Origin of the sequence: Evtepia sp. (genome assembly GCF_034090835.1) — a bacterium.
GTDB lineage: Bacteria > Bacillota > Clostridia > Oscillospirales > Oscillospiraceae > Evtepia.
This window is the reverse complement of record NZ_JAXDRS010000053.1, coordinates 1-56519: the sequence shown is the minus strand read 5'-3', so window position 1 is coordinate 56519 and position 56519 is coordinate 1. Positions and strand designations below refer to the sequence as shown.

Annotated in this window: 52 protein-coding genes (1 of these 52 running past the window's edge); 26 read left to right on the top strand and 26 right to left on the bottom strand. The window is 62.1% G+C overall.

The window, feature by feature from the left end:
- A protein-coding gene (locus SOR61_RS09740) for a spore germination protein (protein ID WP_320612468.1) crosses the window boundary here: on the bottom strand, positions 1 to 121 show its beginning. 1397 nt of this gene lie to the left of the window's left edge; 121 of the gene's 1518 nt are visible here — the first part of the coding sequence; it begins with the start codon at positions 119 to 121; its stop codon lies off the left edge, out of view.
- Positions 122 to 340: 219 nt separating this feature from the next.
- Here SOR61_RS09740 and SOR61_RS09735 point away from each other — a divergent pair, with 219 nt between their 5' ends.
- Positions 341 to 1372, top strand: a complete 1032-nt coding sequence (locus tag SOR61_RS09735; RefSeq protein ID WP_320612467.1) for a hypothetical protein — start codon at positions 341 to 343, stop codon at positions 1370 to 1372.
- A 56-nt stretch (positions 1373 to 1428) separates the two neighbouring features.
- Here the strand turns inward: SOR61_RS09735 and SOR61_RS09730 are convergent, their stop codons facing one another.
- Both SOR61_RS09730 and SOR61_RS09725 read right to left on the bottom strand, forming a co-directional pair.
- A complete protein-coding gene (locus SOR61_RS09730; RefSeq protein ID WP_320612466.1) occupies positions 1429 to 4095 on the bottom strand; it encodes a cation-translocating P-type ATPase in 2667 nt (888 codons plus the stop codon).
- Positions 4096 to 4260: 165 nt separating this feature from the next.
- Positions 4261 to 5538, bottom strand: a complete 1278-nt coding sequence (locus tag SOR61_RS09725) for a peptidylprolyl isomerase (protein WP_320612465.1) — start codon at positions 5536 to 5538, stop codon at positions 4261 to 4263.
- A 355-nt stretch (positions 5539 to 5893) separates the two neighbouring features.
- Between SOR61_RS09725 and SOR61_RS09720 the strand changes: the two genes are divergently transcribed.
- The 5 genes from SOR61_RS09720 to SOR61_RS09700 all read left to right on the top strand — a co-directional run bounded on the left by SOR61_RS09720 (position 5894) and on the right by SOR61_RS09700 (position 12967).
- A complete protein-coding gene (locus SOR61_RS09720; protein ID WP_320612464.1) occupies positions 5894 to 6853 on the top strand; it encodes a ribose-phosphate pyrophosphokinase in 960 nt (319 codons plus the stop codon).
- A gap of 69 nt (positions 6854 to 6922) precedes the next feature.
- Entirely contained in the window at positions 6923 to 7519 is a 597-nt protein-coding gene (gene pth / locus SOR61_RS09715; protein WP_320612463.1) for an aminoacyl-tRNA hydrolase, read from the top strand.
- Positions 7520 to 7544: 25 nt separating this feature from the next.
- Positions 7545 to 10958, top strand: a complete 3414-nt coding sequence (mfd, locus tag SOR61_RS09710) for a transcription-repair coupling factor (protein WP_320612462.1) — start codon at positions 7545 to 7547, stop codon at positions 10956 to 10958.
- Positions 10959 to 11096: 138 nt separating this feature from the next.
- The gene (locus tag SOR61_RS09705) at positions 11097 to 11567 is read left to right on the top strand and encodes a hypothetical protein (protein WP_320612461.1); all 471 of its coding nucleotides are present in this window, start codon (positions 11097 to 11099) and stop codon (positions 11565 to 11567) included.
- A gap of 143 nt (positions 11568 to 11710) precedes the next feature.
- The gene (locus SOR61_RS09700; protein WP_320612460.1) at positions 11711 to 12967 is read left to right on the top strand and encodes an acetyl-CoA C-acetyltransferase; all 1257 of its coding nucleotides are present in this window, start codon (positions 11711 to 11713) and stop codon (positions 12965 to 12967) included.
- A gap of 84 nt (positions 12968 to 13051) precedes the next feature.
- Here the strand turns inward: SOR61_RS09700 and SOR61_RS09695 are convergent, their stop codons facing one another.
- The gene (locus tag SOR61_RS09695; protein WP_320612459.1) at positions 13052 to 13672 is read right to left on the bottom strand and encodes a hypothetical protein; all 621 of its coding nucleotides are present in this window, start codon (positions 13670 to 13672) and stop codon (positions 13052 to 13054) included.
- Positions 13673 to 14007: 335 nt separating this feature from the next.
- Here SOR61_RS09695 and serC point away from each other — a divergent pair, with 335 nt between their 5' ends.
- The 4 genes from serC to SOR61_RS09675 all read left to right on the top strand — a co-directional run bounded on the left by serC (position 14008) and on the right by SOR61_RS09675 (position 18062).
- On the top strand, positions 14008 to 15093 hold the full coding sequence (gene serC / locus SOR61_RS09690) for a 3-phosphoserine/phosphohydroxythreonine transaminase (protein WP_320612458.1): 1086 nt from the start codon (positions 14008 to 14010) through the stop codon (positions 15091 to 15093).
- Between the two features lie 53 nt (positions 15094 to 15146).
- Positions 15147 to 16286 carry a 3-phosphoglycerate dehydrogenase gene (locus SOR61_RS09685; RefSeq protein ID WP_320612457.1) on the top strand — a complete coding sequence of 380 codons (1140 nt, stop codon included), beginning with the start codon at positions 15147 to 15149 and terminating at the stop codon, positions 16284 to 16286.
- 14 nt (positions 16287 to 16300) lie between these two features.
- The gene (locus SOR61_RS09680; protein ID WP_320612456.1) at positions 16301 to 16795 is read left to right on the top strand and encodes a gamma carbonic anhydrase family protein; all 495 of its coding nucleotides are present in this window, start codon (positions 16301 to 16303) and stop codon (positions 16793 to 16795) included.
- Between the two features lie 73 nt (positions 16796 to 16868).
- A complete protein-coding gene (locus tag SOR61_RS09675) occupies positions 16869 to 18062 on the top strand; it encodes a GNAT family N-acetyltransferase (RefSeq protein ID WP_320612455.1) in 1194 nt (397 codons plus the stop codon).
- 113 nt (positions 18063 to 18175) lie between these two features.
- Here SOR61_RS09675 and SOR61_RS09670 read toward each other — a convergent pair whose 3' ends face one another.
- The 4 genes from SOR61_RS09670 to SOR61_RS09655 all read right to left on the bottom strand — a co-directional run bounded on the left by SOR61_RS09670 (position 18176) and on the right by SOR61_RS09655 (position 20028).
- Complete coding sequence (locus SOR61_RS09670) at positions 18176 to 18379, bottom strand: hypothetical protein (RefSeq protein WP_320612454.1); 204 nt, start codon at positions 18377 to 18379, stop codon at positions 18176 to 18178.
- Between the two features lie 187 nt (positions 18380 to 18566).
- Complete coding sequence (locus tag SOR61_RS09665; RefSeq protein ID WP_320612453.1) at positions 18567 to 18836, bottom strand: hypothetical protein; 270 nt, start codon at positions 18834 to 18836, stop codon at positions 18567 to 18569.
- 150 nt (positions 18837 to 18986) lie between these two features.
- Positions 18987 to 19202 carry a DUF896 domain-containing protein gene (locus SOR61_RS09660; protein WP_320612452.1) on the bottom strand — a complete coding sequence of 72 codons (216 nt, stop codon included), beginning with the start codon at positions 19200 to 19202 and terminating at the stop codon, positions 18987 to 18989.
- A gap of 28 nt (positions 19203 to 19230) precedes the next feature.
- The gene (locus tag SOR61_RS09655; protein ID WP_320612451.1) at positions 19231 to 20028 is read right to left on the bottom strand and encodes a YlmH/Sll1252 family protein; all 798 of its coding nucleotides are present in this window, start codon (positions 20026 to 20028) and stop codon (positions 19231 to 19233) included.
- Between the two features lie 187 nt (positions 20029 to 20215).
- Here SOR61_RS09655 and SOR61_RS09650 point away from each other — a divergent pair, with 187 nt between their 5' ends.
- The 4 genes from SOR61_RS09650 to SOR61_RS09635 all read left to right on the top strand — a co-directional run bounded on the left by SOR61_RS09650 (position 20216) and on the right by SOR61_RS09635 (position 22882).
- Positions 20216 to 21115, top strand: coding sequence for a diacylglycerol kinase family protein (locus SOR61_RS09650; RefSeq protein WP_320612450.1), 900 nt, complete (start codon positions 20216 to 20218; stop codon positions 21113 to 21115).
- A 105-nt stretch (positions 21116 to 21220) separates the two neighbouring features.
- Positions 21221 to 21634 (top strand): universal stress protein, encoded by a 414-nt coding sequence (locus SOR61_RS09645; protein WP_320612449.1) that lies wholly within the window; start codon positions 21221 to 21223, stop codon positions 21632 to 21634.
- Positions 21635 to 21838: 204 nt separating this feature from the next.
- Positions 21839 to 22291, top strand: a complete 453-nt coding sequence (locus SOR61_RS09640) for a universal stress protein (protein ID WP_320612448.1) — start codon at positions 21839 to 21841, stop codon at positions 22289 to 22291.
- 183 nt (positions 22292 to 22474) lie between these two features.
- A complete protein-coding gene (locus SOR61_RS09635; protein ID WP_320612447.1) occupies positions 22475 to 22882 on the top strand; it encodes a universal stress protein in 408 nt (135 codons plus the stop codon).
- Positions 22883 to 22983: 101 nt separating this feature from the next.
- Here SOR61_RS09635 and ftsH read toward each other — a convergent pair whose 3' ends face one another.
- Together ftsH and SOR61_RS09625 are read right to left on the bottom strand one after the other, a co-directional pair.
- Complete coding sequence (gene ftsH / locus SOR61_RS09630) at positions 22984 to 25119, bottom strand: ATP-dependent zinc metalloprotease FtsH (protein ID WP_407066534.1); 2136 nt, start codon at positions 25117 to 25119, stop codon at positions 22984 to 22986.
- A 238-nt stretch (positions 25120 to 25357) separates the two neighbouring features.
- Positions 25358 to 25627, bottom strand: a complete 270-nt coding sequence (locus SOR61_RS09625) for a hypothetical protein (RefSeq protein WP_320612445.1) — start codon at positions 25625 to 25627, stop codon at positions 25358 to 25360.
- Between the two features lie 185 nt (positions 25628 to 25812).
- Between SOR61_RS09625 and rlmB the strand changes: the two genes are divergently transcribed.
- The 3 genes from rlmB (at position 25813) to lexA (ending at position 30259) form a co-directional block, all read left to right on the top strand.
- On the top strand, positions 25813 to 26595 hold the full coding sequence (gene rlmB, locus SOR61_RS09620) for a 23S rRNA (guanosine(2251)-2'-O)-methyltransferase RlmB (protein WP_320612444.1): 783 nt from the start codon (positions 25813 to 25815) through the stop codon (positions 26593 to 26595).
- A gap of 23 nt (positions 26596 to 26618) precedes the next feature.
- Positions 26619 to 29537 (top strand): hypothetical protein, encoded by a 2919-nt coding sequence (locus SOR61_RS09615; RefSeq protein WP_320612443.1) that lies wholly within the window; start codon positions 26619 to 26621, stop codon positions 29535 to 29537.
- 125 nt (positions 29538 to 29662) lie between these two features.
- A complete protein-coding gene (gene lexA / locus SOR61_RS09610; RefSeq protein ID WP_320612442.1) occupies positions 29663 to 30259 on the top strand; it encodes a transcriptional repressor LexA in 597 nt (198 codons plus the stop codon).
- Between the two features lie 69 nt (positions 30260 to 30328).
- Here the strand turns inward: lexA and SOR61_RS09605 are convergent, their stop codons facing one another.
- Positions 30329 to 31720, bottom strand: coding sequence for an MATE family efflux transporter (locus tag SOR61_RS09605; protein ID WP_320612441.1), 1392 nt, complete (start codon positions 31718 to 31720; stop codon positions 30329 to 30331).
- Positions 31721 to 32072: 352 nt separating this feature from the next.
- A complete protein-coding gene (locus tag SOR61_RS09600) occupies positions 32073 to 32546 on the bottom strand; it encodes a hypothetical protein (protein ID WP_320612440.1) in 474 nt (157 codons plus the stop codon).
- Between the two features lie 159 nt (positions 32547 to 32705).
- Here SOR61_RS09600 and SOR61_RS09595 point away from each other — a divergent pair, with 159 nt between their 5' ends.
- Positions 32706 to 32939 carry a helix-turn-helix transcriptional regulator gene (locus tag SOR61_RS09595; RefSeq protein ID WP_320612439.1) on the top strand — a complete coding sequence of 78 codons (234 nt, stop codon included), beginning with the start codon at positions 32706 to 32708 and terminating at the stop codon, positions 32937 to 32939.
- Between the two features lie 71 nt (positions 32940 to 33010).
- Here the strand turns inward: SOR61_RS09595 and SOR61_RS09590 are convergent, their stop codons facing one another.
- The 13 genes from SOR61_RS09590 to miaB form a co-directional block, all read right to left on the bottom strand.
- Positions 33011 to 33835, bottom strand: coding sequence for an HAD family hydrolase (locus SOR61_RS09590; RefSeq protein WP_320612438.1), 825 nt, complete (start codon positions 33833 to 33835; stop codon positions 33011 to 33013).
- 69 nt (positions 33836 to 33904) lie between these two features.
- Positions 33905 to 34819, bottom strand: a complete 915-nt coding sequence (locus SOR61_RS09585; protein WP_320612437.1) for an RluA family pseudouridine synthase — start codon at positions 34817 to 34819, stop codon at positions 33905 to 33907.
- Positions 34816 to 35286, bottom strand: a complete 471-nt coding sequence (gene lspA, locus SOR61_RS09580) for a signal peptidase II (protein ID WP_320612436.1) — start codon at positions 35284 to 35286, stop codon at positions 34816 to 34818. Before lspA ends, SOR61_RS09585 begins: the two co-directional genes overlap by 4 nt.
- Before the next feature lie 94 nt (positions 35287 to 35380).
- On the bottom strand, positions 35381 to 38137 hold the full coding sequence (gene ileS / locus SOR61_RS09575; protein WP_320612435.1) for an isoleucine--tRNA ligase: 2757 nt from the start codon (positions 38135 to 38137) through the stop codon (positions 35381 to 35383).
- A gap of 148 nt (positions 38138 to 38285) precedes the next feature.
- Positions 38286 to 39029 carry a DivIVA domain-containing protein gene (locus tag SOR61_RS09570; RefSeq protein WP_320612434.1) on the bottom strand — a complete coding sequence of 248 codons (744 nt, stop codon included), beginning with the start codon at positions 39027 to 39029 and terminating at the stop codon, positions 38286 to 38288.
- A 76-nt stretch (positions 39030 to 39105) separates the two neighbouring features.
- Positions 39106 to 39612, bottom strand: a complete 507-nt coding sequence (locus tag SOR61_RS09565; RefSeq protein ID WP_320612433.1) for a cell division protein SepF — start codon at positions 39610 to 39612, stop codon at positions 39106 to 39108.
- Positions 39613 to 39662: 50 nt separating this feature from the next.
- On the bottom strand, positions 39663 to 40394 hold the full coding sequence (locus tag SOR61_RS09560; RefSeq protein WP_320612432.1) for a YggS family pyridoxal phosphate-dependent enzyme: 732 nt from the start codon (positions 40392 to 40394) through the stop codon (positions 39663 to 39665).
- Between the two features lie 2 nt (positions 40395 to 40396).
- Positions 40397 to 41620, bottom strand: coding sequence for an HlyD family efflux transporter periplasmic adaptor subunit (locus SOR61_RS09555; protein WP_320612431.1), 1224 nt, complete (start codon positions 41618 to 41620; stop codon positions 40397 to 40399).
- A gap of 15 nt (positions 41621 to 41635) precedes the next feature.
- Positions 41636 to 41890, bottom strand: coding sequence for an RNA chaperone Hfq (hfq, locus tag SOR61_RS09550; RefSeq protein WP_320612430.1), 255 nt, complete (start codon positions 41888 to 41890; stop codon positions 41636 to 41638).
- A gap of 30 nt (positions 41891 to 41920) precedes the next feature.
- Positions 41921 to 42865: a tRNA (adenosine(37)-N6)-dimethylallyltransferase MiaA gene (gene miaA, locus SOR61_RS09545; protein WP_320612429.1), complete on the bottom strand. Its 945-nt coding sequence runs from the start codon at positions 42863 to 42865 to the stop codon at positions 41921 to 41923.
- Between the two features lie 22 nt (positions 42866 to 42887).
- A complete protein-coding gene (gene mutL, locus SOR61_RS09540; RefSeq protein WP_320612428.1) occupies positions 42888 to 44906 on the bottom strand; it encodes a DNA mismatch repair endonuclease MutL in 2019 nt (672 codons plus the stop codon).
- Positions 44907 to 44927: 21 nt separating this feature from the next.
- Entirely contained in the window at positions 44928 to 47516 is a 2589-nt protein-coding gene (mutS, locus tag SOR61_RS09535) for a DNA mismatch repair protein MutS (protein WP_320612427.1), read from the bottom strand.
- A 42-nt stretch (positions 47517 to 47558) separates the two neighbouring features.
- Positions 47559 to 48962, bottom strand: a complete 1404-nt coding sequence (gene miaB, locus SOR61_RS09530) for a tRNA (N6-isopentenyl adenosine(37)-C2)-methylthiotransferase MiaB (RefSeq protein ID WP_320612426.1) — start codon at positions 48960 to 48962, stop codon at positions 47559 to 47561.
- A 199-nt stretch (positions 48963 to 49161) separates the two neighbouring features.
- On the opposite strand from miaB, the gene dtd reads away from it, so the two are divergent.
- The 7 genes from dtd to SOR61_RS09495 all read left to right on the top strand — a co-directional run bounded on the left by dtd (position 49162) and on the right by SOR61_RS09495 (position 55225).
- The gene (gene dtd / locus SOR61_RS09525; RefSeq protein WP_320612425.1) at positions 49162 to 49605 is read left to right on the top strand and encodes a D-aminoacyl-tRNA deacylase; all 444 of its coding nucleotides are present in this window, start codon (positions 49162 to 49164) and stop codon (positions 49603 to 49605) included.
- Between the two features lie 86 nt (positions 49606 to 49691).
- Positions 49692 to 50309 carry an MBL fold metallo-hydrolase gene (locus SOR61_RS09520; protein WP_320612424.1) on the top strand — a complete coding sequence of 206 codons (618 nt, stop codon included), beginning with the start codon at positions 49692 to 49694 and terminating at the stop codon, positions 50307 to 50309.
- On the top strand, positions 50306 to 51760 hold the full coding sequence (gene hemZ, locus SOR61_RS09515) for a coproporphyrinogen dehydrogenase HemZ (RefSeq protein ID WP_320612423.1): 1455 nt from the start codon (positions 50306 to 50308) through the stop codon (positions 51758 to 51760). The genes SOR61_RS09520 and hemZ overlap by 4 nt, the downstream gene beginning before the upstream one ends.
- 55 nt (positions 51761 to 51815) lie before the next feature.
- Entirely contained in the window at positions 51816 to 52754 is a 939-nt protein-coding gene (locus tag SOR61_RS09510) for a nucleoside kinase (RefSeq protein WP_320612422.1), read from the top strand.
- 54 nt (positions 52755 to 52808) lie between these two features.
- Positions 52809 to 53642 (top strand): Mrp/NBP35 family ATP-binding protein, encoded by an 834-nt coding sequence (locus SOR61_RS09505; RefSeq protein WP_320612421.1) that lies wholly within the window; start codon positions 52809 to 52811, stop codon positions 53640 to 53642.
- Between the two features lie 84 nt (positions 53643 to 53726).
- Entirely contained in the window at positions 53727 to 54488 is a 762-nt protein-coding gene (locus SOR61_RS09500) for an exodeoxyribonuclease III (protein ID WP_320612420.1), read from the top strand.
- Between the two features lie 281 nt (positions 54489 to 54769).
- Entirely contained in the window at positions 54770 to 55225 is a 456-nt protein-coding gene (locus SOR61_RS09495) for a hypothetical protein (protein WP_320612419.1), read from the top strand.
- A gap of 115 nt (positions 55226 to 55340) precedes the next feature.
- On the opposite strand, the gene SOR61_RS09490 is transcribed toward SOR61_RS09495, so the two are convergent.
- Positions 55341 to 55637: a hypothetical protein gene (locus SOR61_RS09490; protein ID WP_320612418.1), complete on the bottom strand. Its 297-nt coding sequence runs from the start codon at positions 55635 to 55637 to the stop codon at positions 55341 to 55343.
- A 125-nt stretch (positions 55638 to 55762) separates the two neighbouring features.
- Between SOR61_RS09490 and SOR61_RS09485 the strand changes: the two genes are divergently transcribed.
- Positions 55763 to 55960 carry a hypothetical protein gene (locus tag SOR61_RS09485; protein ID WP_320612417.1) on the top strand — a complete coding sequence of 66 codons (198 nt, stop codon included), beginning with the start codon at positions 55763 to 55765 and terminating at the stop codon, positions 55958 to 55960.
- Positions 55961 to 56519 lie beyond the last annotated feature (559 nt).

The window sequence follows — 56519 nt, the reverse complement described above, 5'->3', positions numbered from 1 at the left end:
CAAAGTCCACGCAGTCCCGGAAAATGTAACGGATATAGTCGGCAGTCAGCTCCCCCTCAAACCGGGTCTCCTGCCTGGGATGGGGCGGGATCTCCTCCCCTTTCGGTCCGATCCAACCCATGGGCCGGCCTCCTCTCCTTTCGTTGCTGCCTCATAGTATGAACCGCTTCCCGCCGGCTTATACCCGGCCCCGCCCCTTGACTTATCCTTGTCCCATGATAAAATAGAGAGAACATTTCCCCGGCTTGTCCCCGGTTTTTTCTGGGGATCTTCAGCCATCCACCCCCCGAACCGGCCTCTGTGCACCAAGGGAACAGGGCCGAAGAAAGGAGTATTTCTCATGAAAAAAGTTGCTTCGCTGCTTCTGGCGGTCGTTATGGCGCTGACCCTCTCGGTCCCCGCCCTGGCGGCAGACCCGGAGGAAGCCCAGTATTCTGCCATGCTGCTGTACAACATGGGCCTTTTCCAGGGCGGCCAGTCCAATCCCGACGGCTCCCCTCAGTTTGAGCTGGATCGTGCCCCCACCCGGGCAGAAGCCATCACCGTGCTGGTGCGGCTCATGGGGGCGGAAAAGACCGCCCTGTCCCAGACCTGGTCCACCCCCTTTGTGGACGTGCCCAAGTGGGCCCAGCCTTACGTGGGTTACGCCTACCACATGGGCTACACCGACGGCGTGGACGCCACCCACTTTGACTCCAACGCCCCTGCCGGGGCGCAGCACTTCCTGACCTTCCTGCTGCGGGCCCTGGACTATAAGGACAACGCAGACTTTGTCTGGACCTCTCCCTGGACCCTCACCGACCAGCTGGGCATCACCCACGGGGAGTACAGCGCCACCGCCCCCTTCCTGCGGGGAGACGTGACGGTCACCTCGGTGAACGCCTTGTACGTCCCCAAGAAGGGCAGCGACCAGACCCTGCTGGAGCACCTGGCCGCCTCCGGCGCCATCACCGGCAGCACCGCTGTCATCTGGGACTACAGCGCCCTGTCCTTCCTGACGGACTTCGCCTCCTTCCTGTTCTTCCCGGTGAGCGGCAGCCCCGCCTCCTTTGTCTCCTTTGAGGTGGACAAGGTCACGGTGAACGGTCTGTCCTGCGACACCATGCAGCTGACCAACCCCGACGACGTGGCCGCCTATCTGGCCTCTATCGGATATAATGTGGGCGGTTTCGGTTACATTGAGGTCACCTACGACCAGAGCGCCGCAGAGGCCGCTGCCACCGAGTACTACACCGACGACCAGGGGAACACCTATCCCCTGCTGGGCTTCTCCTTCTCCTACACTGCCACCCAGGCGGACGGCAGCAAGGTCAAGGGGTCCTTCACCGACTACTATTACATTGACGAGGTGCAGAGAGCCCGTCCTGTATAATGCGCTTACCACCGTATGGCAAACGCCCGGTTCAGCACAGCTGAACCGGGCGTTTTTCAGTGGTAGGCCACCTCCTTTTCCTGGGCAGCGGGAACCGCTTCCTCCAGTTTCCTTTTCTTTCTCCAGCCCCGCAGGGCTTTTTCTCCTTCGCAGACCAGCAAGGGGGTGAGGGCCAAGCCCATCACGATACCCCAGCAGGTCCCCTCCATGGGCGCCGTACCAAAGGCCCCCTGGAGAGGCGGCAGAAGCAGGACCGCCAGCTGAAGGGCTGCCCCTGCCAGAAAGGCTTTGTTCATAGCCTTGTTGGAGAAGAACCCCAAACGGAAGAGAGTCACCTCCTGGCTGCGCACGTCAAAGGCGTGGAAGAGCTGGCTGAAAGTCAGGGTGGCGAAGGCCATGGTGTTGGCCACCCCATAGCCCGCCCCCATGGACAGGCCCAGTCCGTAGGCCAGCAGGGTCAGTCCTCCCACCAGGCAGCCCTGCCAGGCCAGCCGGAAGGAAAAGGCCCGGGAAAACAGCGGCTCCTCCCGCTTTCTGGGGGGCTTGGTCATAAGGGTTTTCTCCACCGGTTCCATGCCCAGGGCCAGGGCCGGCAGGGAATCGGTCACCAGATTCAGCCACAGCAGCTGCACCGGGGTCAGAGGCGCATGGGGAAAGTAGAGCAGGGTGGCCAGAAAGATGGTGAGGATCTCTCCAATGTTGCAGGAGAGCAGGTAGTGGATGGCCTTCCGGATATTGGCATAGATGCCTCGTCCCTGCTCCACTGCCTCCACCACCGTGGCAAAGTTGTCGTCGGTGAGGATCATATCCGCCGCCCCTTTGGCCACGTCCGTCCCGGTCTTTCCCATGGCGCAGCCGATGTCGGCGGCTTTCAGGGCAGGGGCGTCGTTGACTCCGTCCCCGGTCATGGCCACCACATGGCCCTTCTTCTGCCAGGCCTGCACGATGCGCATTTTGTGCTCCGGGGTCACCCGGGCAAAGACGGAAAATTGCGTGATCTCCTCTTCCAGGGTCTCCTGGGGTAAAAAGTCCAGGCCGGGGCCGTCAATGGCCTTGTCCCCAGGCCGGTGGATGCCCAGCTCCCGGGCAATGGCCACCGCCGTGTCCTTGTGGTCGCCGGTGATCATCACCGGGCGGATGCCCGCCCCGGCGCACCGCTCCACCGCCGGCCAGACCTCCGGCCGGGGCGGGTCCATCATGCCGATGAGCCCCACAAAGGTGAGCTCCCGTTCCAGCTCCTGGGGGGACCAGTCCGCGGGATGTCCTTTCTGGCGGCGTTCCGCCACCGCCAGCACCCGCAGGGCACCGGCGGCCAGCCGGCTGTTTTCCTCCAGGATCCGACGCTTGTCCCCCGCCTGCAAGGGCTGGGGACCATTGGGACCCAGAATATGAGTGCACCGGGCCAGCACCGCCTCCGGGGCCCCCTTGACGGCAATGAGGCTGTCTCCCCCGGGAAGGCTGTGGCAGGTGGCCATCCGCTTGCGCCCTGAGTCAAAGGGGGCTTCCCCCCGGCGGGGCAGGTCCCGGACCAGCTTCTCCTTTTGCACCCCCTCCTGCCGGGCCTTTTGGACCAGGGCAATTTCTGTGGGGTCCCCTGCCCAGCTTCCGTCCTCCCGCCGGAAGGCGTCGCTGCACAGGGCCCCCAGGGTCAAGATACGAAGTTTTCGGGCGCTCTCCCGGGGCCAGAGTTCCATCACTGTCATCTGGTTCTTGGTGAGGGTGCCGGTCTTGTCCGAGCAGATCACCGAGGCGCACCCCAGGGTCTCCACCGCAGGCAGCCGTTTGATAATGGCGTTGCGGCGAGCCATACGGCTCACCCCAATGGCCAACACGATGGTCACCACGGCGGGCAGCCCCTCCGGGATGGCCGCCACCGCCAGGGCAACCGCCGTGAGGAACATCCCCAGAATATCCCGGTGCTGGAGCATACCCAACCCGAACATCACGGCGCACACCCCCACGCACACAAAGGAGAGCACCTTGGAGACCTCCCCCATTTTCTGCTGCAAGGGGGTGTCTCCGGCGTTCTGGGCCAGCAGCAGCCCGGCGATCCGCCCCATTTCCGTGGCCATGCCCGTGGCGGTCACCACCACTTTGCCCCGTCCGGCGGTGATGACGGTGCCGCCGATCACCATATTTTTCCGCTCGGCCAGGGGGGTATCTTGAGGTAGCCCCCCGCCGCTGCGTTTATGGACCGGGAGGGACTCTCCCGTCATGGCGGACTCGTCCGCCTGGAGGCCCGCCTCCCACAGGATGCGTCCGTCAGCGGGGACATAGTCCCCGGCCTCCAGGAGGATCACATCCCCGGGCACCAGCTGGCTGGTCTCCAGCCGCTCCTCTGTTCCGTCCCGCAGCACCCTGGCCCGGGGGGCCGAGAGGTCCCGCAGGGCCTCCAGGGCCTTCCGGGCGTTGTCCTCCTGGGATACAGACAAAACGGTGTTAAACAGAACGATGAGTAAAATGATCCCTGCGTCCAGCCAGTCCTCCCTGCCTCCGGCAAAAAAGGACAAAGCGGCAGCGGCCAGCAGCACCAGGATCATAGGGTCTTTCAGCTGGCCCAGGACCCGGCGTAGCAGGCCGGCCTGTTTTCCCTCTTCCAGTCGGTTTTCCCCGTATTGCTCCAGGCGCCGGGCCGCCTCTGCGGCGGTCAGTCCCCGGTCGGGATGGGCGCTGAGAAGTTCCAGCACCTGGCGCAGGGTGTCACAGTGAAAGGCGTGCTCCATATTGCTCCCTCTTTTCCGTCCGTGTCTCCTTGGTTTCCTTGATCTTACCCGAAACCGGGCGGCAAACCTGTCAGATCCTGGGAGAGAGGAAAATTTTTCCTTTCCGGCAGGAAGAAAGCGCCGCACCCCTCTGGGTGCGGCGCGTTGGTGGTCAATCATTGGAAGTTATTCCGCAGGGGCGTCCTGACCGGACTCCCCGCCCCCTTCCTGGTCCTTGGCGGTGTCGTTGGAGGTCTGCTGATCCTGGTCCTGGGTCTGGCCCTGGTCCTGGGTCTGGGTGTCCCCCTGGGTGCCGCTCTGGCCCTGGCTGTCCTGTCCGGAGGTCTCCTCCTGGGCGGACTCAGTGGGATAGAGGCTGTTGCGGTACTCGGTGAGCTTGGTGTAGAAATCGTCCACGCTCAGGTTGTCGTAGGTCTCGGTGGTCTCCACCTTGGCCTCCTCCACCCACTTGGTGGTGACCTCGTTCATCTTGGCGGTCTCCCAGGAAACCTGGAGGGCCTCCGAGGTGCCGGGGTCCAGACGGAGGATGATGTGGTAGCCGTAGTCGCTCTCCACTACGTCGCTGACCTGGCCGGGCTGGAGGTTCTTGGTGGCGGTCTCAAACTCTTCCACCATCTGGCCGGTGGTGAAGGCATAGCCGTTGGGGTTGGTGGCCAGGCCGGTGTCCTCGCTGTTGGCGTTCATGAGCTCGTCGAACTTGGCTTCCAGCTGGGCGGGGTCGGTGACGGCCTTCAGCTGGGCCAGCAGCTCGTCTGCCTTGGCCTTCTTCTCGGCCTTCAGCTCGTCAGAGAGGGTCTGGCCGGTGGTGGGGTCCTTGGTGAGCAGCAGGATGTGCTTGGCGCACAGGATGCCCTCGTCCTGGGCGTACTTGGCCAGCTCTTCCTTGCTGATGGCGTACTCGCCGCCCTCCCGGCACAGGCCCTGGGTCATGTGGGCGTAGACCACGCCCACCTTGCTCAGTTCCAGGAAGCCCTCGGGGGTCTGGCACATGCTCTTGAGCCACTTATCGTACTCTTCCTTGCCGCCCAGTCTCTCCTGGGCCTTGGCCAGCTCGGCGTCGTAGTCCTTCTGGTCGTCCTTGGTGAACTCATAGCCCTTTTCCTTGGCCTGGGCCGTCACCACGCTGTACATGATGGCGGTGCTCTGGGCCTTCTGCTTCATCACGTCGCCCACAGGGGTGCTGCCCCCCATGGTGGTGGACCAGTCCACGTCGGTGCCCATGGCGCTGAAATAGGGGGCCACCTGATCACACTCCTGGGCCAGCCAGAAGAAGTAGTCTCTGGCGGTGACGTCCTTTCCGTTCACGGTGAAGAGAACCGTGGAGCTGGGGTAACCCATGACTTTCTCTATGGGATCTTCCTTGCTGCCGCAGCCGCTGAGCAGGCCGGCCACCATCACCAGGGACAGTGCGCCGCCCAGGATCCTGCGCATGGTTTTTTTCATGGTTACAATCTCCTTTTGGTATCAAGATGCGTTCTTCCCCTCCAGGGGACGAAGGCAGCCGGGCCCGGGTGGTTTCTCCCCCGGCCGATGCCTGTAATTTGTTATTGTAGCATGATTCCCCCGGTCTGACAACCATTTTCCCCATTTCCGCCCCGGTCCGCAGGGGGAAGCCGGGGGAAAACAGCCACAGAAAGGAAGCCGAACTCCTGAAATATTTGGCGACAAATTTGTGGAAAAGTAGATGCAAAACTGCGTTTTATTTGTTATAATGATGCTACGAGAGAGACTCTGTCCCCGGGACAGAGCAGGCACCGAACCTGTTTGAATCTAATTTAAAATCGAGAGGGATGTAACGATGATCGCACATGGTAAGGATCTGAAGATTTTCTGTGGTAACTCCAACAGAGCCCTGGCAGAGGCCATCTGCCGGGAACTCCGCCTGCCTCTGGGCAACTTAGAGTGCGGAACCTTCTCCGACGGAGAATGTTTCGTTTCCATCTATGAGACCGTCCGCGGCTCGGACGTATTCGTAATCCAGTCCACCTGTTCCCCGGTGAACGACAACCTGATGGAGCTGCTGGTGATGATCGACGCCTTCAAGCGCGCTTCCGCCGGCCGCATCACCGCCGTCATTCCCTACTTCGGCTACGCCCGGCAGGACCGTAAGGCCAAGCCCCGCGATCCCATCTCCGCCAAGCTGGTGGCCAACATGCTCACCACCGCCGGCGCCGACCGGGTCCTCACCATGGACCTCCACGCCGCCCAGATCCAGGGCTTCTTCGATATCCCCGTGGATAACCTCCTGGGCAGCCCCCTCTTCGTGGACTATATGAAGAAGCGCTTCGGCGACGACACCGACAACACCATGGTGGTCTCCCCCGACGTGGGCTCCGTCACCCGGGCCCGGGCCTTCGCCCAGAAGCTGGGCATGAGCATGGCCATCGTGGACAAGCGCCGCCAGAAGGCCAACTCCTCCGAGGTCATGAACATCATCGGCGACGTCAGAGGCAAGCGGGTCATCCTCCTGGACGATATGGTGGACACCGCCGGGTCCCTGTGCGGCGCAGCCAAGGCTCTGGTGGAGCTGGGCGGCGCTACCGAGGTCTTCGCCTGTGCCTCTCACGGCGTGCTCTCCGGCCCCGCCCTCCAGCGCATCGAAGAGAGCCCCATCAAGGAGGTCCTCTTCCTCGACACCATTCCCGCCAAAGAGGGCTGCAAGTGTGATAAGATCAAGTATCTCTCCGCTGCGCCCATGCTGGCCGACGCCATCAGCTTCATCTATCACGAAGACTCTGTGTCCCGGCTGTTCGTGTAATCCTTTTCAACATCCTGTATATTCTGGAGGCGGAGCAAAGCTCCGCCTCTTCTGTCTGTGAGGTACTCTATGTTTTTTTCCTTTCATCGGGCCGGCCCTGTCCAGTGGCTGGTGGTAGGGCTGGGCAACCCCGGCCCCAAGTACGAGTGGACCCGCCACAACATGGGCTTTCTGGTGGTGGATGAGCTGGCAGAGCGGCGGAACATCCCGGTGCAGCGGCTCAAGTACAAGGCGCTCACCAACACCGCCCTCATCGGCGGCCAGTCCGTCCTCCTCATGAAGCCCACCACCTACATGAACCTCTCCGGAGAGTCCGTGGGCCAGGCCGCCCGGTTTTATAAGATCCCCCCGGAGCGGGTGCTGGTGCTCTCCGACGACGTATCCCTGCCCCAGGGCAAGCTCCGGGTGCGCCGCAGCGGCTCCGCCGGCGGCCACAACGGCCTGAAAAACATCATCGCCCACCTGGGCACCGATCAGTTCCCCCGCATCAAGATCGGCGTGGGGGGCAAACCCCATCCCGACAGCGACATGGCCGACTGGGTCCTGGGGAAGTTCACCGGCCAGGACAAAACGGTGATGGAAGAGGCCATCGTCCGGGCCGCCGACGCCGTGACCTGCCTGCTGGAGCAGGGGGTTGAAAAGGCCATGGCCAAGTATAACGGATAAGATCCCCTTGGAAAGGAGTCCCTTCATGTCATCCACAGCCCCTACCCTTCTCCCCCGGCTGCTCTCCCGGCTGCGGGACTATCCCCTGCTGCTGGACGCCCTGCGGGAGGGCAAAAGCCCCGCCGCCCTGGCCGGCCTGGCCGCCATCCACCGGGCCCATATGGCCGCCGCCCTTCACCAGGACACCGGGCGGCCCCTGGCTGCGGTCTGCGCCGACGAGGGGGAGGCCCACCGGCTGGCAGGGGACCTGGCCGCCCTCACCGGGCAGCCGGTCCCAGTCCTGCCTGCCCGGGAGTTCCGCTTCCACCCCGGGACCTCCTCCCGCCAGTGGGAGCACCAGCGGCTGGCTCTGTTCTCCGCCCTGCTGGAGGACCGGTGCCCCCTGGTGGTGGTGACCATTGAGGGGCTCCTGCAGCGCACCCTGTCCCCCCGGCAGTTCCGGGAGGCCTGCCTTTCCCTCTCTCTGGGGGGCACCGCCCAGCCCGACCAGCTGGCAGAGACCCTGGTCACCATGGGGTACACCCGCTGCGACCAGGTGGAGGGGGTGGGCCAGTTCGCCCTGCGGGGCGGCATCCTGGACATCTACACCCCCGGTCTGGACCTGCCGGTGCGGATGGAGTTCTGGGGGGATGAGATCGACTCCATGGGGCTCTTTGACCCGGTGACCCAGCGGCGGACGGCGCAGACCGAGTCCTGCGCCATTCTCCCCGCCGGAGAAGTCCTGCTGCCTGCAGGGGCAGACCCGGCCCAGCCGCCGGATCTGCTGCTTCCCCAGTGCAGCCCCCAGCTGGCCACCGCCGCAGACTATTTCCCGGACCACACCCTGGTGGCCCTGTGTGATACCCCCCGCATCGCCGACCGAGCCAAGCACTACCTGTGGCAGCTGGGGGAGGATGTGACCACCCTGCAGGAGCAGGGCCTGCTCACCGGCAAGGCCCCCTCCTTTGCCCGGGAGTTTCTGGCCCTGTGCCGGACCCTGGCTCCCAAGGGTCTGGTCTACCTGGATTCCTTCACCACCGGCTCTCTGCCGGTGCCCCCCGCCTTTCTCCATTCCTTTACCGCCCGGCAGCTGGCCGGATACGGCATCCGGTTTGAGTCCCTGGCGGAGGATCTGCGCCAGTACCAGCGGGAGGACTTCTCCGTGGTCATCCTCACCTCCAGCCGCCGGAAGGCAGACGCCCTGCAGGGGATGCTCCGGGAGGAAAAGGTGTACGCCGCCGTGGATGAACTCCTCCACGACCTGCCCCAGCCCGGCCGGATCACCATTGCGGTGGGAGGGCTCTCCGCCGGGTTTGACTATCCCGAGGGCAAGGTGGCCCTGCTCTGCGAGGGGGAAGCCCCCCCGCCCCGGAAGAGCAAGCGATCCTCCGCCCCTTCCACCAGCCGCCAGCGGCTGGAATCCTTCACCGACCTGGCCCCGGGGGACCTGGTGGTCCACGAGCACCACGGCATCGGCCGATTTGTGGGCATGGTGAAGATGACCGTAGAGGGCGCCCAGCGGGACTATATTAAGATCCAGTTTGCCGGGGCGGACGTTCTTTACGTCCCTGCCCTGCAGCTGGACCTGGTCTCCAAATACATTGGCGGCGGGGAAGACTCCCCCCGGCGCCGTCTGTCCAAGTTAGGGGGCAGCGACTGGGAAAAGGCCAAGACCAAGGCCAAAAAGGCCGCCAAGGACATGGCCAAAGGGCTCATCCAGCTCTACGCCCAGCGCCAGCGGCTGGCAGGCTACGCCTTCTCCCCCGACTCCCCCTGGCAGCAGGAGTTTGAGGCCCTCTTCCCCTACCCGGAGACCGACGACCAGCTCCGCTGCGCCGCCGAGATCAAGGGGGACATGGAGCGTCCGGTGCCCATGGACCGTCTGCTGTGCGGGGACGTGGGCTATGGCAAGACCGAGGTAGCCTTCCGGGCGGTGATGAAATGCGTGCTGGAGGGCAAGCAGGCCGCCATTCTGGTGCCTACCACCGTGCTGGCCCAACAGCACTACATGACGGCGGTGAAGCGGTTTTCCCGGTTCCCGGTGACCATCGAGATGATCTCCCGGTTCCGCACCGCCGCCCAGACCAAGGATATTCTCCGCCGCACCGCCGACGGCTCGGTGGATGTGCTCATCGGCACCCACAAGCTCCTGGGCAAAGACATCCGCTTCCACGACCTGGGGCTCCTGGTGGTGGACGAGGAGCAGCGGTTCGGCGTGGGCCATAAAGAAAAGCTCAAGGAGATGGCCCGGCAGGTGGATGTGCTCACCCTGTCCGCCACCCCCATTCCCCGGACTTTGAACATGGCCCTGTCGGGGCTGCGGGATATGTCCACCCTGGAGCAGCCCCCCACCAACCGCCAGCCGGTGCAGACCTACGTGATGGAGCACGACTGGGGGATCCTGGCCGACGCCATCCGGCGGGAGCTGGAACGGGGCGGCCAGGTCTACTATCTGCACAACCGCACAGAGACCATCGACCGGACCGCAGCCAAGCTGCGCTCCCTGCTGGGAGAGGAAGTGCGCATCGCCACCGCCCACGGCAAGATGGACCAGGAGCAGCTGGGAGACATCATGAGCCGGATGACCGACGGGGAACTGGACCTGCTGGTGTGCACCACCATCATCGAGACCGGCATCGACCTGCCCAACGCCAACACCCTTATCATTGAGGACGCCGAGCGCTTCGGCCTGGCCCAGCTCCACCAGCTGCGGGGCCGGGTGGGCCGCTCCACCCGCCGGGCCAGCGCCTATCTGACCTATCGGCCCAGCAAGGTCCTCACCGAGGACCAGTCCAAGCGGCTGTCCGCCATTCGGGAGTACGCCGCCTTCGGCTCCGGCTTTAAGATCGCCATGCGGGACCTGGAGATCCGGGGCGCAGGCAACCTGCTGGGGGCGGAGCAGTCGGGCTTTCTCACCAGCGTGGGATACGACCTGTACCTGCGCCTGCTGGAGGAAGCGGTGCTGGAGGAACAGGGCAAACCGGCGGTCAAACCCAAGGAGTGCTCCGCCGACCTGGCGGTGTCCGCCGCCATTCCCGAGCGCTACATCCCCTCTCCCGAGCAGCGGATGGACCTCTACCGCCGCATGGCCCGCATCCGCACCCAGGAGGAGGCAGACGACATCACCGACGAGCTCATCGACCGGTACGGCGATCCTCCCAGGGGGGTCACCAACCTGGTGGCAGTGGCCCTCCTCCGGGCCAAAGCTGCCGCCTGCGGCATCACCGAGCTGATCCAGAAGGAGGGGCTGCTGCGGTTTTCCCTGCCCAACCCCTCCATCCCTCAGGTGGCCGCCCTGTGCGGTCTGCCCAAGTATCAGGGCCGCCTGCTCTTCTCCGCCGGGGAGAAGCCCCACCTGGCCCTGCGGATGAAAAAGGGGGAGGACGTGCTGAAGCTGGCCGGGGAAGTGGTGCGCGATTTCGCCCAGGCCGAAGCGGATGCCGCCGCACCCCAAGGATAACATTTCCCGGGAAAGACAGCCTTCCTTCCGGCGGGCTGTCTTTCCCTTTTTCTTGCCTTTTGTCCCCGGTCTGGTATAATAAAAATATTATGGCCCGTTTCTATGGAAGGAACCGGCACGCAAAGGAGACAACCACCCATGAACAAAAAGAAAAAGAAGCTTCTGATCGCAGGCATCACCATCCTGGTCCTGGCCTGCATCGTCGGCGGATACTCCCTGGCCTATAAGATGCCCCAGCCCATGATGGACTGCATGAACGGCACCGAGCCCCCCATCACCGGAACGGTGGTCCGCCACACCTTTGACAACCAGACCGATACCTTCACCGTGGAGGACCCCCAGCAGCTGACCGCCGTATGGGATGCCATCCAGACCTCCACCATCCGCTTTGTCCAGGGCCGGGCCATCGCCACCATCCCCAAGGACGGTGCGTTCTATGAGGTCAGCCTTTATTCCTCCCCAGAAGGACAGGAGGACGGCAGCACATATATCTTCGGCATGAACAGCGAAGGCAAGGTCTTTATCGTGGGTTCTTCCTACGCTCTCGTGGGAGAGAGCAGCCTTCTGCCGGCCCTGGAGGACCTTTTCCAGGAGGCTGGGGAAAACTGAGCCGGACCGGGCGTAAAAAACTTGAAAAAGCTGGGGAATTTCTTAAAATACAGTTGATTTTTGAAAGTCTGCCCAGTATAATGTTGCGGTAACTTACTGCTTTGCTTTATTGCAGCAAATTTTTTTTGGAGGTACGATCTGTTATGAGAGACGTATATGTTATCAGCTCCTGCCGTACTGCCGTTGGCACTTTCGGCGGTTCCCTGAAGGATGTCCCCGCTGCTGATCTGGGCGCTGCTGTTATCGCAGAGGCTCTGAAGCGCGGCAACGTGAAGGGCGAGTGGCTGGACGAAGTTATGTTCGGTAACGTTCTGTCCGCAGCTCAGGGCCAGAACGTGGCTCGTCAGTGCATGGTTAAGGCTGGCGTTCCCCTGAAGGTTCCCGCTTACACCGTGAGCATGGTCTGCGGTTCCGGCCTGAAGTCCGTCATCGAGGGCGCTCGCGCCATCCAGTGCGGCGACGCTGACCTGGTGATGTGCGGCGGTACCGAGAACATGTCCGCTGCTCCTTACGCTGTTCCCGCTGCTCGCTGGGGCGCTCGTATGAACGACGGCAAGCTGGTGGACACCATGATCAAGGACGGCCTGTGGGACGCTTATAACAACTATCACATGGGCACCACCGCTGAGAACATCTGCGACATCTGGGGCATCACCCGCGAAGAGCTGGACGAGTTCGGCTACAACTCCCAGCAGAAGGCCATCGCTGCTATCAACTCCGGCCGTTTCGAGGACGAGATCGTTCCCGTTATGGTGAAGAAGAAGAAGGAAATGGTCGAGTTCAAGGTCGACGAGCATCCCAAGGACACCACCCTGGAGAAGATGGCTAAGCTGAAGGGCGCTTTCCCCACCTCCGCTGACGGCTCCCTGGACAAGGTTGTCATGACCTTCGAGGCTGACCACATGACTCCCTCTGACGACAACAAGGGCGTGCAGCGCGTCACCGCCGGCAACGCTTCCGGCATCAACGACGGCGCAGCCGCTATCATCATTGCTTCCGAGGACGCAGTGAAGAAGTACAACCTGAAGCCCCTGTTCAAGGTTGTTTCCTGGGGCCAGGGCGGCGTTGACCCCAAGATCATGGGCACCGGCCCCATCCCCGCTTCCCGCGAGGCTCTGAAGAAGGCCAACCTGACCATCAACGACATGGACCTGGTGGAAGCCAACGAAGCTTTCGCTGCTCAGTCCATCGCTGTGGCTCGTGAGCTGGGCTTCGACATGTCCAAGGTCAACGTCAACGGCGGCGCTATCGCTATCGGCCACCCCGTTGGCTGCTCCGGCGCTCGTATCATCGTCACCCTGCTGCACGAGATGATGAAGCGTCCCGACGCTAAGAAGGGTCTGGCTACCCTGTGCATCGGCGGCGGCCTGGGCGTTGCTGCTATCTTCGAGAAGTGCTGATCCTTCCCGACAGAGAAACTTCATGCATACAACAGCGGCGGTTCTTCGGAACCGCCGCTGTTTTTTTGCTCACTGTGCCTTTGTTCACTGCGCCGCCTGGTCCGGCACGGTGGTGGGAAACTGTACGGTGAGGTTTTCCGCCCGGGCCCAATAGAGCCGGTCGTCTCCGCCGCTCAGGCAGCGGACCTGGCACCAGTTTCCGTTCCGGCCCAGGATCTGCACCGCCCCTGTGAGGGTCTCCACCTGGGTCCCCTCCCGCTTGTCATAGGCCGGGGTCTCCCGGGCCCAGACCTGGTTGCTCTTGCGCACCGCCTCCTCCCGGAAATCCAGCGCTTTGGCAGGGAGCAGACCATACGTGCCGGGGATGCCTCCATAGGGCAGATACACCCGGGCCAGGGCCCGTCCCTGGTCCAGCACCAGGACCAGGTCGTTCTTGTTCATCCGCATCCCCCCGGGGATCTCCATCCACCGGAGGAAGGCCCCATCCTCCCCTGTGGTATAGGAATAGCGGGATTTCAGGGTGGATTCCTCCTTCAGAACCGCCAGTTTCCCGGTGGTCTCCCTGGCGCCGGCGTTCATGTCCACCAAAGACTGGACCTCCTCCTCCAGGGTAAGGGGTTCCTCTTTCTGGCAGGCGCTGCACAGCAGGAGGGCCGCCAGAAGAGCGCCCCCCAGCACCAGGGCGCCTATCCTGTTTCGTTTCATCGGAAAAACTCCTTTCAGAGTGGATCATCTGTTGAGACAGCGCCTTTATTATAAAGTATCTCTCTCCCTTTTGCAAGTAAAGAAAATAGATTCTGCTGTTTTCTTTCCTCCCCCGGCCCGGCGGGCCCTGCCACACCCTCTTCCTATTTATACAAAAGAGGGAGGTCCTTTTCCGTCGGTTTTTTGAACTTTTTCTAAGGTTTGAAAAGAAGGGACCTGCTTCTTGACGGAGCAGGTCAGAGGGGGATATAATACCTGAAATAGGTGTTATCTTTGTTGCGTAACCTATTTTGTATATGTATAAATGATACAACAAACCAGAAAGGGGTATTGTTATGGCAAACGATCGCGTTTATAACTTTTCCGCCGGCCCGTCCATGCTTCCGCTGGAAGTTCTGGAGCGCGCAGGGTCTGAGATCACCAATTACGGCGGCTCCGGCATGTCCGTTATGGAGATGAGCCATCGATCCAAGGTGTTCCAGAAGATTTTCGACGAGACCCAGGAGAAGTTCCGCAAGCTCATGGGCGTACCCGAAGGATACAAAGTGCTCTTCCTTCAGGGCGGCGGCACCATGCAGTTCTCCATGATTCCCCTGAACCTCATCGGCAAAACCGGCAAGGCTGACTACGCTGTCACCGGTCACTTTGCCAACCTGGCCATGAAGGAAGCCAAGAAGTACGGTGAGATCAACATCGCCGCTTCCACCGAGGACCGCAAGCACGTCTATATTCCCTCTCAGGACCAGCTGACCCTCTCTCCCGACGCTTCCTACTTCTATTATTGCTCCAACAACACCATCGAGGGCACCGAGTGGCAGTACGTCCCCGAGACCGGCAGCGTGCCTCTGGTCTGCGATATGTCCTCTGACATCCTCTCCCGCCAGGTCGATGTCTCCAAGTACGGCATCATCTTCGCCGGCGCCCAGAAGAACATGGCCCCCGCCGGCCTCACCGTGGTCATCATCCGGGAGGACCTGGCCGGCGCTCACCTGCCCATCACCCCCGCCATCATGAACTATAAGTCCATGATCGACAAGGACTCCATGTACAACACGCCCCCCTGCTGGTGCATCTACATGCTGGGTCTGGTCTGCGACTGGCTGGAGAGCCAGGGCGGCGTAGCCGGCATGGAAAAGATCAAGCACGCCAAGGCTCAGATGCTCTACGATGTGCTGGACAACTCCAAGCTCTTCACCGTAGCCGCCGAGCCCGGCTCCCGCTCCGATATGAACGTCACCTTCCGTTCCGCTTCCGAAGAGCTGGACGCCAAGTTCGTGGCCGAGTCCGTGAAGCAGGGCTTCACCAACCTGAAGGGCCACCGTTCCGTGGGCGGTATGCGCGCCTCCATCTATAACGCCATGCCCACCGAAGGCGTGGAGAAGCTGTGCGACTTCATCAAGAAGTTCGACAGCGAGAACTAATCCCTTTCCGGCCGGTGCGGCCGAACCCTACTGAATGAAAGGACTGTTTTTCCATGTATCATGTGAAAACCATGAATAAGATCTCCAAGATCGGCCTGGCCGAGCTGGACGATCGCTTTGAGATCAGCGACACCATGGAGCACGAGGACGCCATCCTGGTGCGTTCCGCCAAGCTCCACGACTATGACTTCCCCGCCGAGCTGCAGTGCATCGCCCGCGCTGGCGCCGGTGTCAACAACATCCCTCTGGACCGGGCCGCAGACGCCGGCGTGGTGGTCTTCAACACCCCCGGCGCCAACGCCAACGGCGTGAAGGAGCTCACCATCGCCTCCCTGCTGCTGGCCTCCCGCAAGCTCTCCCAGGGCATCTCCTGGGTGAAGGAGCAGGCTGCTGCCGGCGCCGACGTGGCCGCTGTGGTGGAAAAGAGCAAGTCCGCTTATGTGGGTCCCGAGATCATGGGCAAGACCCTGGGCGTTGTGGGCCTGGGCGCCATTGGCGTTCTGGTGGCCAACGCCGCTGCCGGCATGGGCATGAAGATCGTGGGCTATGACCCCTTCCTGTCCGTGCAGCATGCGCTGAACCTGGTGCCCGGCGTAGAGATCGTGGACACCCTGGAGCAGCTCTACGGCAAAGCCGACTATATCACCCTCCACCTGCCCATGAACCCCCAGACCAAGGGCACCATCAACGCCGATGCCTTCGCTGCCATGAAGGACGGCGTCCGGATCGTGAACCTGGCCCGGGGCGAGCTGGTGGACACCCCCGCTCTGAAGGACGCTATGGCCTCCGGCAAGTGCGCCGCTTACGTCACCGACTTCCCCAACAGCGAGACCGCTGCCATTGAGGGCGTGGTAGCCATCCCCCACCTGGGCGCTTCCACTCCCGAGAGCGAGGACAACTGCGCCATGATGGCTGCCCGCCAGGTCAAGGACTACCTGGATAACGGCAACATTGTAAATTCTGTGAACCTGCCCGTTCTGTCCATGGCCTGGGCTGCCAAGACCCGTGTGTGCGTCATCACCAAGGGTGCTGACGCCGCCGCTGTCACCGCTGCCGTGCCCGGCGCTGTGGCCACCGCCTCCAAGACCAGAGGTGACTATGGCTACTTCCTCATGGACACCAACAACGCTGTAGATCAGGCTGCTGTGGCCGCCGTACCCGGCGTTCTGCGGGTTCGGGTACTCGAAAAATAAGGAGGAACGCACCGATGGCCAACATTCACCCCTCCGCCTGGATCGCCCCAGGCGCATTCATTCGGGGCGATGTGACCTTAGGCGAAAAGGTCAGTATCTGGTATAACGCCGTGCTCCGGGCCGACCAGGAGTCCATCTCCATCGGCAAAGAGAGCAACGTGCAGGATAACTGCGTCATCCACGGTGACGCCGGCAAAAACGTCGTGGTCGGCGAACAGGTCACCGTGGGCCACGGGGCCATTCTCCACGGCTGCACCGTGGAGGACCGCTGCCTCATCGGCATGAACGCCGTGGTCCTGGATGACGCCGTCATCGGCGAAGGCTCCATCGTGGGCGCCGGCGCCGTGGTGGCCGCCGGCACGGTGGTGCCCCCCAGAAGTCTGGTGGTGGGCATCCCCGGCAAGGTAAAGAAAACCCTCACCGACGAGGATGTGGCCTCCAACCTGGAGAACATCGAAGAATACCTTGGCCTTATGACCATAGGGATGGCTGACCCGGCAAACCAGTAACGACCCTGCAGGCATGGGGCGGAGATCCCGCCCCATGCTTTTCTCTATTATACCATGTGAAAGGATGGCGTTCATGCCTTACACCCTTACCCACCCTGACCACCTTCTCCTCACCGGTCCCCAGGGGGAATCCTACTGGGGCGGCAACCAGGACTGGTATCAGGATGTGTGGCAGCGGCGGGCGGGCTGCGGCCCCACCACCGCTGCGGTCCTGCTCTCCTATCTGTCCCGCGCCCACCCCGGTCTGGCGGCCCTGGCGCCCACAGGCCAGGCCACCCAGGCGGCCTTTCTGGCCTACATGGAAGAACTCTGGCCTTACGTCACCCCCGGCGCCCGGGGGCTGGACAAGGCAGAGAGCCTTACCCTGGGGTGCCGGAGCTTCGCCCTCTCCCGGGGGTGTCTGCTGTCTCAGGCGATCCTGGAGATCCCCGCCAAAGAAAAAGGCCCCCGGCCCACCCTCCGGCAATGCCGGGACTTTGTGGCCGCTGCGCTGCAGGCGGACTGTCCCGTCGCCTTTCTGAACTACTCCAACGGCGCGTTAAAAAATCTGGACAGCTGGCACTGGGTCCCCCTCACCGCCATGACCGAGGCGGAGGGGATCTTACTGTGCACCGTGCTGGACGAGGGCGAGGAAAAGGTCATCGACCTGGCGCTCTGGCTGGAGACCAGCACCCTGGGCGGGGCCCTGGCCGCCCTCTTCCCAGAGCCCGATCTGTCCCTTCCGGCAGCACCATCCAAGGAGGCTTCTATGATTCGACTGGCTCTTCCCCAAGATATCGACTCTGTCAACGATACCTACACCGAGCTCCTGCTCCACGAGCAGGAAGCGGGCAGCAACACCAGCTGGCAGCTGAACGTCTACCCCACCCGGGACATCGCCGCCCAGGCCCAGGCCGCCGGAACCCTCTATGTTATGGAGGAGGACGGGACCCTCTGCGCCAGCATGATCCTGAACCATGTCCAGGCGGAGGACTACACCAAGATCCCCTGGCAGTACCCGGCGCAGCCCCAGGAGGTGCTGGTGATCCACACCCTGTGCATCCCGCCCTCCCAGGCCCGGAAAGGGCTGGGCCGGAAGATGGTCCAGTTCGCCCTGGAGAAAGCCAGGGAACTGGGCTGCCGGGTGATCCGGCTGGACACCTCCGCCACCAACAAGCCCGCCGCCCGTCTGTACGAGGGCTTCGGCTTCCGGCTGGCCGGAGAACTGGACACCCTGCATCAGGGGGTCCTGCCCATCACCCTCATTTATTTTGAAAAAGAACTCTAAACAGCAGAACCTCCCCCCGGCCCAGCCGGGGGGAGGTTTTTCTCAGATACTGTCGTGAATGGTTCTATCTGTGGATATCAGAAAAGAAGGCCGTCCCTGTCCATGGGGGCAGCTCATCTGTCGCCTGTTTCTTTTTTCGAGGAGCGGTCCTCTCCCGTCCCTTCTCCTGCGGGAAGAAAGAAGCCCAGCACCCCGAAGAAGGCGCCCAGCAGCAGGAAGGGCAAAACCAGGGGATCGTGCCAGCCTCTGAAGATCAGGGCGATGAGAAGACAGGCGTTGCCCAGCAGCAGCAGTTTGATGGATTTCAGTTTGTCCATAGAACCCTCCTATCCCGTATTTCATGCCCATCGTTCTTGATGGGAGCTTCTTTCAAAATCAGGATAACAAACGTCCCACATCCTGTCAACCATCGTTTGCTCCTTTTGCAGGAAGCCGCCGCTTCCTGTGCATAATAAACCCGCCCCCTGTTCGTATGGAACAGGGGGCGGGGCACGACTTCACCGTTTATTTTTTCATCTTGGTGGCAATGGTCACGCCGCCAATGGCGATGCGGTCCAGGGCGTTGTCGTGGAAGGCCAGGGTAAACTCCTTGTCCTCTCCCAGGACCTCCCGCACGGCGGAACGCATTCCCTCGGCGATGGCGTTGACCTTCTCCTCCTTGATGGGACCGGCCTCGATGTTGGCCACCACCATGTTGTGGTTGCCGGGCTTGCCGTTCTCGTACAGGGTCTCATACTCCTTCACGAAGGTGTAGATGTGGGGGGCCTTCAGCACGGGGCTGCGGCGGCATAGAGCTTCTCCACCAGGGCATCCTTGGTGTTCTGTTCCAGCTTGGGAACATTGACATACATACTGGGCATACTAAGGTTCCTCCTCTGTTTTCCGGGTCTTACAAAAACGCCACAGGGGCGGTTCTGTCATGGGTCAGGAGCGAAAATCGTCCTTCTTCTTCAGCTTGGTCTGGGTGCCGTCCTCTTCCAGGAAGTAGACGTTGTCCAGCTGGGCTTCCAGGCTCCGGCGGATGGCCGCCAGATACTCCTTCCGCAGGGCTGCCTGCTCCTGCTTTTCCTCGGGGGTCAGGCCCACGGACTTACTCTTCCGGGCCAGTTCGTTCAGTCTTGCGATCCGTTCTTCGGTCATACCCGCGTCGTCCTTTCTCGTGATATTGTCAGAGGTATCGTTCCATCTCTAAAATGATGCGTCCCCGTCGGGAGGTCCCTCCCACGGCCTTGAGGACACATTTCCCCAGCCCCCGGCAGGTGAGTACATCTCCTGCCTCCACGGGCTTGTCCGCCTTTTCACAGGGCCGGTGGTTCACCATCACCCGGCCTCCCTTGATCAGCTCCGCCGCCCGGGTCCGGGAGACGGAAAAACCGGAGGAGAGAACGGCATCCAGCCGCAGCGAGGCCACCGTGGCCCGGATCTCTTTGGTCTCTCCCTGGGTGGGAGTGAGGGCGTCCAGCGGAATGGGGGTAAGGGTCACAGGGTAGCGCCCGGCGGTGCTCCACTGGGAGAGCAGAATGGGCAGGGTCTCCCGAAGGACCAGCACCTGGGCGCCGCTCTCCTCCATGAGAATGTCGCCGATCTTTTCCCGGGTCAGGCCCAGGCCCATAAGGGCGCCCAGATAGTCCCGGTGGGTGAGCTTGGCCATGGGGGGAACGGTGACTTGCAGGGCGCACACCGGGCAGTCCTCTCCCTGCTGCCAGGTCTCCTCGTCCAGCCAGTCGGGCAGGAAAGCCCAGAGCTTTCGTTCCGCGTCCGGGTAGCCCCCAAAGAGGACCCCCTGTCCCGGGGCGGCGGCCATGAGCAGGTCAGCGCTCTCCGCCTGCTGGGCCGGAGAGAGAAACCCCGTATGGGTGGGGACGCCCCTCTGCTCCGCCCGCTGCTGCTGATCCAGCACCCGGGCCAGCAGCATCCGGCTCTCCCCATCCCGGGCAAACCGGTCCAGAAGCAGGGTTTTTTTCACCAAAAGGCCCTCCCCTCAAAGAAAATTCATGTGAAAATTAGTATATCCCGTCAATGTGCCTATTGTCAACGGGTTAGACAGCGTTTATAATCGTTTATAATTTCTTACAATCCCATCCGAGGGGAATCCCTCCCGGAGGATGTTTTGCCCAATTCCCACCATAACATTTCCTACGGAGGTAGCGGCTGTGAAGCGAGTTCTGTTCATCTATAATCGTCACGCAGGAAAGAGCAAAACCTGGGCCAGTCTCTCTAACATCATCAACGCCATGACCGAGCAGCAGTGCCTGGTGACCACCTACCCTACCCAATACCGGGGCGACGCCGGGGACGCTGTGGTCCGCTGGGGCAGTCAGTTTGACCAGGTGGTGGTGGCAGGGGGTGACGGCACCCTCAGCGAAGCCATCGCCGGGGCCACCCGGATGCCCGATCCCCCGGTCATTGGCTACATCCCCGTGGGAACCACCAATGACTTCTCCAAAAATCTTCACCTGCCCTCGGATAAGCTCACGGACCTGGCCGTCACCGCCGTGACCGGCGTCCCCAAAGTCCACGACCTGGGGCGGTTCAACGGAAAGTCCTTCCTCTATGTGGCGGCCTTCGGGGCCTTTACCGAGGTGGCCTACTCCACCCCCCAGAAGATCAAAAACCTCCTGGGCTACAACGCCTATATGCTGGAGAGCGTCAAAAACCTGCCCTCCATCAAACCCTACCACGTGCGGGTGGAGTACGGAGACGACCAGGTGGTGGAGGGCGACTTCCTCTACGGCATGGTGAGCAACACCACCTCCGTGGGCCGGTTCCGCAACTTCCCCCCCGGCAACCCCGATCTGTCCGACGGCCTGCTGGAAGTCACCCTCATCTCCCCCATCCGGGACGTGAAGGACGTGGAGGAGTTCAGCCGCGCCCTGCTCATGAGCGACCCCTCCATCCTCAACTCCATGCTGACCACCTTTTCCGCCTCCAGGGTGCGCATCACCGGCACGCCCGACCTGACCTGGACCCTGGACGGAGAGGCCGGCGGCACCCACACCACCGCAGAGATCGAAGCCGTCCACCACGCCTACACCATCATCCACGGGAAATAAGCCCCCGAGGACGCCAGCTGGTCCTTGACTCTTTGTTCAATTAGTACTATAATAAACTTACAAAAAGAGCGGCCCATAAGGGTCCTCTGCAAGGAGGTCTTTGTGATGAAAAAAGTTCTGTTACCCGTTGATGGCAGCAAGCGCAGCCTCCGCACCGTGGAAGTGGTCAAGCAGATCTGCTCCCCCGAAGACTGCGAAATCAGTATCGTCAAGGTCGTCAGCGCTCAGCTTTATATCAACTCCATGGATGAGATCAAGCACAACGCAGAAAAGGCCCGCCCTGAGCTGGAAGCCGTGGCCGCCATGCTCCCCGGCTACAAGGTCAAGACCCAGGTCCTGCTGGGCAGCGCCCCCGGGGTGGAGATCGTGGAGTACGCCAAAGAGACCGACACCGATATGATCATCATGACCCGCTCCTCCCGCGGTCCCCTGCGCAAGATGGGCTCCGTGGCCACCTACATCGTCCGCAACGCCTCCTTCCTGGATGTGATCGTCATGCGTGAGGAAAGCGACGAGTGACCCCTTTTTCTTTGCTCCCGTTCCTGGGAGAGGCCCTGTGCCTCTCCCCGGTTTTTTCATCCCATCCTTCCAGAGGCACGCCCCCCTCCCCTCCATTTCGGGGAAATTATTTCGCTATTTTTCCATATTTCATTGACATTGTACCGCTTCTATTGTATACTTTAACCAGAGCCAAGACCACTACATGATTGGAGGTAAAAGATCATGAAAAAGATTTTACTGCCCATCGACGGAAGCCCCCGCAGCCTTCGCACCATTCAGACGGTAAAGCAGATCTACTCTCCTGACGAGGTAGAGATCACCATCCTCTCTGTCATTGGCAGCGCCCCCCGCATCGAGGAACCCGCCGACGAACCGGTGGAGCATCCCCCTGTGGACGAAGACGCAGAAGAGGTCGCTGATCCTCAGGCCGAGGAAAATGCCCGTCTGCTGATGGACTCCTTCGCAAGAATGTTACCCGAGTACAAAGTTGAAATCGTCATGCGCCGCGGCAGCCCTGGCCCCACCATTGTCCACTTCGCCGAGGAAGGAAAGTTCGATTCCATCCTCATGACCCGGTCTTCCAGAGGTCCCATGCAGAAGCTTGGCTCTGTGGCTACGTACATCGTGCGGAACGCCTCCTTTATCACCACCACCGTGCTGCGCGAAGGGTTATGATCTCTTGGGCAAGCCTTTGCCGGCCCCTTGAGACGATGGTTCTTGGATACAGATAATGTTCAGGGGAAAGGCAGCTGCCTTTCCCCTGTTTTCTCTTTTCCCCGGATTCATTGACTTAATGGAAAGCGTATTGTATACTTATGATAGGCGATAAATTAAACTTTCGGAAGGGAGGTCCTCTCAATGAAAAAGGTACTGCTGCCCATTGACGGAAGCGCCCGCAGCCTCCGTACCATTGAAATGGCCAAGCAGCTCTACGCCCCCGGCGACGTCGAGCTCACCATCCTCATAGTCCTGGCTGGTCAGATGCACATTGACGGACACTTTGAAGTAGAACGCCTGCAACGAAAAGCCTATCAGGAGCTGGACACCTTCGCCCAGCTGCTCCAGGGATACGAGGTCAAAACCGTCCTCCTGCGGGGGTCCGCAGGCCCGGAGATCGTCCATTATGCGGAATCCCACCACTTTGACGTGCTCATGATGACCCGGTCCTCCCGCGGTCCCCTGCAAAAGCTGGGGTCCGTGGCCACCTACATCGTCCGCAACGCTCCCTTCTTAAACCTGCTCATTATGCACGAAACCAAAGAATGACCCCGCTGCCCCCGGCTGAGATGGCCGGGGGCAACGATTTGCAAAGAAAACCACCCGACGCCATTGGCGTCGGGTGGTTTCGTTCTTTTTATGGGACGCTGTTAAAAGGGGTCCGTGGAGTCTTCCTCCGCAGTCGGGGCAAAGGGTTCCTCCGGCTTGGGCTGGGAAGCACCATTTTCCGGTGCCTCGGGGGTAGTCTGCTCTCCCTCGGGGGCGGGCGCAGGGACCTCTTCCACAGGGAGCACAGAGGGCGCTGCCTGCTGCTGGGGCGCAGCGGGGGCCGTGGTCCCGTGGAGGGAATCCTCCACCTGCGTGGGGTCCCGTCCCTGGATGATGGCCACCATCTCTCCGCCGGTGATGGTCTCCTTCTCCAGCAGGTAGGCCACCACTTTGTCCATCTCTTCCCGGCTCTCCTTCAGGATGGACACGGCCTGGTTGTAGCACTGGTCCAGAATGTCCCGCACAGCCTCGTCCAGGGCTGCGGCGGTGTCCTGGGCGCAGTCCATGCCGTAGCCGCCGTCCAGGAACTGGCTGCGCTTGGAGGCCAGGGCCATCATACCGAAGCGGTCGCTCATGCCGTACATAGCCACCATGTTCCGGGCGATGGCGGTAGCGTCCTGAATGTCCTGGGCCGCGCCGTTGGTCATGGTGTTCAGCACCACTTCCTCTGCCGCCCGGCCCCCCATGGACACGGCGATCCGGGCCATGAGTTCGTCCCGGGTGCGCAGCTCGGTCTTGTCTTCCTCGGGCATCAGCAGGGTGTAGCCCAGAGAGCCCTGGGTGTGGGGCACGATGGTGATCTTCTGCACCGGCTCGGTGTTCTTCTGCTTGTAAGCCACCATGGCGTGGCCCACTTCATGGTAAGCCACCAGCTTTTTCTCAAACTCGGTGAGCACGCTGCCCTTCTTTTCCGTGCCGGCAATGACCAGCTCGAAGGCGGCCAGCAGGTCCTCCTGCCGCACTGCCTGGCGGCCCAGGCGGACCGCCCGCAGGGCGGCTTCGTTCACCAGGTTGGCCAGGTCGGCGCCCACGCAGCCGGCGGTGGCCAGGGCCACTTTCTTCAGGTCCACGTCCTCTGCCAGGCGGATGCGCCGGGTATGGACCTGCAAGGTAGCCAGACGGCCGGCCAGATTGGGCCGGTCAATGGTGATCCGACGGTCAAACCGTCCGGGCCGCAGCAGAGCCTGGTCCAGCACCTCCGGCCGGTTGGTGGCGGCCAGGAGGATGACGCCCTTGGAGGGGTCAAAGCCGTCCATCTCCGCCAGCAGCTGGTTCAGAGTCTGTTCCCGCTCGTCGTTGCCGCCCATGCGGTTGTCTCGGGATTTACCGATGGTGTCGATCTCATCGATGAACACGATACAGGGGGCCACCTTGTTGGCCTCCTTAAAGAGGTCACGGACACGGGAGGCGCCCACGCCCACGAACATCTCCACAAAGTCAGAACCGGAGATGGAGAAGAAGGGGACGTTGGCCTCGCCAGCCACCGCTTTGGCCAGCAGGGTCTTACCGGTACCCGGCGGGCCCACCAGCAGCGCGCCCTTGGGGAGCTTCGCACCGATCTCGGTGTACTTGCCGGGGTTGTGGAGAAAGTCGATGATCTCCACCAGAGACTCTTTCGCCTCGTCCTGTCCGGCCACGTCAGCAAAGGTGACCCCGGTGGACTTCTCCATATAGACCTTGGCGTTGGCTTTCCCCACGCCCCCCAGGCCGCCCATGCCGCCGCCCATGCGGCGCATGAGGAAGACCAGAAGGCCCACCATGAGGATCATGGGGATCACATAGCTCATGAGCAGGCGCATCAGGTAGGAGGACTCCTCCACCAGGGGGGAGTAATACTCCGCACCATGTTCTTTGAGAAGGGGGATCAAGGTGGGATCGTCCTCGGTGAGGGGAGCGGTAACGTAACGGGTGGCGCCCCCCTTCTCCATCTGCTGGGCCAGCACCTGGGCCAGGTCCTTGCTGGTCTGCTTGCCCTGGTCCGGCATATCTTCCTTCAGATAGAAGGTGTATTTGTTGTTGGTCATCTCCACCACAGCCACCTTGTCCTCCTCCACCATCTGGATGAATTCGGAGTAGGGGACTTCTTTGGTCCCGGCCTGGGAGATCTGCTTGGCGATAAAGTTAAAGAAGATCACCAGCAGCAGGGCCCAGAGCACGGCGCCTGCAATCAGCTTTTGTTTCCGGGGTCCTTGTCCGTCGCCCTTGCCCCGGTTGTTTTGATTGGAACTCAACGATATCTGCCCTCCTGTTCCGGGCTGATCCCAGCCCGTTTTTCTGGTTTATGTGGTTTGCAGGGTCCTTATCCCTGCCAGCGGCATCTTTCCTCTAAAAAGGCAGTGATTCCCTGGAGTTTGGAAAAATGGTATCACATTTCCCCTCCCTTTGCAAGGAGAGGCCATTGCCATGGTGTAAAGTTTCTGTGAATGAAACAAGAAAAAAGAACCACCCAAACCGGGTGGTTCCTCTCACGGTTTCTTAAAGGGAGCCGCCCAGTCCCGCCGCCCACCGGGCCCGGCTCAAGTCCCCCCGCTTCACATAGATCCGGTACTGCCAGGAGACCTCGGGGGTTTCAAAGGCGGTGCCCCAGCGCTCCCGGGTGCCCATGCGAAAAAGGCCGGGGGAAGAACGGTTCATACACGCAACGTGGTAGGGGATCTCCTCTCCATCCAGCGCAGTGCGGATGCGCTCGCACTCCTCCAGGGAGAAGGCAAGGGCCAGTTCAGCCCGGTTCCAGATGGTGATCATAGCCATCCCTCCTTTTTCCTATGGTACCACACCATTCCCCCGGCGGCAAGGCCCTGGCAGCGCAGGGTTTCAGCGGGAATTTCCCGGGAAAAGGGGCTTTTGCTTCCCCTGGTTCTATGGTATAATGGTTAGAATTCATTGGAATGACACAGTTTCCCATGGCTTTTTGCCAGGATTGGAGTTATATGAAAGAGAAACGCAGCAATCCCCGGCCCGCCCCCAGAGAGGACGCCGTGGCCGACGGCATCATCGAAGGCCGCAACGCCGTCATCGAAGCCCTCCGGGCAGGCACCAACGTGGATAAGATCTACATCATGAAGGGCGAGGTGGACTCCGCTCTGGGCCACATCGCCTCCACCGCCCGCAGCCGCGGCATCGTGGTGGTGGACGCTGACAAGCGCAAGCTGGACAGCATGAGCCGGACCCACGCCCACCAGGGTGTGGTGGCCGTGGCCGCCGTGCGGGAGTACGCCACCGTGGAGGACATCCTCCAGGCCGCACGGGACAAGGGGGAAGCCCCCCTCATCGTGGTGTGCGACGAGCTCTCCGACCCCCACAACCTGGGGGCCGTTATCCGCACCGCCGAGTGCGCCGGGGCCCACGGCGTGGTGATCCCCAAGCGGCGCAGCGCCGGCCTCACCGCCGTGGTGGCCAAAACCTCCGCCGGAGCGGTCTCTCACCTGCCGGTGGCCCGGGTGGCCAACCTGCCCTCCCTGCTCAAGGACCTGAAAAAGGAAGGGCTCTGGATCTTCGGCACCGCCGCCGACGGCACCACCACCCTCTACGACGCAGACCTGAAAGGCCCCGCCGTCATCGTGATCGGCTCCGAGGGCAGCGGCATGAGCCGCCTGGTCTCCGAAACCTGTGACTTTTTGGTGAGCATCCCCATGAAAGGGAAGCTCAATTCCCTCAACGCCAGCGCAGCCGCGGCGATCCTCCTCTATGAGGCCCTGCGGCAGCGCCTCTGATCTTAATTTGTGAGGCTTTTCCTATGTCAGATGACAACAAGTTCAGCATAGGGGATATTTTGTGGGAATACGCCGACTACACACCGCCGGATCCTCCGGCCGGTCCGTCCCTTCCCCTGCCCCCGGACGCCGCCTCCCCCGCCCCCGGGGGCGGACAGCAGCCCGGGATGGCATCCCCTCAGCCGGTGCGGCAGCCCGCTGCCCCTCCGGCCGGCCGCACAGCGGCGGCATCCGCCGGGAGACCCCAGCCCCCCGCCAAAAAGGACCCCCTGCCGGCCAACCAGTCCCCTGCCCGGTCTGCAAACCAGCAGGGACAGCAGCCACCCCGCCCCAAACCGGCCCAGGCGCCCGCTCCCCGGCCCAGCCAGCCGGTGGCAAAGCCCCAGGCCGTTCCCCCCGCCGGAGGAGAAAAACCGGCGGCTCAGCCTCCTGTCCCTCAGCAGGCAGCCCCGAAGCCGGAGGCAGAACCCCTCTACGGGGTCCCCAAGGACGACGGCCCGGAGCTGATCGTCTTTACCCCTGACCCCAAAGCACCTAAAAAGGCCAAAGAGACTGCGCCGCCTCCCCCGCCCCAGGAGCCGCCCCAGCAGGAAAAACCGAAAAAGCGGCGGTTCTTTCAGGGCTTCCGCTCCAAAAAAGAGGCGGAACCCCAACCCGCAGCCCAGCCTTCCGGCCAGGGCCAGCAGGGTCAGCGGCCTCAGCAGGCTAAGCAGCCCCAACAAGGTCAGCGGCCCCCGCAGGCGAAACAACCCCAACAGGGCCAACGGCCTCAGCAGATAAAGCAGCCCCAACAGGGCCAGCGGCCTCAGCAGATAAAGCAGCCCCAGCAGGGCCAGCGGCCCCAGCAGATAAAGCAGCCCCAGCAGGCACAGCAGCCTCAGCAGGCACAACAGCCTCAGCAGGCACAGCAACCTCAACAGGCGCAGCAGCCTCAACAGGCGCAGCAACCCCAACAGGGGGAGCAGGCCCAGCAGGCACAACAGCCTCAGCAAGGTGAACAACCCCAGCAGGGCCAGCAGCCTCAGCAGGGTGAACAACCCCAGCAGGGCCAACAGCCCCAGCAGGCACAACAGCCCCAGCTGGGCCAACAGCCCCAGCAGGGCCAACAGCCCCAGCAAGGCCAACAGCCCCAGCAGGCACAGCAGCCCCAACAGGGCCAGCAAGCCCAACGACAAACCCAACAAACCCAACGGATCCCCAGAGTCCCGCCTCAGGGACAAGGCGGCGCCTACGCCGCCAGCGAAAAGGCCATTCCCTTCCCCCACCGGGAGCGGAAGGCCCGCACCGCACCAGAGCCTCCACCTGACGCCTCCCCGGCCCATCTGGCCGCAGAATACGCCAGCGGTCTGGGGGCCCTCAAGACCAAGTGCATCGTCTCGGGCATTCTCTCGGTGCTCCTGATGGCCCTCTCTTTGATGGAACAGAATTTGCTGCCCATTGTGAATGGACTGCTCCCCTACTCCGCCCTTTTGCCGGCGGGTTTGGGGCTCTTTGCGGTCTGCATTCTTCTCTGTCTGGACGTACTGAAGAACGGGCTTCTGCAGATCCTCCGTCTGGCCCCCAACGAGGACACCCTGGCTCTCTTCGCCACCCTCTTTACTCTGGTGGACGGCGTAACCCAGCTGGTCCTCCGTCTGCGGCCGGAGACCATGCCCTTCTTCGCCCCCTGCGCCCTGGTCCTGACCTTCCATCTCATCGGCCTGCGGAGCCTGCAGTCCGCCCGGTTCCAGTCCAGCCGCATGGCGGCCTCCACCGCCCAGCCCTATCTGGTCACCCAGGACCCCAACGTCCTCAACGGCAAGAGCGCCTTCCGCAAATGGCTGGGGGCCCCCAGAGGGTTCGGCAGCCAGATCCGCACCTTGAGTGACGTGGAGTACCGCTTCCAGCGGCTGACCCCCGTGCTCCTGGTGGCCTGCGTGGTCCTCTCTCTCATCACCACCGTGGCCCACCACCAGCCCAAGCTGGTGTTCTGGTCCCTTTCCGCCCTCTTCTGCGCCGCCGCCACCCTCAGCGCCCCTCTGGCGCTGGCCCTTCCCTTCCGGATTCTGGCCGGGAAGCTGGCCAAGCTGGGCGCCGCCCTGGCCGGATGGCCTGGCGTGCTGGCGGCCCGAGGCGGCAAGGCCACCCTCCTGCTGGACCACGATATCTATCCGCCCGGCTCCGTCACCCTGGTGAGCTCTCAGCCCTTCTCCAACCTGCCCATTGAGCGGGTGCTGGGCTACACCGCCTCGGTGATCCGGGCCTCCGGCTCCGGCCTGGCCTACCTCTTTGACCGGCTGGTGCGGGGACGGGGCGCCAACTACCTGCCCATCGAAAAGCTCACCATTCAGGAGAGCGGCCTCATCGGCCAGTGCCAGAACCAGCAGATCCTGGTGGGCAACAGTGAGTTTATGACCCGCATGGGCATCGTTCTGCCGGCGGGCATCCGGGCCAAAGACGCCATCTTCTGCGCCGTGGACCGGGAGGCCATCGGCATGTTCGTGCTGCGGTATAACCTCCATCCGGCGATCCTGCCCGCCCTGCGGGCCCTCTTCTCCCACAAGATCCACCCCATCCTGGCCACCCGAGACTTTAACCTCAGCCCCCATCGTCTGCGGCTGGGCGGCCGTCTCCCCCAGGAACAGGTGACCATCCCCGACCTGCAGCGGAGAGTCCAGCTCTCCGGCCCCCGTCAGGTCCACGACACCACCCTGGTGTCGGTGCTCTGCCGGGAAGGCGCCGCCCCCTTCACCCTGTCGGTGGTGGGCGCCCTGCGGCTCTATCGCTCCGCCCGTCTCAACGGCCTCTTCGCCCGGGTGAGCGCCTGCATCGGGGTCTTCCTCACCGCCACCCTCTCCAGCGCCGGTTCCCTCAGCGCCATGTGCGCCTGGAACCTCTCCCTCTTCCTGCTGCTGTGGGCGGTGCCGGTCCTCATGCTCTCTCTGTGGACCACCCAATACTGATCTCCCAGTACGAAAAACATCCCGGTTTCCCAGGAAACCGGGATGTTTTTTCGAACGTACGTTTGACTTGCCACAAGGGGTATGATACAATACGGTCAACCACAAGATATAGGGAGGATCACACCATGGGAACCCTCACCCCCAAACAGCAGAGCATCTATGACTTCCTTTGCGCCTTTCTGCAGGAGGCAGGGTACTCCCCTTCCGTCCGGGAGATCGGCGAACACCTGGGCCTCAAATCCCCCTCTTCCGTGAAGTTTCATTTGAACAACCTCCGGGACGCCGGGCTCATCCAGTGGGAGGACGGAAAAAACCGCTCCATCACCCTCACCGATTCCCCCCATGCCCCTCGCCGCAACCAGGTCCCCCTGGTGGGCAGCGTGGCCGCCGGAGCCCCCATCTGGGCCGAGGAGTGCATTGAGGACTATATCCCCTTCGAGACCGGCCCCCATCCCGAGGATTACTTCGCCCTGCGGGTGCGGGGAGAGTCCATGCTGGGCGCGGGCATCCTGCCCGACGACCTGGTGGTGATCCACCGCCAGGGAGAGGCCAGAAACGGGGAGATCGTGGTGGCCCTCTTTGAGGACGAAGCCACGGTGAAGACCTTTTCCCGAAAAGGGAATCAGGTCTGGCTCCTGCCTGAAAACCCCGACTATTCCCCCATCGACGGGAGCCAGGCCCAGATCATCGGCAAGGTAGTCGCTCTGGTCCGCCGGTACTGACGAACCCAAGAAAAAAACCGCCGTCATGGAATCCATGGCGGCGGTTTTTCATTGGGATGGTTTCAAGGGTCAGGCCTTCTGCCCCCGGGGCGGCAGGCGGCCGTCCTTTCGCCAGGACCGGAACTCGCTCAGGGCCAGACCCACCGAGAGGAGGAAAGACAAGGCATCCGCCACCGGCGCAGCCAAAAGGGCCCCGTCCAGCCCCAGCCAGGCCGACAGCAGCAGGGCCAGGGGAATGAGGAAGATGCCCTGCCGGGCCAGAGGCAGCAGGAGAGACTTCGACGGTTTTCCAATGCTCTGGAAGAAGGAAGCGGTGGTCATATGCAGGCCGTAGACAAAGAAGGCCAGCATATACAGCCGGAAGCAGTGGGCCGCGCAGTCCAGATACACCGGGTCGTTGTTGACAAAGAGGCTGCCAATCTGCCGGGGGAAGACCTGGAAGATCACGAACCAAAGCACAGAAATGGCCAGGGCAATGGCCGCTGCCATCCGATAGGTCTCCCGCACCCGGTCATACCGCTTGGCGCCGAAGTTGTAGCCGTTGATGGGCTGGGTGGCAGAGGAGACCCCCACAAACATGGAGTGACAGATCTGGTAGACCTTCATCATCATGCCGTAGACGCTCAGGGCGATGTCGCTGCCGTAGGCCGTGAAGGCACCCCACTTGGTCATAAGGTTGTTCATGACGATCTGCACCAGGGCGGTGAGCAGCTGGGTGAGCATACTGGGGATACCCAGGGCCAGGATGTGAAGGGCACGGGCCCGCTCCGGCCGCAGGGCAGCCTTGCGCACATGGACAGTCTGGAAGCGGGGCAGGTAGCGCAGGAAGAGGATGCCGGAGACCACCTGTCCGGCCACGGTGGCGATGCCGGCGCCCACCACCCCCATGTGCAGGGGGAAGATAAAGATGGGGTCCAGCACCAGGTTGATGACCGCGCCGGTGACCATACACTTCATGGCGTAGGTGGGGCGGCCGTCCGCCCGGATAATGGCGGTCATAGCAGGGCTGAGCAGCTGGAAGGGGATGCCCCAGGCAATGGTACGCATATAGGCCAGGGACTGGTCATAGGCCGTGTCGGTGGCGCCGAAGGCCCGGACGATCCAGGGGGCAAAGAGGCCGGTGATCACCGCAGCCAGCACACCGCAGGTGATGAGCAGCGTCACCGTATGGCTGAGGGTCTTGTCGGCCTCCTCCTGCTGTTTCCGTCCCAGGGAGAGGCTGATGTTGGCGGCGCAGCCGTCGCCCAGCATAAGAGACACGGCGTTCACCAAAATGGCCAGAGGGAAGGCGATGTTGGTGGCCGCCATGCCGGTGATGCCCACGCCTTGCCCCACAAAGATCTGGTCGACGATGTTGTAGAGGTAGTTGACCATCAGGGTCAAGGCGGTGGGGATGGAGTAGCGGGCAATGAGGCGGGGAATGGCTTCGGTTTCCAGCGGGTTCACGGAGGGTTTCTCCATGGCGTATCGCTCCTTTCTTTTTGGGGGCTCCATCGTCCCCGGGCAGAAAAAAACACCCGGCCCAGACCTGTGCAAGGTCCGCCGGATGCCGAAAACACGCAAAAAAAGCAGGAGAGCAGCATCCGACCAAAAAAGGGCAGAGGACGCTTTCTTCTCCCATCCAGACCGATCTGTTGGCTTCGGAATTTCACCGAATTAAGCATACACCGATGCTTCGCGGGCTATACCACCAGTAGAGGAAACCCTCATTTCTGAAGAAAGTGGAACCTGGTTCCATCTGTTTTTACGGGGGTAGTATAGCACGCCCCACAGGGATTGTCAACCGCAGGGGTATAGCTGCCCCTGGCTCCCCCTATCGTCCTGCCGAAGAGAGGCGTTCTATTCGCTTGCCCTTTCTCTGGGCATACCGCATGGTTTGATATGCCCCTCCTCTTTGATGCTCCACGCAGAAAACAACCAAGTCGCTCCGGTCTACCATCTGACGGTTACGAACTTGGATGGCCGCCTTTGGATGGCAGGCAGCCGCCTGACTGCAAATCTCGACTTCGTCATAGTGGTGCAAAAGGTTCTCCGGCTGGTGGTGCAACGCTGCCGTCGGGTAAGGCAAAACCAGAACCAAGGAACTGTTATCATCCCGAAGCTTGCGTTTTTCCTCTCTGATAACACAGGAAATCATTTCGTCGAACTGTCCATGACAGCCCACCAGAAATTCTATATACTCCTGTTCGAGAAGCAAGGTACGGATCAGCGCCCTCGCTCTTTTCTCCACCAGGCAGAAATTCTGAATCGATCTATGCCCAAAAAAACTCACCGTATATTCTTTCATCTTGCACCGCTTCTTTCGATTTCCGCGTTACCCCTTTTTATGATAGACGCTCTCTTGCTTCATTCTATCATTTTATATTCTAAAAGTAAATAATCCTATATTTCAAGTCAGTTATAATTTACACAGCTTGTTGGTAGCATACTATCAGGAGGTGATGGTATGCAGACAGAGTTTCCCCAGCGCTATATCACCCTGGGTCTCAAAATCGCCTATTACAGGAAAAAGGCCGGTCTCACCCAGGAGATGCTGGCCGAACGCATTGGAAAGAGCCTGAACTTTATCGGGCAGGTAGAGGGGCCCGGCACTGTGCGGGGTGTTTCTCTGGAAACCCTGTTTAAGATTGCCCAGGTCCTGAATCTCCCGCCCTCCAAACTGCTGGAGGACGATGACTAAAAATCGCCCCTCAGAGGGAACGCAAACCCTGTTTGCGTTCCCTCTGAGGGGCGATAATGTGTTTGATTCAGTCAGGGCGTATCGTAGCGGCGCTCCAGGTGGCCAATGAGCTGGGCCACGCAGCTCTCGTCGCAGGAGGGCAGGATCTCGGTCCCCGGCTGCTTCACCTCTTCGTAGCAGTTGGCGGGGGCGAAGGGCACCGCAGAGACTTCCAGCATGGGAATGTCGTTTAAGCCGTTGCCGATGCAGTAGATGTTCTCCCGCTTGACCCCCAGGTAATCCGCCAGCCACAGAACAGCCAGGCCTTTGTTGGCGCCCTTGGCGGTCATTTCCAGAAGGTAGGGGTTGGAGAAGGTGAGCTCATAGTCCTCCCCGTGGCGGTCCAGCAGATAAGCCTGCACCTGCTGCAAGAGGGTGGTGTCAGGATGCTGCAAAATGACTTTCAGCCAGGGGGTTGGCATGGCGCTGATCTCCCGGGGGATCCCGGTGAGACGACAGCGGGTCAGGTGACGCTGGGTGACTTCGTTTCCCCGGAAGGTATAGACTTCGTCCCCGTGGTAGGCCTCAAAGCCAACCTGGGGAAAAGCCCGGCAGAGCTCTTCCAGGTGGTCCGCCGCAGCTTGGGGCAGGGACTTCTGCCAGATGACCTTTCCAGCCTGGAAGTCGTAAATGGCGGCGCCGTTGGAGAGGATCACCGGTACGTTCACCGGCAGCCGTTCGGTCTCCATCTGGATGGCGAAGTTGATATAGGAACGGCCGGTGGAGATGGTGAAGAGTCCTCCTTCCCGGATAAAGCGGGCGATGGCCTCCCGGTTTTCCTGGGAAATGGTAAAGTTGCTGTCATACAGGGTATCGTCATAGTCGGTCGCCAACAGGACACCGGTGAATTTTCCCATTCCTTTCGCCTCCTTTCCGCCCCAGGGGTTTTGGGAAAAAACCCTTGAAAACTGTGCCGTTTTTCTATTTTATAATAGCCGGGCGCATCTTGTCAAGACAGATTGGAAGTAGTCCGGCAGAGGGGAGGAGAGGGTCAGCCGCTCCCCGGTGACCGGGTGGAGGAAGGACAGCCGCCGGGCGTGGAGGCACTGGCCCGCCAGCTCGGGAAAGCCCTTCCGCTGGCCGCCGTACACCGGGTCTCCCAGCACCGGGTGGCCCAGCGCAGCCAGATGGACCCGGATCTGGTGGGTCCGGCCGGTCTCCAGGCGGCATTGGAGATGGGTGTAGCCAGGGTAACGGCAGAGCACCGTCCAGTGGGTCACCGCTCTCCGGCCGGTGTAGTGGTTCACCGCCATCTTTTTCCGGTCGGTCTGGTGGCGGGCGATGGGCAGGTCAATGGTCCCCTCGTCCTCCTTCAGATTCCCCACGATCACCGTCTCGTATTCCCGGTACAGGCTGTGGTCCTGAAGCTGCTCCGCCAGGGCCAGGTGGGCTGCGTCGTTCTTGGCAGCGATGATGAGGCCGCTGGTGTCCCGGTCGATCCGGTGGACGATCCCCGGCCGGAGCTCCCCGTTGATGCCGGAGAGGCTGTCCCCGCAGTGGAAGAGCAGGGCGTTGACCAGGGTGCCGTCGGGATGACCCGGGGCAGGGTGGACCACCATACCCACGGGTTTGTTCACCACGATGACGTGGTCATCCTCATAGACCACGTCCAGGGGGATGTCCTGGGGGAGGATCTCCACGGGGGAGGGCTCAGGCACCGTTACGGCGATCTCCTCCCCGGCCCGCAGGCGGTCGTTCTTTTTCAGGGGCTTGCCCGCCCTTATCACATGGCCCTGCTCCAGCAGCTTTTGCGCCGCGGAGCGGGTGAGCGCAGGCAGAGCCTGGGCCAGAAACTGGTCGGCTCGGATATTGTCCTGGGCAGGGGAGAGGGTCACGGTCATTTCTCGCCCTCCCGGTGCTCCTTCCGCTCCTTGAGGAACTGGAGGATCACATAAACGCACAGCAGCAGGCCGCCCAGCACCACACCCATGTCCGCTACGTTAAACACAGCGAAATTCATGAAGTTGGTGGCAAACATATCGGTGACAAAGCCCAGGAAGAGCCGGTCAATGAAGTTGCCCACAGCCCCGCCCAGCAGCAGGGCCATGGCCAGCATCCCGGTCCAGTGGTTGAAGTAGCGTTTGGCCAGCAGCACGATGAGGACCACGGACACCACCCCGGACAGGATGGTAAGGATCCAGGTGTGACTGCTGAAGAGGGAAAAAGCCGCGCCGGTGTTCTTCACATAGGTCAGGTCCAGACCGGGCAGGAACACCACCCGGGTATGAAGGGGGATCAGCGCCCGGACCGAGAACTTGACCCATTGGTCCAGGGCCACCAGGAACGCAGCCAGAAGGAAATAGGGCACGAGGAAAACACCGTCCTTTCAAAAAAACCAACCGGGCGGCCGGCTTCACGGCCGGCCGCCCGGAGCATAGCTGAGGAGCAGGAACCAGGGGGTATCACACCAGGGAGGCGATCACCTTGCCGCAGCGGGGGCAGAGGCCCTCGCTGTTCACGGTGGGCAGCACCTTCCAGCAACGCTGGCACTTCTCGCCCTGGGCGTTCTCCACCGCAGCAGAAGCGGTCTCGCCCACGGTGACGGACACCTGGGAGATGATGAGCAGGTCGGCCAGGGCCTGGGGGTCCATGTCAGCCAGGAAGGCGTCCTCGGCGGGAACGGTCAGGTCCACCTTGGCTTCCAGGCTCTTGCCGATCTTCTTCTCCGAGCGGGCGGTCTCCAGCACGCCGTTGACCAGGTCACGGATCTGGATGATCTTATCCCACTTTGCCATGGCAGCCTCGTCCAGGGCATAGGTGTCGAAGGGCTGGTTCATGTCGTTGAAGAGGACGTTCCGCTGGTCCGCACCCTGTGCGTGGGGCATGGACAGCCAGATCTCGTCGCAGGTGAAGCAGAGGATGGGGGCCATGAGCTTGGTCATGGTATCCAGGATCAGGTAGAGGGCGGTCTGTGCGGAGCGGCGCAGGAGGGAATCCTTGCCCTCGCAGTACAGACGGTCCTTGATGATATCCAGGTAGAAGTTGGACATCTCCACCACGCAGAAGTCGTTGACTGCGTGGGTGATGACGCTGAACTCGTAGTCGTTGTAAGCCTGGAAGCAGCGCTGCACCAGGGCGTTCAGCCGGGTGATGGCCCAGCGGTCCAGCTCCTCCATCTCTGCGGGCGCCACCAGGTGGTCAGCGTCGAAGCCGTCCAGGTTGCCCAGGCAGTAACGGGCGGTGTTGCGGAACTTCAGGTAGTTCTGGCTCAGCTGCTTGAAGATCTTGTCAGAGCAGCGCACGTCGGCGTGGTAGTCAGCGGAGGCGGCCCACAGACGCAGCAGGTCTGCGCCGTACTTGTTCATGATCTCATAGGGGTCCATGCCGTTGCCCAGGGACTTGTGCATAGCCTTGCCCTGGCCGTCCACGGTCCAGCCGTGGGTGAGGCACTCCTTGAAGGGAGCCTGGGCAACGCCGGTGGAGCCCACAGCGGTGAGCAGGGCGGCCTGGAACCAGCCGCGATACTGGTCGAGGCCTTCCATATACATATCAGCCGGCCAGAAGCCCTGGTCCTTCTTCATGGAAGCCACGTGGGTGGAACCGGAGTCGAACCAGCCGTCCAGGGTATCCTCTTCCTTGGTGAAGCCTTCGGACTTGCCGCAGTGGGGGCAGGTGAAGCCAGCGGGGAGGATGTCCTGGGCCTCCTTGGCAAACCAGGCGTTGGAGCCTTCGGCGGCGAACAGGTCGGAGATGAGGGCGATGGTCTCGTCGGTGACGATGGGCTTGCCGCAGTCCTTGCAGTAGAACACAGGGATGGGCAGACCCCAACGGCGCTGACGGGAGATGCACCAGTCGGTACGCTCTCTCACCATGGCCTTCATGCGCTCCAGGCCCCAGGCGGGCACCCAGCGCACGTCCTCGCAGGCGGCGCAGGCCTCGTCCTTGAAGGCTTCCACGGAGCAGAACCACTGGGGAGTAGCCCGGAAGATGATGGGCTTCTTGCAGCGCCAGCAGTGGGGATAGGAGTGAACGATCTCTTCAGAAGCGAAGAGGGCGCCGGAGGCTCTCATGTCCTCCAGGATGATGGGGTTGGACTTCTCGGTGGGCAGGCCAGCGTACTTGCCGGCGTAGTCGGTGTGGCGGCCCTGGTCATCCACGGGCACCACCATATCCATACCGTAGCGCTTGCAGGTCTGATAGTCGTCAGCACCGAAGCCGGGAGCGGTGTGGACGCAGCCGGTACCGGAGTCCATGGTGACGTAGTCAGCCAGCACCAGACGGGAGGTCTTGGGCAGGAAGGGGTGATCGGCCAGCATATTCTCAAAGAAGGCACCGGGGTGCTTTTCCAGGATCTCGTAGGTCTCAAAGCCGCCCACCTTCATGACCTTTTCCGTGAGGGCCTCTGCCATGATGTAGACTTCCCCGTTGGGGGCCTTCACCAGGACGTAGGTCTCCTCGGGATGCAGGGCGATGGCCAGGTTCCCGGGGAGGGTCCAGATGGTGGTGGTCCAGATGACGAAGAAGAGCTTGGACTTGTCATAGCCTGCCAGCTTGCCGCTGTCGTCGTGCATGGCAAACTTCACGAAAGCGGTGGTGCAGGGGTCGTCCTGGTACTCGATCTCAGCCTCTGCCAGGGCGGTCTCGTCGTGGGGGCACCAGTACACGGGCTTGAGGCCCTTGTAGATGTAGCCCTTCTTATACATCTCGCCGAAAACCTTCACCTCCTCGGCCTCGAAGCCGGGGTTCATGGTGAGGTAAGGGTGCTCCCAGTCGCCGATGACACCCATGCGCTGGAAGCCCTCGCTCTGCACGTCCACATAGTGCTGGGCAAACTCATGGCAGGCGGAGCGGAACTCGGGCGCGGGCATGGTCTTGTGGTTGAGCTTGTTCTGCTTGATGATGGCAGACTCAATGGGCATCCCGTGGTTGTCCCAGCCGGGCACATAGGGGGTGTAGTAGCCCCGCATGGCGTAGGAGCGGACGATGATATCTTTAATGGACTTGTTCAGGGCGTGGCCCATGTGGAGGGCGCCGTTGGAGAAGGGAGGGCCGTCGTGGAGGGCGAAGCGGGGCGTGCCCTCGTTCTTTTTCAGCAGCTCTCCGTAGATGTCCAGCTTCTTCCAGTTGCGGAGCATCTCAGGCTCCCGCTTGGGCAGGCCGGCCCGCATGGGAAAGTCGGTTTTCGGCAGGTTGATGGTGGCGTTATAATCCTGAGGCATAGTTGACATTCACTCCTTAAACCTGCGGTCTCCCCACCGGCTGCGGCGGTTAGCCGGGATCGGGGACCCAGGGGTTGGTTTTTGTTTCTCTCGCAAGGAAACGGAACCTGCCCGGAGATCCGGCCAGGTTCCGTTTTGTATGGTTTCGTTATTCGATCTCGTAGTCCTTGCCGAACTGGATCTGATCAAAGGTGCGGGTGTCGCCCAGATCCCCGGCGGGGGCTTCCCCGGTCTCGCCGGGGGTCTCGAAGATCTTGGCCATGGAGGCCTCGATATCCTGGGCTACCTCTTCCTGCTGCTCGGGGGGCACGGTGACCACGGGAGCGGCAGCGGGGGCTTCCTGTGCGGGGGCGGCAGCCTCCGTGTCAGCCTGGGCTTTCTTCTCGGCGGTGAGCTCAGACAGGCCGCCGATGTACTCCAGCTCCTTGGTGTAGAGCTCTTTGAGCTTGGCGATATAGGCGGTGGTGGAAGCACGGGCGGCGTCCAGACGGGCCTGCTCGTTGGCCAGGCTGGTCTTAGCGGCTTCCACCCGGGCCAGGACGGCCTTTTCTTCCTTCTCCAGCTCCGCGCGCAGGGCTTCGCTCTTCTGCTTCACCGCAGCGGCGGTCTGGTCGATGGCGGCCTGCTTCTTGGCTTCGCCCTCTTTCACCATGGCGTCGGCCATTTTCTGGGCGGAGTGGAGGGTCATACGCATGGCGTCCTCGGTGGCGCGATATTCCTCCACCTTGTCCACCAGGACTTTCAGCTTGTTCTTCAGAGAGGCGTTCTCCTGATACAAGGTGCGGTAGTCCTCAATGAGGCTGTCCAGAAAGGTATCCACTTGCAGCATATTGTAGCCGCCGAAGGAGGCTTTCGGGAATACATGGGCTTCCGCTTCCTGCGGTGTCAACATCGTCATTCACTCCTATCCCTTTTCTATTTCTTGCAGGGTGTGGTTCCTGCGCTGCCCGGCAAAGCGGGGCGGATGATCAAAAGTAGAGGCCGTTGTTTTCCAGCTCGTCGATGAGATCCCCCATGATGTCCACGTTGTAGGGGGTGACGATATAGGTCTGGAGGGCGACCTTCTTCATCTTGCCTTCCTGGGCGTAAGCTACGCCGGAGAGGAAGTCCAGCAGACGGCGGGCGATGTCCCGCTCGGTTTTCTCCAGGTTCAGGACCACGGTGCGCTTGTCCCGCAGGTGGTCGGCGATCTCGGATGCGTTTTCATAGCGCTCAGGCTTCACCAGGACGACCTGGAGCTGGGTGGTGGCGTGGATGTTCACCACCTTGCCGCCGGTGTTGCGGCGGGGCGGCTCCTGGAACTCCCGGCGGCGGGGCGGTTCTTCCCGTTCCCGCTCCCGGACAGGAGGGGGAGGAGGAGGGGGCGCCGCTTCTTCGGGCTCGTCGTCGTATACGTCTTCTTCTTCGTCGTAATCGTCTTCCATCTCGTCTTCGTAAGGATGGGTGAGGCGCTTGAGTTCATCTAAGAGTCTCATGGTTTCAGTAACCCCCTATAAGTTGTGAAAAATGGCACGGCAGAGCAGTCTCATCCCTGGGGATGCCAGGGGGGACGGGCCCCGAAGAGCGCAGTACCCACCCGAACCATGGTGGAACCGCCTTCAATTGCAAGGGGATAATCTCCGCTCATGCCCATGGAAAGGCAGTCAATATTAGGGTTATTATCCCCTAATTTCTCCCGCATGTCAACAAAAAGCTGATAAGTTTCTTGGAAAAAGGCGCGATTTTCTTCGTCGGAAGCGGTTGCCGGGGGGATGCACATGAGCCCTCTCAGGTTCAGGTGGGGGCACTCTCCTGCGTGGCGGGCCAGGGCGAGGATCTCCTCGGCGCTGGCGCCTCCCTTGCTCTCCTCGTCGCCGATGTTCACTTCCAGCATGATGTCCTGGACCACGTCCAGCTTCGCCGCCTGCTTTTCCACGGCGTCCATCAGCCGCTGAGAGTCGATGGATTCGATCATGTCCACCTTGCCCACAACGAACTTCACCTTGTTGGTCTGGAGGTGGCCAATGAAGTGGACCCGGGCCCCTTCATAGGCGTTGTCTTCCAGGTGGGCCACCAGTTCCTGGACCCGGTTTTCTCCGCAGACGGTGATGCCCGCCCGAATGGCGTTGCGAATGGTCTCGGAGGTCTGGACCTTGGTGGCTGCCACCAGAGTGATCTCCTCCGGGTCCCGTCCGGCCCGGACTGCGGCCTGCCGCATGGTCTCCCGCACTGCTGCCACGTTGGCGGCAATGGTCTCGTAGCTCTTGGTTTCTGTCATCGTTAACGTACCACCTTTCCATCAGTTAGTTCCGCCGTGGCGAGGATCACTTCATCCCCCGCCCGAAGGACTCTTGTATCTTCTGCGCCGTTGTTGTTGGCGGCGACCAGATAACCGGTTTCATCTTCTGCCAGGATCTTCACCGGGCGGAACCGGGCCTTGTACCCGGAGACGATGTACACCCCGGCTTCCCCGTCCTCGTTCACCCGCAGGGCCTCCTTGGGCACCCGGATGCCTTCGCTGCTGCTGAAGACCACTCGGCCGCTCTCCTGGCGCAGGGTGTCTGCCCGGCCGATGTCCTTGGAGGACTGGAGCACGACTACGACCCGGCCCTCCTGCACCTCGCCCACGCTCTTGACCTGCATGGTGAGGGTCTGGAAGAGGGAGTCAAAATACACGTCTACGCTCTTTCCGATGGTGAACTTGCTGCTGTACTCCCCGGGCACCACCACGGCGTAGTACCAGGTGGCGCTGGTGACCAGGCGGCCCAGATAGTTCCCGTCGCTCAGGGGGGCCAGTTCTCTCCAGTGCGCCAGGTCAGAGGGGGAGAGGTTTTCCAGTTTTTCCGGGGTCAGAAGGGTCTCGTATCCGTCCAGGTTGGAATAGAACATGCCTCCTTCGGCGGCGGTGATGGTGGTGGCGCCGGTCTGGCTGCTCTGCAGGGCCTCGTACTGCTGGGTGAGGGTCACCGCAGCCTGGTCCATCTTGGCGGCGGCGTCGGAGGAGAGAAGATACTCCCGCCGCAGCACCAGCTTCCGGTAGTTGTCCGCCCGGTCAGAGAGGTTGGTGAAGTTCCCCGACGAGGCGTACTCCCGCAGGCTGTCCATGGCGGACAGCATCTGGTCCTCCAGGACCACGCCCGAAGGGGAGCCCTCATAGGTGGCGTACTGGAGGCAGCCCAGGTCGCTTCTCACCTGGAGCAGCTCCTCCTGCTTCTCCACATACTGCTCGTCCTGGTAGACCACGCCGATCTCCTGGCCTTTGCCCACCTTTTCTCCCTGGTTCCGCTTGAGCTGGACCAGACCCTGGCCGGATTCCACAGGCAGCTCCTCCCGCACCACCCAGCCTTCCGCAGCCACTCCTTCGGAGATGGTGTCGGTATAAGCGGCGGTGGTGGGGTAGGGGTTCCGGATCCCGATCCAGGCAGAGATGATGAAATAGGCCACAATGACCACAATGATGCCCGGTACGACGATTTTCGAAAAAATTGTTCCCTGCTTTTTCATAGGCATGCCTTTCTGTTACTCGGCGCCTTCCTCCTCCCAGAACAGCGGCCGCTCGGGCACCACGGTGGAGATGGCATGCTTGTACACCATCTGCTGCCGCCCTTCGCTGTAGATCACCACAACGAAGGCGTCAAAGCCGCGGATCTCTCCCCGGATCTGGAAGCCGTTGACCAAAAACACGGTGGCTCCCATCCGGCTGCGGCGCAGTTTGGACAAAAGAAGGTCCTGTAGGTTGCGCTTTCTTACTTGGGTTGTCATTTGTGTCTGCATAGTGACGCACTCCTTTATCTTTGGGTGCGTCTATGGCAATCCTTTTTCCTTTAGAAATTCCGTCGAATCCTGAACGACAGCGGAAAAATCCGGTGTTTTTTCCAAAAAAATCCAGTGTGCATTTTTGTCCCTGCGGAACCAGGTGAGCTGCCGCTTGGCGTACTGCCGGGAGCGGAGCTTGATCTCCTCCGCTGCTGCCTTCAGGTCGCCGCCGGTCTCCACCGCCTCCACCAGCTCCTTGTAGCCGATGGCCTGCATGGCGGTGCAGTCCCGGGGGATCCCGGCGGCCAGCAGGGCCCGGACTTCCTCCACCAGTCCCCGCTCCATCATGAGATCCACCCGCTGGTCAATGCGGGCGTAGAGGTCCTGGCGGTCCTGGTAGGTCAGGGCAATGGTAAGCCCCTCGTAGCGGGGCGGCAGACTCTGGGTCTCCCGGTTGTGCTGGGAGAGGGTCTTTCCCGTCTCGTACCACACTTCCAGTCCCCGGAGGATCCGCTTTTCATCGTTGGGATGGAGTTTGGCGGCCCCTTCCGGGTCGATCCGCTGTAACTCCTCCCACAGGGCAGGGAGTTCTCCCCGGGCCGCTCTCTCCTGGAGTCTGGCCCGGTGGCCGCTCTCCGGCCGGAAGGCCGAAAAGGACCGGCCCTGCCGCAGGGCATCAATGTACAGGCCGGTGCCGCCCACCACAATGGGCTGCTTGCCCCGGCGCAAAATATCTTCCACACAGGCGGTGGCCTCTTCCACGTACCGGGCCACGCTGTAGTTCTCCCCCGGCGCCACCACACCCATCATGTGGTGGGGCACCCCTTCCATCTCTTCCAGGGTGGGGCGGGCGGTGCCGATCTGCATGTCCCGGTAGATCTGCATGGAGTCCGCCGAGACCACTTCACCGTGAAACCGCTTGGCCAGCGCCACCCCCAGCCGGGTTTTTCCCGTGGCGGTGGGGCCGCAAATAATAATCAGTTTTGGGGGCATGATGGCAGCGCCTCCTTCTTCCTCAGCTTCGCTTAAACTGCCGCTCCAGCTGGCCCCGGGTCATGGTGATGGCCACCGGCCGGCCGTGGGGGCAGTACTTTACTTCGCCGGATAGCACCGCCCGGGCCACCACCATCTTCTCCTGGGGGGTGCTCTTCTGCCCCCCCTTGATGGCTGCCTTGCAGGCCATGGTGTGGAGCACGGCGTCCCGGGCAGCGGCAGGGTCGGCCCCGCCGCCGGTGAGCAGATCCCCGGCAATGGCGCACAGGGCCTCTTCCACCTGCCCCGGCTCCAGATAGTCAGGGATCTCCCGCACAGCCAGGGCCCCGCCGCCGAAGTCCTCGCAGGCGAAGCCAAACCGGCGCAGCAGGTCTTCCTGGGCCAGGAGGGCCGTCCCTTCCTCCGGGGAGGGGGTGAAGATCACCGGGGCGAGCAGGGTCTGGGCCATGGGGGTATAGCCCTCCTCCTTCATCCGGTCAAAGTGCATCCGCTCGTGGGCGGCGTGTTTGTCAATGAAATAAATGGTGTCCCCCTGCTCTACGATCAGGTAGGTGTCCAGCACTTCTCCCGCCAGCCGCCAGGGGATCTCTTTGGTTTCGGGCAGCAGGGGGGCAGGCTCCGCCGGGTTTTCCACAGAACCTTCTGCGGGTTTGGGGGGAACCGGCGGGGCAGGAGGTGTATCCACAGGTGTACCCTTGGGGACACCTACGCTTTCCAAAGTTTTTTCCACACTTTCCACCGGTTTTTCCACATTTTCAGGAAAATCCGTGGATTTCTTGGGGAATTGAGGGGAAAACTCGTTTGATCTTGGGGATAACCGGGTGTATTTTGGGGTGTATTCCTTCTCCACCGGCCGCAGCAGATCCCAGGCAGAGGCGGACGGCGTGGTCCGGGGAACCGCCGTGGGCGCCCGCAAGGGCTGCACCGGAGCAGAGAGGGACGGAGCCGCCCCAGCCGGCTTGGACGGGGCAGGGGAGGGGGGTACCGCCGGGGCGGGAGCCTCCCTTTTCTCCGCAGGCTTTTCCTGGGGAAAGACCACTTTGGGGTGGCCCTGCTGGGCTTGCAGGGCAGAGAGCACCCCATAGTACACCCCGGAAAACACCTTCCGCTCGTAGAGGAACTTCACCTCGGTCTTGGCCGGGTGGACGTTCACGTCCACCGTGTTGGGCTTCACCTGGATCTGCAATACGCAGCCCGGGAACCGGCCCAGCATCTTCTGGTTCTCATAGGCCCGCTCCAGGGCGGTGGTGAGAAGGGCCGACTTCACCTGGCGGCCGTTGACGAAAAAGTACTGGGTGTTCCGGCTGCCCCGGCAGCAGACAGGCATGGAGACAAAGCCGCTGACGGTCATGTCTTCCCCTTCCGCCTCCACCGGCAGAAAGCCCAGGGCCATATCCCGGCCCAGCACAGCGTAGAGGGCGGAGGACAGCTTCCCGTCCCCGGGGGTCATAAGGTCCTGCTTCCCGTCCCGTATGAACTTCACCGCCACCTCCGGGTGGGAGAGGGCCAGCTTCTGCACCAGGGCGAACACCGCCGCCCCTTCCGTGGCGTCCCGCTTCATGAATTTCAGCCGGGCAGGGGTGTTGAAAAACAGGTCCCGCACCACCATGGTGGTCCCCAGCGGGCAGCCTGCCTGATCTTTGGCCACCACCTGGCCCCCTTCCAGGGTGAGGGTGGTGCCCAGGTCTTCCTCCGCCGTCCGGGTGAAGAGTTCCATCCGGGACACGGAGGCAATGGCGGCCAGGGCTTCTCCCCGGAATCCCAGGGTCCCGATGGCGGCCAGATCTTCCGGGGTGCGGAGCTTGCTGGTGGCGTGGCGGAGAAAGGCCGTCTCGCACTGGTCCGCAGGGATGCCGGAGCCGTCGTCGGTCACCCGGATCATAGACATGCCGCCCCGCTGGATCTCGATGGTCACCATATGGGCGCCGGCATCAATGGCGTTTTCTGTGAGTTCTTTTACCACAGAGGCGGGACGCTCTACCACCTCTCCTGCGGCGATCAGGTCCGCCACATGGGACGCAAGGACTTGGATGGCAGCCATAGGCCCGCCTCCTTTCTATCATCAAAGTTTTTCTTTCAGTTCGCTCAGCAGGTTCAGCGCCTGCAGGGGCGTGAGGCTCTCCACCGTGGTCTTCCGAAGGGTTTGCAGCACCTCTTCCTCTCCCAGGGCGGTGAGGGAGACCTGGGCCTCTTCCCGGGCCGGGACCGGCCGAGTGGTCTCCTGGGCGGCCTCCAGCTCCTGGAGGATCTCCCGGGCCCGCTTGATCACCTTGGGGGGGACCCCGGCCAGCTGGGCCACTTCGATGCCGTAGCTCTGGTCGGCCCCGCCGGGCACGATCTTCCGAAGGAAGAGGATCTCGTCCTTTTTCTTCCGGGCGGCGATGTTAAAGTTCTTCACCCCGGGCAGCTGGCCTTCCAGCACGGTGAGCTCATGGTAGTGGGTGGCAAAGAGGGTCTTGGCCCCCAGACGCCGGGCATCGGCGCACCATTCCAGCACTGCCCGGGCAATGCTCATGCCGTCGTAGGTGGAGGTGCCCCGGCCGATCTCATCCAGGATGAGCAGGCTCCGGGGGGTGGCCCGGCGGAGGAGCTCCGCCACCTCGGTCATCTCCACCATGAAGGTGGACTGGCCTCCGGCCAGGTCGTCCGAGGCCCCAATCCGGGTAAAGATCCGGTCCACCACGCCGACGCGGGCGGAGCGGGCCGGGACAAAGGACCCCATCTGGGCCATCAGGACGATGAGCGCCACCTGCCGCATATAGGTGGATTTACCCGCCATGTTGGGGCCGGTGATGATGGCGGCCAGATGCTCCTTGCTGTCCATATAGGTGTCGTTGGGGACAAAGAAGCCGTCGGTCTGCATCCGCTCCACCACCGGATGGCGGCCCTCGGTGATCTCCAGCACATCGGAGCCATCCACCAGGGGCATGCAGTAGTTGTTTTCCACGGCGGTCTGAGCAAAGCAGGAGAGCACATCCACCCGGGCCACCGCCCCGGCGATCCGCTGGATCTCCCCGGCCTTCAAGGCCGCCTGCCGCCGAATCTCGCAGAAGAGTTCGTATTCCAGGGCCACGATCCGGTCCTGGGCCGAGAGGATGGTATGTTCCATCTCTTTCAGGTCCTGGGTAATGTACCGCTCGCAGTTGGTGAGGGTCTGCTTGCGGATATATCCCTCGGGCACCTGGTCATAATAGGACTTGGAGACTTCAATGTAATAGCCAAAGACCTTGTTGTAGCCCACTTTCAGGGACTTGATGCCGGTCTTTTCCTTTTCCTCCGCCTCCAGCCGGGCAATGATGCCCTTGGTGTCGGTGAGGATGCCCCGGAGCCGGTCCACCTCCGGGTGGTACCCGCTGCGGATGACGCCGCCCTCCCGCACGGAGAAGGGAGGCTCGTCCACAATGCCCCGGTCGATCAGGTCGCACAGCAGGGGCAGCCCTTCCAGCTGGGTCCGCAGCTGGGCCAGCCGGGCAGGGGCTTTTTCCGGCAGGAAGGCTTGCAGGTCAGGCAGACGCCGCAGACCGGCAGACAGGGCCACCAGGTCCCGCCCGCCGGCGGAGCCATAGACGATGCGGGAGATGAGCCGCTCCAGGTCAGTGATGCCCCGCAGGGTCTCAATGAGTTCTCCCCGCTCCACCGTGTTGTCCACCAGCCAGCCCACCGCTTCCAGCCGCCGGGAAATGGCCACCGGGTCCAGCAGGGGGCGCTCCAGCCAGCTGCGCAGCAGCCGCCCGCCCATGGGGGTCCTGGTCTTGTCCAGTACCCACAGGAGGGAACCTTTCTTGTCCTTGCCCCTTAGGGTCTCGGTGAGCTCCAGGTTCCGCCGGGCGGCAGGGCCCAGCTCCATGAAGCGTCCGGCGGTGTAGTAGTGGAGAATCCGAATGTAGGAAAGGTCGGTTTTCTGGGTCTCGTACAGGTAGGACAGCAGGCCTCCTGCCGCCCGCACTGCCGCTTCCCCGTCCTGGGGCAGCAGGTGCATGGCGTCGCCAAACTGGCGGTGGGCCAGGGCGGCGGCGGTCTCCAGATGGAACCGGTCCTCCCCGGCCTGCTCGATGCGGCAGCCGGTGCTCCCGGCCAGGTACTGCATGATCTCCCCGCTGCGGAGAAGGGGAGAGAGGATGGCCTCCCGGGGATTAAACCGGGCCAGCTCGTTGATCATATGGGCCTGCCAGCCCTCACCCATGGCCTGGGTGAGAAAGACCTCTCCGGTGGAGACGTCACCGATGCACAGCCCGGCCCTTTCCCCGTCGGACCACAGGGAAGCCAGGAAGTTGTTCCGGGCCTCTTCCAGCATGGTCTCCTCAATAAGGGTGCCGGGGGTCACCACCCGGATGACCTCCCGGTCCACCAGGCCCTTGGCCTGGGCGGGGTCCTCGGTCTGCTCGCAGATGGCCACCTTATAGCCCTTGGCGATGAGCCGGGCGATGTAGGCCTGGGCGGAGTGGTAGGGCACCCCGCACATGGGGGTGCGCTCCTCCGGGGGCTTGTTCCGGTCCCGGGTGGTGAGGGTGAGGTTCAGCTCCTCGGCGGCGGTTTTGGCGTCGTCGTCAAAGAGCTCGTAAAAGTCGCCCAAGCGGAAAAAGAGCAGACAGTCAGGGTGCTGCTCCTTGATCCGCAGGTATTGTTTTTTCATGGGGGTCAGCTCTGCCATGAAGGATTCCTCGATTTCTCTGTATCTATCAAAGCGGTCCCCTTACACCACCCGGCCAAAGAGGGCCCAGGTGGAGGAACCGGTGATCTCTGCCTGCTGCCAGGTGCCCACCAGGGCGGGGTCGGCCTCCAGGTGGATGAGACGGCCGCCGTCGGTGCGGGCGGTGAGCCGTCCGTCGGCGCCCACGCCGTCCACCAGGCAGCGGAGGGTCTTGCCCACGTAAGCCTGATGCTTCTGGGCCGAGATCTCGTTCTGCCGCTGGAGCAGACGCTGGAAGTTGGCGCTCTTCTGCTCCTTGGGCATGGGGTCGGGGAGCTTTTCCGCGGGGGTGCCCCGGCGGGGGGAGAAGATAAAGGTAAAGAGGGCGTCGTAGCCCACTTCCTCCACCAGGCGCATGGTCTCCTCAAACTCCTCCTGGGTTTCCCCGGGAAATCCCACGATCACGTCGGACGTCAGGACGATGTTCGGGATGCGCTCCCGCAGCTGGCGGACCAGATCCAGGTAGTGCTCCCGGGTGTAGCCCCGGTTCATGGCCTTCAGCACCCAGCTGCTGCCGGACTGGAAGGGGAGATGGAGGGCAGGGGCCACCTTTTCGCAGGACGCCATGGCGTCAAAGAGCCGGGGAGAGGCGTCCTTGGGGTGGCTGGTCATAAAGCGGATGAGGAAGGTGCCGGGAATGGCGTTCACCTGCTCCAGCAGCCAGGCGAAGTCCACTCCCAGGCCCAGGTCCTTTCCGTAGGAGTTGACGTTCTGGCCCAAAAGGGTAATGTCCTTGTATCCCTCCTGCACCAGCTGCCGCACCTCGGCCAGGATGGCCTCCGGCTGGCGGCTGCGCTCCCGGCCCCGGACATAGGGGACGATGCAGTAGGTACAGAAGTTGTTGCAGCCGTACATCACCGACACCCAGGCCTTCAGGCCGTTCTGCCGGACCACAGGGATCCCCTCGGCCACAGAGCCGGGGACATCGTCGGTGGCAAAGACCCGCTTGCCGGAGGAGAGCTTTTCCAGGAGCAGCTGGGGGAACTGCCACAGCAGCTGGGGACCAAAGACCAGGTCCACATAGGGGAAGGACTGCCGCAGCCGCTTGGCCACGTGATCCTGCCGGGCCATGCAGCCGCAGACGCAGATGATCTGGTCCGGGTGGCGGCGCTTGGTGTGGGACAGTGCGCCCACGTTGCCAAACACTCTCTGTTCCGCGTGCTCCCGGATGGCGCAGGTATTGAGCAGCACCAGGTCTGCGCCCTCTTCGGTGCTCGTGAAGGTGTAGCCCATCCGGGCCAGATATCCCCGCAGGCGCTCGGAATCGGCCTCGTTCTGCTGGCAGCCATAGGTGTCCACAAAGGCCCGCTTGGGGCCGGGGCTGCGGCTGAGCAGGTCGGCCACCTGGTCGCAAAGGGAGAGCTGCCGGGCGATTTCCTCCGGCGCAATGGTAATGGTCTGTCTCAAGGTCGATTCCTCCGGGTGTTGAAAATTTGAATTCTATATACAAGGATACAGCCTGTAGTATAGCACAGGTTTCCCCTCTTTTCAAGGCGGGGCCGCTGGGGGCGCCGGGGACCGTTGACTATTTCCCCGTGGGCGTGCTATACTAAATTATGTATCGGCATTTTGCCCGTCTAACCATTGAGATCAGGGAGGAACCACCATGCGAGCAGTGGTAACAAGAGTATCTTCGGCCTCTGTGGCCATCGACGGCGTCACCACCGGCGCCATCGGCCAGGGCTTTCTGGTGCTGCTGGGCGTCGGCCCGGAAGACACCAAGGCCCAGGCAGAAAAGCTGGCCGACAAGGTCTGCGGCCTGCGGGTCTTTTCCGACGAAGCAGGGAAGATGAACCGCAACCTGGAGGCCGTAGGCGGCAGCCTGCTGGTGGTCTCCCAGTTCACCCTCTACGCCGACATTAAGAGCCGGCGCCCGGGCTTTACCAAGGCCGCGCCCCCTTCGGTGGCCATCCCCCTGTACGAGGCCTTTATGGACCTGTGCCGGGACCGTGGCTTCCACGTGGAGCACGGGGAGTTCGGAGCGGATATGGCGGTATCCTCGGTCAACGACGGACCGGTAACCATCTGGATGGACACCGACACCATGTAACCGCCGCCTGCCGCGGCATAGACCATCCCCCCATACCGGGGGAGTTCAGACTGTCCCGCCGAGAGCGCGGGAAGAAGAGGTGACTTATGTTACAGATTAAACGCATGCCCGTGGGGCAGATCGGCACCAACTGTTACCTGCTGGAGGACCCGGAGACCAAGCTGTGCGCCGTGGTCGACCCCGGCGACCAGGCCGCTGACATCGACCGGGAGATCCGCAAGGCTGGCCTGACCCTGTCCATGATCCTCATTACCCACGGACATTTTGACCATGTGCTGGGGGTCCCCGGCCTGCTGGAACAGTGGCCCGGCATCCCCGTTTACGTGCACGAAAAGGAAGTCAACTGGAACAAGGCCGGCGACCAGTATATGCTCCTGGCCCCGGTGGACAACATCAAGACCGTGAAGGAGGGGGACACCATCCCCTTCGGCGCTGCGGAGATCCAGGTCATGCACACCCCCGGCCACTCTCCCGGCTCCCTGACCTTCCGGGTGGGCGACGTGCTCTTCTGCGGCGACACCCTCTTTGCCGGGTCCTGCGGCCGCACGGACTTCGTGGGGGGCAGCTACGGACAGATCCTGCTCTCCCTGAAGCGCCTGGCTTCCCTGGAGGGGAACCTGCGGGTGTGCCCCGGCCATGAGGGCATCTCCTCCCTGGACGTGGAGCGGGTCCGCAACCCCTTCGTCCTGGAAGCCCTGCGATGAATCTCTATTTCTCCGGCCACGGGGAAAAGTACGCCGTGGAGCAGACCATGCTCACCCTCTTTCCCCAGGAACGGCCGGTCTATCCCGAAGGCCCTGTCCAGGGAGATAACGCCCTGGACCTGTCCTTCTCCCGGGGGCCCGTGTGGACCACCGCCCGGGCGGTTCTCCGGCGGGACGGCGGGACCTTCACCCGGCAGTGCCGGGTGAAAACCGCCCGGCTGGACCAGGCCGACCCAGTGGAAGCCACCCGGCTCACCCGGCGGACCTTGCAGCGGGCCTTCTATCTGGCAGCGGTAGACTGTCTGGGCACCGAGCCCCCCTGGGGGATGCTCTCCGGGGTGCGCCCGGTGAAACTCCCCACCCGGGCCATGGAGGCGGGGGCCACCCCCCGGCAGGCGGAGGCCATGCTCCGCCGGGACTACCGGGTCTCTCCGGCCCGGCGGCGGCTGGCCATGGACTGCGCCCAGGCCAGCCTGGCGGTCAAGAAGAGCTTGCAGCCCCAGGAGGTCTCCCTCTATGTGGGCATTCCCTTCTGTCCCACCCGGTGCGCCTACTGCTCCTTTATCTCCTCCTCCGGCTCGGCCAATAAGCTCATCCCTTCCTACCTGGAGGGGCTGCTGCGGGAAATTGACGCCGCCGGAGAAAACCTGCAAGCAGCAGGGAAAACCGTCCGCTCGGTGTACATCGGCGGCGGGACCCCCACCACCCTGTCCGCACCCCAGCTGGCCCAGCTGATGGACCGGCTGCGCACCGCCTTCCGTCTGGCGCCGGACACGGAGTTCACCGTGGAGGCCGGCCGGCCGGACACCATGACCCGGGAAAAGCTGGAAGCCATCCGGGCAGGCGGCGGCAACCGCATCTCCATCAACCCCCAGACCATGTCCGACGGGGTGCTGGCGGCCATCGGCCGCAGCCACCGGGCAGAGGACATCCGCGCCGCCTATGCGCTGGCACGGGAGGTCGACGTGGGGGCCATCAATATGGACCTGATCGCCGGGCTCCCGGGGGACACCCCCGAAGGGTTCCGGGCCTCTCTGGAAGAGGTCATCGGACTGGACCCGGAGAACATCACCGTGCACACCCTGGCCCTCAAGCGGGGGGCACGGCTCCGGCAGGAGGATGCGGTCATCCCCGAGGGGGAAGCCGTGGCGCAAATGCTCTCCTTCGCCTGGGATGCCCTGCGTGAGGCGGGCTACGTCCCCTACTACCTCTACCGGCAGAAGTTCACCTCCGGCTCCTTTGAGAACGTGGGCTGGTGCAAGCCCGGTACCCTCAGCCAGTACAACATCTGCATGATGGAAGAGCTCCACACGGTGCTCTCTCTGGGGGCAGGGGGCGTCACCAAGACCATTGGAGAGGGCTGCGTCAAGCGTCTGGCCAACCCCAAGTATCCCCAGGAATACCTCCGGGATCTGGACCGTATTATAGAAGAAAAGACAACGTATTTTTAATTTCAGGCTATTTTTTGTGACTTTGTCATAGACCTGCATGAGAGGAGGCCGTATGATGGCACATCAGCTGCAGGAAATCAACCGGCGGATCGACCAGGACACCAAGGGCTTTTTAGAGGAATGCGACGCCCAGTACGCCCAGAAGGTCAGCGCCGCTGTGGACACCGTGTTAAACAACCTCTCCAACAGCCCCATCGTTTTGCTCTCCGGGCCCTCCGGCTCCGGCAAGACCACCACGGCGCTGAAGATCGAGGAGGAACTGCTCCGCCGGGGTGTGGCTTCCCACACCATCTCCATGGACAACTACTTCAAGACCCTGGACAAAAAGACCGCACCCCGCACCCAGGACGGACTCATCGACTACGAGTCCCCCCTGTGCATGGATATGACCCTGCTCAACGACCACTTTGCCAAGCTCTCCCAGGGAGAGCCCATTGTGGTGCCCAAGTTTGAGTTTGCCCGCCAGATGCGCAACGACCACGCAGGCACCCCCCTGCGCCTGGGCAAGAACGAGATCGCCATCTTCGAGGGCATCCACGCCCTCAACGACGACTGCGCCGGGCGCAACCCCCAGGCCACCTGTCTGTACATCTCCGCCCGGTCCGATGTGCTGGAGGGGGATGTCCTCCGGTTCAAGGGGACCTGGATGCGCTTGACCCGCCGGGCCGTGCGGGACTATAATTTCCGCGGCACTGACGTTTCTGAGACCCTGGAGATGTGGGCCAACGTCCGCCGGGGAGAGAAGCTCTATATCTCTCCCTTCAAGCATCGGGCCAACTATATTTTTGACTCCTCTCTGCCCTATGAGGTCTCGGTGATGAAATACTACGCCATTCCTCTGCTGGAGGCCGTTCCCCAGGAAAACCCCCGGCGGCAGGAGCTCTTTGACCTGATCCGGGGCTTTGTTCCCTTCCACCCCATCGACCCCGCTCTGGTGCCCCCTGCCTCCCTCATCCGGGAGTTCATCGGCGGCGGCACCTACGACTACAACTAAGTGACCCCCGGGCCTCGGGCCCGTGATCAATACTCATGAAAGGATGTCTTACCCATGTCTGAAGAATGCACCCATGACTGCAGCACTTGCGGCTCCAGCTGCGAGCATGTCGACGCGAAAGACCTCATTGCACCCCTGAACAAGGATTCCTCCATTAAGCACGTATACGCTATTATGTCCGGTAAGGGCGGCGTGGGCAAAAGCTCCGTCACCGCTTCCCTGGCTTCCGCCATGGCCAAGAAGGGCTACAAGGTGGGCGTCATGGACGCAGATATCACCGGTCCCTCCATCCCCACTGCCTTCGGCCTGGACACCCGCGCCGTGGGCGACGGCGAGAGCATCTTCCCTGAGCTCACCACCGGCGGCATCAAGGTCATCTCTCTGAACCTGCTGCTGGAAAACAAGGGCGACCCTGTCATCTGGCGCGGCAGCCTGCTGGGCGGCGTGGTCAAGCAGTTCTGGAGCGACGTGCGCTGGGGCGAGCTGGACTACCTGTTCATCGATATGCCTCCCGGAACCGGCGACGTGCCCCTGACCGTGTTCCAGTCCATCCCGGTGGACGGCATCGTGGTGGTCACCTCTCCTCAGGACCTGGTCTCCCTCATCGTCACCAAGGCTGTGCGCATGGCTGACATGATGAAGAAGCCCATCCTGGGCGTGGTGGAAAACTACAGCTACTTCCAGTGTCCCAACTGCGGCGAGAAGCACTATATCTTCGGCAAGAGCAACCTGGAGCAGGTGGCTGCTGAGCTGAACCTGAAGGTGCTGGCCCAGCTGCCCATGGACCCCGCTATGGCCGCTGCCATGGACCAGGGCGCTGTGGAGAGCCTGGAGCACAACTATATGGACCCCGTAGCCGACGCCATCGTAGCCCACGAAAACGACTGATCCCAACCCACCAAACCGGCGGGGCGAGTCCTGCTCGCCTCGCCGGTTTTCTATTCATCCCACAGAAAGAGAGGACCTCCCCCCATGAAACTCATTTCCTGGAACGTCAACGGCCTGCGGGCCTGCATGAAAAAAGACTTTATGGCCTCCTTCCAGGCCCTGGACGCCGACATTTTCTGCTTGCAGGAGACCAAGCTCCAGCACCACGCCGGACAGATCGAGCTGGACCTGCCCGGCTACCACCAGTACTGGAACAGCGCTGAGAAGAAGGGCTATTCCGGGGTGGCGGTGTTCACCCGGGAGGAGCCCCTCTCCGTGACCTACGGCCTGGGGATCGAAGCGCACGACCATGAGGGCCGGGTGATCACCGCAGAGTTTCCCGCCTTCTACCTGGTGTGCTGCTACACCCCCAACGCCCAGGACGGCCTCAAGCGCCTGGACTACCGGATGACCTGGGAGGACGCCTTCCTGGCCCACCTGCAAGCCCTGGACGAAAAAAAGCCCGTGATCCTCTGCGGGGACCTGAACGTGGCCCATCAGGAGATCGACCTGAAGAACCCCAAGACCAACCGCCGCAACGCCGGCTTCACCGACGAAGAGCGGGAGAAGATGACCCGGCTGCTCTCCTCCGGCTTCACCGACACCTTCCGGGCCAAATACCCTGACCTGGAAGGGGCCTATTCCTGGTGGAGCTACCGCTTCCACGCCCGGGAGAAGAACGCCGGGTGGCGCATCGACTACTTCATCGTCTCCGACCGGCTCATGCCCCAGGTGGCAGAGGCCGCCATCCACAACGAAATCTTCGGCAGCGACCACTGCCCCGTGGAGCTGGAACTGAGCCTGTAACCCCTCGCCCGGAGTCACGTTTGTACACAGCTGAACCCCCGTTCCATCTGTCTTACAGGGGACCCACCCCCGTGGGGGCCCTGCCGGGCGGGCCCGGCTTTCTCCGGAGAAAGCCGGTGAAAGAGCGCCGGGGCTGCGGCCCAGTGTCGGGGCGTGGTCACGCCGCCGCCCACCCGCTGGGCGGCGGGGGAGAGGGACGCTTAGAACCGAACACCCCGGACCCCATCTCTTGAACAAATCGCAATCCATCCTGCCCCCCGTAATCTTGGAGGACACCTAACATGAAACATAAACGACGAGGGATCATCGCAGCCTGTCTTTGCCTGGTCCTTGCTTTGGCCATTTTGTTCCTTGCCTTTTCGGAGAAACCCATGGCCCGGCTGCTGCCGGAGGTCACAGATACCACGGTCTGCATGATCACCGTAAACAATCCCCCCACGGAATCCGACAGTGTGTATCTGTCCCACAGGGAAGCGGTGGAACCTTTGGTCACCCTTCTGGGAGACTGCAAGCTCAGATTTTCCGGCTTCGTCGGCTCCACCTTTTATGGGGACGGGGCAACCTATCGCCTGGTGTTTGGCGAAGGGGACCAAGACGCAGGCAGTCTCACCATCCGTGGAACGGACGTATATTCCGGCCATTTCCACTTCCGCATGTCGGAGGAAGACGGGGCAAGATGCCAAGAGATCTTGACCCAGGCAATGGAGAAGGGGAAGGCAGACGACTCGCAGCCCTGACACAATCTCTATATAAACAATAAAAAGAGAAGGCCGGAATCCCCGGCCTTCTCTTTTTGCTGTAGGATGTAAGGTGCGTTGAACAGCACCGGGAACGCAAGCACGCCCTGGTCCTTCACTGTGATTTCCCCGGAGCATAGGCCGCCCACTTGACCCGCGCACCAATGGGATACACCAGGATACCATCCCGCTGATACCTTGTCGTGACCAAAATGCATCCCTGACCCAGTTCCTCACTGCCCCGGCCCAGAAACTCCCGGTCTATCAACAAATCCTCAGAAAAGTTATCATAGGCCAGGGGAGACAAAATAACGATCCGCGTGACCCGATATGCCCGTTCCCCCTCCATGGGATGGGGCTGGAAGAGGTCCGAAAGCCGACGGGGTCGATGTACAAAATACGCCTTCTTCATGTGACTCTCTCTTTCATTTTTTATGTACTTATTATCCTACATATTAAACAGTATCGCACATAACGTCCTTAAAATAAACACAGAATATCCTCTGGATCAGTACATTTTAAGGACAGGTGTCTCCCATGGAACGAAAAAAGCCCGATGCTCACCTGGGTCTGCGCATCGACCGGACCCTCCACGATAAACTTTTTTATGTTGCCCGTTACGAGGGCCGCTCCGGCAACGGCCAGGTGCTCTACCTCATCCGCCAGTGCATCCAAGCCTTTGAGGCCCAGCATGGCCCCATCCCCCTGCCGGAGGAGGACGATAAGGCCGAATAACAACCTCTTCTGGGGTTTCCTCCACAAGGGGGACCCACCCCCGTAGGGGCCCTGCCGGGCGGGCCCAGCTTTCTCCAGAGAAAGCTGGAGAAAGAGCGCCGGGGCTGCGGCCCCTGGACCCTGGGGGTGAGGGGAGGAGGTTCCTCCCCTCACACTCCCTTCCTCTGGCAGTAAATACCCTATGGCGAAGCAGCCAATCTGGGGACCGGCCTGTGGCCCGGTTAAGAAACGCAGGTACGCCGCCGCCCACCCGCTGGGCGGCGGGGGGACCGGGAGGTGGAGGCGAACGGACTCTGTCTCTCGTCCAGGCCGTAGGGCCCCCGCGGGGGTGGGTCCCCCTTCCACCCGAATGAAAGGAATACCCCCATGAACAAGGCAGAGCATGTGATCGCTGCAAAAAATACGCCGGTATGGAATGTCTGAACTGCTCCAAATTGTGCGGACAGTACAAAAAGCGCCCTGGTAGGAAAAATAAGTTTTAGGTGGAGAGGCGCCGCGCCAGCGGTGCCTCTCCGGTTTTTAACTGGATACGTTCATAGTTATAAAAGTGGATATAGCG

Excerpts from the sequence above, each read along its gene's own strand:
- SOR61_RS09685 (WP_320612457.1), top strand. The coding sequence starts at position 15,147 with ATGTATCATGTGAAAACCATGAATAAGATCTCCAAGATCGGCCTGGCC.
- pth (WP_320612463.1), top strand. The coding sequence starts at position 6,923 with ATGTTTTTTTCCTTTCATCGGGCCGGCCCTGTCCAGTGGCTGGTGGTA.
- SOR61_RS09510 (WP_320612422.1), top strand. The coding sequence starts at position 51,816 with ATGGCACATCAGCTGCAGGAAATCAACCGGCGGATCGACCAGGACACC.
- SOR61_RS09560 (WP_320612432.1), bottom strand. The coding sequence starts at position 40,394 with ATGACAGAAACCAAGAGCTACGAGACCATTGCCGCCAACGTGGCAGCA.
- SOR61_RS09670 (WP_320612454.1), bottom strand. The coding sequence starts at position 18,379 with ATGGACAAACTGAAATCCATCAAACTGCTGCTGCTGGGCAACGCCTGT.
- SOR61_RS09720 (WP_320612464.1), top strand. The coding sequence starts at position 5,894 with ATGATCGCACATGGTAAGGATCTGAAGATTTTCTGTGGTAACTCCAAC.
- SOR61_RS09505 (WP_320612421.1), top strand. The coding sequence starts at position 52,809 with ATGTCTGAAGAATGCACCCATGACTGCAGCACTTGCGGCTCCAGCTGC.
- SOR61_RS09680 (WP_320612456.1), top strand. The coding sequence starts at position 16,301 with ATGGCCAACATTCACCCCTCCGCCTGGATCGCCCCAGGCGCATTCATT.
- SOR61_RS09725 (WP_320612465.1), bottom strand. The coding sequence starts at position 5,538 with ATGAAAAAAACCATGCGCAGGATCCTGGGCGGCGCACTGTCCCTGGTG.
- SOR61_RS09600 (WP_320612440.1), bottom strand. The coding sequence starts at position 32,546 with ATGAAAGAATATACGGTGAGTTTTTTTGGGCATAGATCGATTCAGAAT.
- lexA (WP_320612442.1), top strand. The coding sequence starts at position 29,663 with ATGGGAACCCTCACCCCCAAACAGCAGAGCATCTATGACTTCCTTTGC.
- mutL (WP_320612428.1), bottom strand. The coding sequence starts at position 44,906 with ATGGCTGCCATCCAAGTCCTTGCGTCCCATGTGGCGGACCTGATCGCC.
- ileS (WP_320612435.1), bottom strand. The coding sequence starts at position 38,137 with ATGCCTCAGGATTATAACGCCACCATCAACCTGCCGAAAACCGACTTT.
- SOR61_RS09595 (WP_320612439.1), top strand. The coding sequence starts at position 32,706 with ATGCAGACAGAGTTTCCCCAGCGCTATATCACCCTGGGTCTCAAAATC.
- SOR61_RS09705 (WP_320612461.1), top strand. The coding sequence starts at position 11,097 with ATGAACAAAAAGAAAAAGAAGCTTCTGATCGCAGGCATCACCATCCTG.
- SOR61_RS09485 (WP_320612417.1), top strand. The coding sequence starts at position 55,763 with ATGGAACGAAAAAAGCCCGATGCTCACCTGGGTCTGCGCATCGACCGG.
- mutS (WP_320612427.1), bottom strand. The coding sequence starts at position 47,516 with ATGGCAGAGCTGACCCCCATGAAAAAACAATACCTGCGGATCAAGGAG.
- SOR61_RS09565 (WP_320612433.1), bottom strand. The coding sequence starts at position 39,612 with ATGAGACTCTTAGATGAACTCAAGCGCCTCACCCATCCTTACGAAGAC.
- hfq (WP_320612430.1), bottom strand. The coding sequence starts at position 41,890 with ATGCAGACACAAATGACAACCCAAGTAAGAAAGCGCAACCTACAGGAC.
- SOR61_RS09520 (WP_320612424.1), top strand. The coding sequence starts at position 49,692 with ATGTTACAGATTAAACGCATGCCCGTGGGGCAGATCGGCACCAACTGT.
- SOR61_RS09660 (WP_320612452.1), bottom strand. The coding sequence starts at position 19,202 with ATGACCGAAGAACGGATCGCAAGACTGAACGAACTGGCCCGGAAGAGT.
- SOR61_RS09635 (WP_320612447.1), top strand. The coding sequence starts at position 22,475 with ATGAAAAAGGTACTGCTGCCCATTGACGGAAGCGCCCGCAGCCTCCGT.
- SOR61_RS09490 (WP_320612418.1), bottom strand. The coding sequence starts at position 55,637 with ATGAAGAAGGCGTATTTTGTACATCGACCCCGTCGGCTTTCGGACCTC.
- SOR61_RS09730 (WP_320612466.1), bottom strand. The coding sequence starts at position 4,095 with ATGGAGCACGCCTTTCACTGTGACACCCTGCGCCAGGTGCTGGAACTT.
- miaA (WP_320612429.1), bottom strand. The coding sequence starts at position 42,865 with ATGCCCCCAAAACTGATTATTATTTGCGGCCCCACCGCCACGGGAAAA.
- SOR61_RS09625 (WP_320612445.1), bottom strand. The coding sequence starts at position 25,627 with ATGATCACCATCTGGAACCGGGCTGAACTGGCCCTTGCCTTCTCCCTG.
- SOR61_RS09555 (WP_320612431.1), bottom strand. The coding sequence starts at position 41,620 with ATGAAAAAGCAGGGAACAATTTTTTCGAAAATCGTCGTACCGGGCATC.
- SOR61_RS09640 (WP_320612448.1), top strand. The coding sequence starts at position 21,839 with ATGAAAAAGATTTTACTGCCCATCGACGGAAGCCCCCGCAGCCTTCGC.
- SOR61_RS09570 (WP_320612434.1), bottom strand. The coding sequence starts at position 39,029 with ATGTTGACACCGCAGGAAGCGGAAGCCCATGTATTCCCGAAAGCCTCC.
- SOR61_RS09590 (WP_320612438.1), bottom strand. The coding sequence starts at position 33,835 with ATGGGAAAATTCACCGGTGTCCTGTTGGCGACCGACTATGACGATACC.
- SOR61_RS09695 (WP_320612459.1), bottom strand. The coding sequence starts at position 13,672 with ATGAAACGAAACAGGATAGGCGCCCTGGTGCTGGGGGGCGCTCTTCTG.
- rlmB (WP_320612444.1), top strand. The coding sequence starts at position 25,813 with ATGAAAGAGAAACGCAGCAATCCCCGGCCCGCCCCCAGAGAGGACGCC.
- SOR61_RS09500 (WP_320612420.1), top strand. The coding sequence starts at position 53,727 with ATGAAACTCATTTCCTGGAACGTCAACGGCCTGCGGGCCTGCATGAAA.
- SOR61_RS09585 (WP_320612437.1), bottom strand. The coding sequence starts at position 34,819 with ATGACCGTGACCCTCTCCCCTGCCCAGGACAATATCCGAGCCGACCAG.
- hemZ (WP_320612423.1), top strand. The coding sequence starts at position 50,306 with ATGAATCTCTATTTCTCCGGCCACGGGGAAAAGTACGCCGTGGAGCAG.
- SOR61_RS09495 (WP_320612419.1), top strand. The coding sequence starts at position 54,770 with ATGAAACATAAACGACGAGGGATCATCGCAGCCTGTCTTTGCCTGGTC.
- SOR61_RS09645 (WP_320612449.1), top strand. The coding sequence starts at position 21,221 with ATGAAAAAAGTTCTGTTACCCGTTGATGGCAGCAAGCGCAGCCTCCGC.
- SOR61_RS09700 (WP_320612460.1), top strand. The coding sequence starts at position 11,711 with ATGAGAGACGTATATGTTATCAGCTCCTGCCGTACTGCCGTTGGCACT.
- mfd (WP_320612462.1), top strand. The coding sequence starts at position 7,545 with ATGTCATCCACAGCCCCTACCCTTCTCCCCCGGCTGCTCTCCCGGCTG.
- SOR61_RS09735 (WP_320612467.1), top strand. The coding sequence starts at position 341 with ATGAAAAAAGTTGCTTCGCTGCTTCTGGCGGTCGTTATGGCGCTGACC.
- SOR61_RS09675 (WP_320612455.1), top strand. The coding sequence starts at position 16,869 with ATGCCTTACACCCTTACCCACCCTGACCACCTTCTCCTCACCGGTCCC.
- serC (WP_320612458.1), top strand. The coding sequence starts at position 14,008 with ATGGCAAACGATCGCGTTTATAACTTTTCCGCCGGCCCGTCCATGCTT.
- dtd (WP_320612425.1), top strand. The coding sequence starts at position 49,162 with ATGCGAGCAGTGGTAACAAGAGTATCTTCGGCCTCTGTGGCCATCGAC.
- SOR61_RS09615 (WP_320612443.1), top strand. The coding sequence starts at position 26,619 with ATGTCAGATGACAACAAGTTCAGCATAGGGGATATTTTGTGGGAATAC.
- SOR61_RS09605 (WP_320612441.1), bottom strand. The coding sequence starts at position 31,720 with ATGGAGAAACCCTCCGTGAACCCGCTGGAAACCGAAGCCATTCCCCGC.